General features: G+C 57.3%; 55 protein-coding genes (1 of these 55 only partly in view). 30 read left to right on the top strand and 25 right to left on the bottom strand.

The features are described from left to right. A protein-coding gene (locus MARLIPOL_RS02635) for a formate dehydrogenase subunit gamma (protein ID WP_012136523.1) crosses the window boundary here: on the bottom strand, positions 1-59 show its 5' portion. It extends 478 nt beyond the left edge of the window; the window shows 59 of its 537 coding nt (coding positions 1-59); its start codon is at positions 57-59; its stop codon lies off the left edge, out of view. 40 nt (positions 60-99) lie between these two features. Further along, positions 100-1,236 carry a choline metabolism transcriptional regulator GbdR gene (gene gbdR / locus MARLIPOL_RS02630; RefSeq protein ID WP_036190301.1) on the bottom strand — a complete coding sequence of 379 codons (1,137 nt, stop codon included), beginning with the start codon at positions 1,234-1,236 and terminating at the stop codon, positions 100-102. A gap of 268 nt (positions 1,237-1,504) precedes the next feature. On the opposite strand from gbdR, the gene MARLIPOL_RS02625 reads away from it, so the two are divergent. Beyond that, entirely contained in the window at positions 1,505-2,887 is a 1,383-nt protein-coding gene (locus tag MARLIPOL_RS02625) for an L-serine ammonia-lyase (RefSeq protein WP_012136521.1), read from the top strand. Positions 2,888-2,914: 27 nt separating this feature from the next. Here the strand turns inward: MARLIPOL_RS02625 and MARLIPOL_RS02620 are convergent, their stop codons facing one another. After that, the gene (locus tag MARLIPOL_RS02620) at positions 2,915-5,485 is read right to left on the bottom strand and encodes a GcvT family protein (protein ID WP_012136520.1); all 2,571 of its coding nucleotides are present in this window, start codon (positions 5,483-5,485) and stop codon (positions 2,915-2,917) included. Positions 5,486-5,590: 105 nt separating this feature from the next. Between MARLIPOL_RS02620 and MARLIPOL_RS02615 the strand changes: the two genes are divergently transcribed. The 3 genes from MARLIPOL_RS02615 to MARLIPOL_RS02605 all read left to right on the top strand — a co-directional run bounded on the left by MARLIPOL_RS02615 (position 5,591) and on the right by MARLIPOL_RS02605 (position 8,873). Next, entirely contained in the window at positions 5,591-7,321 is a 1,731-nt protein-coding gene (locus tag MARLIPOL_RS02615; RefSeq protein WP_012136519.1) for a chloride channel protein, read from the top strand. Beyond that, entirely contained in the window at positions 7,308-8,426 is a 1,119-nt protein-coding gene (locus tag MARLIPOL_RS02610) for an ABC transporter substrate-binding protein (RefSeq protein ID WP_012136518.1), read from the top strand. Before MARLIPOL_RS02615 ends, MARLIPOL_RS02610 begins: the two co-directional genes overlap by 14 nt. 138 nt (positions 8,427-8,564) lie before the next feature. Continuing rightward, the gene (locus tag MARLIPOL_RS02605; RefSeq protein WP_012136517.1) at positions 8,565-8,873 is read left to right on the top strand and encodes a lipoprotein; all 309 of its coding nucleotides are present in this window, start codon (positions 8,565-8,567) and stop codon (positions 8,871-8,873) included. A 3-nt stretch (positions 8,874-8,876) separates the two neighbouring features. Here the strand turns inward: MARLIPOL_RS02605 and MARLIPOL_RS02600 are convergent, their stop codons facing one another. Then, entirely contained in the window at positions 8,877-9,935 is a 1,059-nt protein-coding gene (locus MARLIPOL_RS02600; RefSeq protein WP_012136516.1) for a malate dehydrogenase, read from the bottom strand. A gap of 104 nt (positions 9,936-10,039) precedes the next feature. On the opposite strand from MARLIPOL_RS02600, the gene MARLIPOL_RS02595 reads away from it, so the two are divergent. Next, positions 10,040-10,912, top strand: a complete 873-nt coding sequence (locus tag MARLIPOL_RS02595) for an AraC family transcriptional regulator (RefSeq protein ID WP_012136515.1) — start codon at positions 10,040-10,042, stop codon at positions 10,910-10,912. On the opposite strand, the gene MARLIPOL_RS02590 is transcribed toward MARLIPOL_RS02595, so the two are convergent. Next, positions 10,874-11,461 carry a LysE family translocator gene (locus MARLIPOL_RS02590; RefSeq protein ID WP_036190585.1) on the bottom strand — a complete coding sequence of 196 codons (588 nt, stop codon included), beginning with the start codon at positions 11,459-11,461 and terminating at the stop codon, positions 10,874-10,876. The two genes, MARLIPOL_RS02595 and MARLIPOL_RS02590, sit on opposite strands and share 39 nt — an antisense overlap. Positions 11,462-11,693: 232 nt before the next feature. On the opposite strand from MARLIPOL_RS02590, the gene MARLIPOL_RS02585 reads away from it, so the two are divergent. Next, positions 11,694-12,329, top strand: coding sequence for a DUF1326 domain-containing protein (locus MARLIPOL_RS02585; RefSeq protein ID WP_012136513.1), 636 nt, complete (start codon positions 11,694-11,696; stop codon positions 12,327-12,329). 25 nt (positions 12,330-12,354) lie between these two features. Here the strand turns inward: MARLIPOL_RS02585 and MARLIPOL_RS02580 are convergent, their stop codons facing one another. Then, positions 12,355-12,807, bottom strand: coding sequence for an Lrp/AsnC ligand binding domain-containing protein (locus MARLIPOL_RS02580; protein ID WP_012136512.1), 453 nt, complete (start codon positions 12,805-12,807; stop codon positions 12,355-12,357). A 159-nt stretch (positions 12,808-12,966) separates the two neighbouring features. On the opposite strand from MARLIPOL_RS02580, the gene MARLIPOL_RS02575 reads away from it, so the two are divergent. From MARLIPOL_RS02575 to MARLIPOL_RS02555, 5 genes are all read left to right on the top strand, one after another. Further along, on the top strand, positions 12,967-16,500 hold the full coding sequence (locus MARLIPOL_RS02575) for an NAD-glutamate dehydrogenase (protein WP_012136511.1): 3,534 nt from the start codon (positions 12,967-12,969) through the stop codon (positions 16,498-16,500). Positions 16,501-16,667: 167 nt separating this feature from the next. Continuing rightward, entirely contained in the window at positions 16,668-20,297 is a 3,630-nt protein-coding gene (putA, locus tag MARLIPOL_RS02570; RefSeq protein WP_012136510.1) for a bifunctional proline dehydrogenase/L-glutamate gamma-semialdehyde dehydrogenase PutA, read from the top strand. Between the two features lie 136 nt (positions 20,298-20,433). Continuing rightward, positions 20,434-21,000 (top strand): elongation factor P-like protein EfpL, encoded by a 567-nt coding sequence (gene efpL, locus MARLIPOL_RS02565; RefSeq protein ID WP_012136509.1) that lies wholly within the window; start codon positions 20,434-20,436, stop codon positions 20,998-21,000. Between the two features lie 70 nt (positions 21,001-21,070). Continuing rightward, positions 21,071-21,436, top strand: a complete 366-nt coding sequence (locus MARLIPOL_RS02560; protein ID WP_012136508.1) for a thiol-disulfide oxidoreductase DCC family protein — start codon at positions 21,071-21,073, stop codon at positions 21,434-21,436. 174 nt (positions 21,437-21,610) lie between these two features. Next, entirely contained in the window at positions 21,611-23,350 is a 1,740-nt protein-coding gene (locus MARLIPOL_RS02555) for an extracellular catalytic domain type 1 short-chain-length polyhydroxyalkanoate depolymerase (RefSeq protein ID WP_012136507.1), read from the top strand. A gap of 64 nt (positions 23,351-23,414) precedes the next feature. Here the strand turns inward: MARLIPOL_RS02555 and MARLIPOL_RS02550 are convergent, their stop codons facing one another. Continuing rightward, on the bottom strand, positions 23,415-23,840 hold the full coding sequence (locus tag MARLIPOL_RS02550) for a GFA family protein (RefSeq protein ID WP_012136506.1): 426 nt from the start codon (positions 23,838-23,840) through the stop codon (positions 23,415-23,417). Between the two features lie 196 nt (positions 23,841-24,036). Between MARLIPOL_RS02550 and MARLIPOL_RS02545 the strand changes: the two genes are divergently transcribed. Then, on the top strand, positions 24,037-24,537 hold the full coding sequence (locus MARLIPOL_RS02545; RefSeq protein WP_012136505.1) for an acyl-CoA thioesterase: 501 nt from the start codon (positions 24,037-24,039) through the stop codon (positions 24,535-24,537). Here MARLIPOL_RS02545 and MARLIPOL_RS02540 read toward each other — a convergent pair. Next, positions 24,531-25,103, bottom strand: coding sequence for a DUF2845 domain-containing protein (locus tag MARLIPOL_RS02540; RefSeq protein WP_012136504.1), 573 nt, complete (start codon positions 25,101-25,103; stop codon positions 24,531-24,533). The two genes, MARLIPOL_RS02545 and MARLIPOL_RS02540, sit on opposite strands and share 7 nt — an antisense overlap. Continuing rightward, complete coding sequence (locus MARLIPOL_RS02535; protein ID WP_012136503.1) at positions 25,081-25,785, bottom strand: lytic transglycosylase domain-containing protein; 705 nt, start codon at positions 25,783-25,785, stop codon at positions 25,081-25,083. Before MARLIPOL_RS02535 ends, MARLIPOL_RS02540 begins: the two co-directional genes overlap by 23 nt. Before the next feature lie 185 nt (positions 25,786-25,970). Between MARLIPOL_RS02535 and MARLIPOL_RS02530 the strand changes: the two genes are divergently transcribed. Beyond that, the gene (locus MARLIPOL_RS02530; RefSeq protein WP_012136502.1) at positions 25,971-26,777 is read left to right on the top strand and encodes an SDR family NAD(P)-dependent oxidoreductase; all 807 of its coding nucleotides are present in this window, start codon (positions 25,971-25,973) and stop codon (positions 26,775-26,777) included. A gap of 10 nt (positions 26,778-26,787) precedes the next feature. Here MARLIPOL_RS02530 and MARLIPOL_RS02525 read toward each other — a convergent pair whose 3' ends face one another. Next, entirely contained in the window at positions 26,788-27,486 is a 699-nt protein-coding gene (locus MARLIPOL_RS02525) for a pseudouridine synthase (protein WP_012136501.1), read from the bottom strand. Between the two features lie 151 nt (positions 27,487-27,637). On the opposite strand from MARLIPOL_RS02525, the gene MARLIPOL_RS02520 reads away from it, so the two are divergent. Beyond that, positions 27,638-28,528 carry a DMT family transporter gene (locus MARLIPOL_RS02520; protein WP_012136500.1) on the top strand — a complete coding sequence of 297 codons (891 nt, stop codon included), beginning with the start codon at positions 27,638-27,640 and terminating at the stop codon, positions 28,526-28,528. 133 nt (positions 28,529-28,661) lie between these two features. After that, a complete protein-coding gene (locus tag MARLIPOL_RS02515; protein WP_012136499.1) occupies positions 28,662-29,543 on the top strand; it encodes a diacylglycerol/lipid kinase family protein in 882 nt (293 codons plus the stop codon). Here the strand turns inward: MARLIPOL_RS02515 and MARLIPOL_RS02510 are convergent. Next, on the bottom strand, positions 29,535-30,017 hold the full coding sequence (locus tag MARLIPOL_RS02510) for a DUF4112 domain-containing protein (protein WP_012136498.1): 483 nt from the start codon (positions 30,015-30,017) through the stop codon (positions 29,535-29,537). The genes MARLIPOL_RS02515 and MARLIPOL_RS02510 overlap by 9 nt on opposite strands. 85 nt (positions 30,018-30,102) lie before the next feature. On the opposite strand from MARLIPOL_RS02510, the gene MARLIPOL_RS02505 reads away from it, so the two are divergent. Continuing rightward, entirely contained in the window at positions 30,103-30,783 is a 681-nt protein-coding gene (locus MARLIPOL_RS02505) for an NAD-dependent epimerase/dehydratase family protein (protein ID WP_012136497.1), read from the top strand. 35 nt (positions 30,784-30,818) lie between these two features. On the opposite strand, the gene MARLIPOL_RS02500 is transcribed toward MARLIPOL_RS02505, so the two are convergent. Further along, entirely contained in the window at positions 30,819-32,489 is a 1,671-nt protein-coding gene (locus MARLIPOL_RS02500) for a GMC family oxidoreductase (RefSeq protein ID WP_012136496.1), read from the bottom strand. A gap of 88 nt (positions 32,490-32,577) precedes the next feature. Next, a complete protein-coding gene (locus tag MARLIPOL_RS02495) occupies positions 32,578-32,856 on the bottom strand; it encodes a SelT/SelW/SelH family protein (RefSeq protein WP_012136495.1) in 279 nt (92 codons plus the stop codon). Positions 32,857-32,898: 42 nt separating this feature from the next. On the opposite strand from MARLIPOL_RS02495, the gene MARLIPOL_RS02490 reads away from it, so the two are divergent. Together MARLIPOL_RS02490 and MARLIPOL_RS02485 are read left to right on the top strand one after the other, a co-directional pair. Next, complete coding sequence (locus MARLIPOL_RS02490) at positions 32,899-33,672, top strand: substrate-binding periplasmic protein (RefSeq protein ID WP_145768738.1); 774 nt, start codon at positions 32,899-32,901, stop codon at positions 33,670-33,672. A 126-nt stretch (positions 33,673-33,798) separates the two neighbouring features. Then, the gene (locus MARLIPOL_RS02485) at positions 33,799-34,038 is read left to right on the top strand and encodes a TIGR02647 family protein (RefSeq protein ID WP_012136493.1); all 240 of its coding nucleotides are present in this window, start codon (positions 33,799-33,801) and stop codon (positions 34,036-34,038) included. A 24-nt stretch (positions 34,039-34,062) separates the two neighbouring features. On the opposite strand, the gene MARLIPOL_RS02480 is transcribed toward MARLIPOL_RS02485, so the two are convergent. After that, positions 34,063-34,575, bottom strand: a complete 513-nt coding sequence (locus MARLIPOL_RS02480; protein ID WP_012136492.1) for a DUF2244 domain-containing protein — start codon at positions 34,573-34,575, stop codon at positions 34,063-34,065. Between the two features lie 154 nt (positions 34,576-34,729). Between MARLIPOL_RS02480 and mtgA the strand changes: the two genes are divergently transcribed. Next, positions 34,730-35,425, top strand: coding sequence for a monofunctional biosynthetic peptidoglycan transglycosylase (gene mtgA / locus MARLIPOL_RS02475; RefSeq protein ID WP_012136491.1), 696 nt, complete (start codon positions 34,730-34,732; stop codon positions 35,423-35,425). 122 nt (positions 35,426-35,547) lie between these two features. Continuing rightward, positions 35,548-36,429 (top strand): chemotaxis protein, encoded by an 882-nt coding sequence (locus MARLIPOL_RS02470; RefSeq protein ID WP_012136490.1) that lies wholly within the window; start codon positions 35,548-35,550, stop codon positions 36,427-36,429. Here the strand turns inward: MARLIPOL_RS02470 and MARLIPOL_RS02465 are convergent. Then, positions 36,426-38,081, bottom strand: a complete 1,656-nt coding sequence (locus MARLIPOL_RS02465) for a L,D-transpeptidase family protein (protein ID WP_012136489.1) — start codon at positions 38,079-38,081, stop codon at positions 36,426-36,428. The two genes, MARLIPOL_RS02470 and MARLIPOL_RS02465, sit on opposite strands and share 4 nt — an antisense overlap. Positions 38,082-38,167: 86 nt before the next feature. On the opposite strand from MARLIPOL_RS02465, the gene MARLIPOL_RS02460 reads away from it, so the two are divergent. Continuing rightward, positions 38,168-38,362: a hypothetical protein gene (locus tag MARLIPOL_RS02460; RefSeq protein ID WP_012136488.1), complete on the top strand. Its 195-nt coding sequence runs from the start codon at positions 38,168-38,170 to the stop codon at positions 38,360-38,362. Positions 38,363-38,404: 42 nt separating this feature from the next. Here MARLIPOL_RS02460 and MARLIPOL_RS02455 read toward each other — a convergent pair whose 3' ends face one another. Beyond that, positions 38,405-39,070, bottom strand: coding sequence for an AbiTii domain-containing protein (locus MARLIPOL_RS02455; RefSeq protein ID WP_012136487.1), 666 nt, complete (start codon positions 39,068-39,070; stop codon positions 38,405-38,407). Positions 39,071-39,282: 212 nt separating this feature from the next. Between MARLIPOL_RS02455 and MARLIPOL_RS02450 the strand changes: the two genes are divergently transcribed. After that, entirely contained in the window at positions 39,283-39,948 is a 666-nt protein-coding gene (locus MARLIPOL_RS02450) for a protein-L-isoaspartate(D-aspartate) O-methyltransferase (protein WP_012136486.1), read from the top strand. A gap of 15 nt (positions 39,949-39,963) precedes the next feature. Here MARLIPOL_RS02450 and MARLIPOL_RS02445 read toward each other — a convergent pair whose 3' ends face one another. Together MARLIPOL_RS02445 and MARLIPOL_RS02440 are read right to left on the bottom strand one after the other, a co-directional pair. Continuing rightward, the gene (locus MARLIPOL_RS02445) at positions 39,964-40,770 is read right to left on the bottom strand and encodes a DUF1338 domain-containing protein (protein WP_012136485.1); all 807 of its coding nucleotides are present in this window, start codon (positions 40,768-40,770) and stop codon (positions 39,964-39,966) included. Continuing rightward, complete coding sequence (locus MARLIPOL_RS02440) at positions 40,760-41,854, bottom strand: arginine N-succinyltransferase (protein ID WP_036190575.1); 1,095 nt, start codon at positions 41,852-41,854, stop codon at positions 40,760-40,762. The genes MARLIPOL_RS02445 and MARLIPOL_RS02440 overlap by 11 nt, the downstream gene beginning before the upstream one ends. 141 nt (positions 41,855-41,995) lie before the next feature. Here MARLIPOL_RS02440 and MARLIPOL_RS02435 point away from each other — a divergent pair, with 141 nt between their 5' ends. Then, on the top strand, positions 41,996-42,424 hold the full coding sequence (locus MARLIPOL_RS02435; protein WP_012136483.1) for an Lrp/AsnC family transcriptional regulator: 429 nt from the start codon (positions 41,996-41,998) through the stop codon (positions 42,422-42,424). A 59-nt stretch (positions 42,425-42,483) separates the two neighbouring features. Here MARLIPOL_RS02435 and MARLIPOL_RS02430 read toward each other — a convergent pair whose 3' ends face one another. After that, positions 42,484-42,762, bottom strand: a complete 279-nt coding sequence (locus MARLIPOL_RS02430) for a YebG family protein (protein ID WP_012136482.1) — start codon at positions 42,760-42,762, stop codon at positions 42,484-42,486. Positions 42,763-42,886: 124 nt separating this feature from the next. Next, positions 42,887-43,801, bottom strand: a complete 915-nt coding sequence (locus MARLIPOL_RS02425) for a glutathione S-transferase family protein (protein WP_012136481.1) — start codon at positions 43,799-43,801, stop codon at positions 42,887-42,889. Between the two features lie 323 nt (positions 43,802-44,124). Here MARLIPOL_RS02425 and MARLIPOL_RS02420 point away from each other — a divergent pair, with 323 nt between their 5' ends. Continuing rightward, positions 44,125-45,807 carry an AMP-binding protein gene (locus tag MARLIPOL_RS02420; RefSeq protein ID WP_012136480.1) on the top strand — a complete coding sequence of 561 codons (1,683 nt, stop codon included), beginning with the start codon at positions 44,125-44,127 and terminating at the stop codon, positions 45,805-45,807. Between the two features lie 126 nt (positions 45,808-45,933). On the opposite strand, the gene MARLIPOL_RS02415 is transcribed toward MARLIPOL_RS02420, so the two are convergent. Next, positions 45,934-46,131 (bottom strand): hypothetical protein, encoded by a 198-nt coding sequence (locus MARLIPOL_RS02415; RefSeq protein WP_012136479.1) that lies wholly within the window; start codon positions 46,129-46,131, stop codon positions 45,934-45,936. 131 nt (positions 46,132-46,262) lie between these two features. On the opposite strand from MARLIPOL_RS02415, the gene MARLIPOL_RS02410 reads away from it, so the two are divergent. Further along, positions 46,263-47,162 (top strand): LysR family transcriptional regulator, encoded by a 900-nt coding sequence (locus MARLIPOL_RS02410; RefSeq protein WP_036190297.1) that lies wholly within the window; start codon positions 46,263-46,265, stop codon positions 47,160-47,162. Here the strand turns inward: MARLIPOL_RS02410 and MARLIPOL_RS02405 are convergent. Continuing rightward, positions 47,159-47,842 (bottom strand): transglycosylase SLT domain-containing protein, encoded by a 684-nt coding sequence (locus tag MARLIPOL_RS02405; protein ID WP_012136477.1) that lies wholly within the window; start codon positions 47,840-47,842, stop codon positions 47,159-47,161. The genes MARLIPOL_RS02410 and MARLIPOL_RS02405 overlap by 4 nt on opposite strands. A gap of 124 nt (positions 47,843-47,966) precedes the next feature. On the opposite strand from MARLIPOL_RS02405, the gene MARLIPOL_RS02400 reads away from it, so the two are divergent. Next, entirely contained in the window at positions 47,967-48,788 is an 822-nt protein-coding gene (locus MARLIPOL_RS02400) for a DUF2059 domain-containing protein (protein WP_012136476.1), read from the top strand. A 76-nt stretch (positions 48,789-48,864) separates the two neighbouring features. Then, complete coding sequence (locus MARLIPOL_RS02395; protein ID WP_012136475.1) at positions 48,865-50,052, top strand: M24 family metallopeptidase; 1,188 nt, start codon at positions 48,865-48,867, stop codon at positions 50,050-50,052. On the opposite strand, the gene MARLIPOL_RS02390 is transcribed toward MARLIPOL_RS02395, so the two are convergent. Beyond that, positions 50,038-50,988, bottom strand: coding sequence for a VanZ family protein (locus MARLIPOL_RS02390; protein ID WP_012136474.1), 951 nt, complete (start codon positions 50,986-50,988; stop codon positions 50,038-50,040). The two genes, MARLIPOL_RS02395 and MARLIPOL_RS02390, sit on opposite strands and share 15 nt — an antisense overlap. After that, complete coding sequence (locus MARLIPOL_RS02385; protein WP_012136473.1) at positions 50,988-51,266, bottom strand: peptidylprolyl isomerase; 279 nt, start codon at positions 51,264-51,266, stop codon at positions 50,988-50,990. Before MARLIPOL_RS02385 ends, MARLIPOL_RS02390 begins: the two co-directional genes overlap by 1 nt. 183 nt (positions 51,267-51,449) lie before the next feature. On the opposite strand from MARLIPOL_RS02385, the gene MARLIPOL_RS02380 reads away from it, so the two are divergent. The 3 genes from MARLIPOL_RS02380 to MARLIPOL_RS02370 all read left to right on the top strand — a co-directional run bounded on the left by MARLIPOL_RS02380 (position 51,450) and on the right by MARLIPOL_RS02370 (position 54,590). After that, positions 51,450-53,036: an ABC-F family ATPase gene (locus tag MARLIPOL_RS02380; protein WP_012136472.1), complete on the top strand. Its 1,587-nt coding sequence runs from the start codon at positions 51,450-51,452 to the stop codon at positions 53,034-53,036. A 173-nt stretch (positions 53,037-53,209) separates the two neighbouring features. After that, positions 53,210-53,800: a DUF1415 domain-containing protein gene (locus tag MARLIPOL_RS02375; protein ID WP_012136471.1), complete on the top strand. Its 591-nt coding sequence runs from the start codon at positions 53,210-53,212 to the stop codon at positions 53,798-53,800. Next, positions 53,760-54,590: an NAD-dependent protein deacetylase gene (locus MARLIPOL_RS02370; RefSeq protein WP_145768727.1), complete on the top strand. Its 831-nt coding sequence runs from the start codon at positions 53,760-53,762 to the stop codon at positions 54,588-54,590. The genes MARLIPOL_RS02375 and MARLIPOL_RS02370 overlap by 41 nt, the downstream gene beginning before the upstream one ends. Positions 54,591-54,600: 10 nt before the next feature. Here MARLIPOL_RS02370 and MARLIPOL_RS02365 read toward each other — a convergent pair whose 3' ends face one another. Further along, complete coding sequence (locus MARLIPOL_RS02365) at positions 54,601-55,428, bottom strand: metal-dependent hydrolase (protein ID WP_012136469.1); 828 nt, start codon at positions 55,426-55,428, stop codon at positions 54,601-54,603. Positions 55,429-55,521 lie beyond the last annotated feature (93 nt).

The following is a 55,521-nucleotide window of genomic DNA, read 5'->3' as shown; positions in this document are numbered from 1 at the left end:
TGCTGCTCGATCAGTTGGGTCATCCGGTTATCCTGATCGTTGATGTTCGGTTCCTGCATTCGACGCCTCCCGCTGCCTGGACAGCGTACATAGGAACGGTCAGTTCATGGTCCCGGATGACCTCGGCGGTGGATTCTCCGGGCCAAAAATGCCGTAAGTCGGCTCAACCCGGGCTCGGTGAAGCGCCATCATCGACGACGACGGCAGACTCTGCATGGTATCGGTTATGACATTGTCTGTGGTTTCCGGGGTAGTAACGTCCATTCGTTCGTGCTTCGGGGCACGGCCCATGAATTTTCGGTAGCAGCGGCTGAAATGGGTTGCGGAGACAAACCCGCACATGGCGGCAATTTCGACGATGGAACACGAGGTCTGTTTCAGCAGTCGGCGGGCCCGGTTGAGTCGAATCCTCAGGTAGTATCGTGAGGGCGTACAGCCCAGATGTTTCAGGAAGAGTCTTTCGAGTTGGCGACGTGATATGCCTGCCAGGGTTGCCAGTTCCTGTAATTCGATGGGCTCTTCGATATTGGCTTCCATCAGTTGGGCGGCTTCTGCAAGTTTGGGCTGCGCGCAAGCCAGTTTGGGTAGCATCGGCATGGGCTGTTGTTCCCGCTCTTCTCGCACCCGGTCGCAGACGAACATATGGGATACGGCATTGCTGAGTTCCTGGCCATGGCGGCGTGCCAGGAAACTGAGCATCATATGCATGGGCACGGTTCCGCCGGTACAGGTAATGCGTTCACGCTGGACGGTAAAAAGGTGATTGTTGGTTTGCACCCGGGGGAATCTTTCCTGGATGGCTTCGAGGCATTCCCAGTGGGCACTGCAGGAATAGCCATCCAGCAGTCCGGCACTGGCAAGGACGTAAGCGCCGGTGCATACCGCTCCCAGCAACACATGGCGGCGTGACAATTGCTTTAGCCAGCTGACTTCTTTCGGCGAGAAGCTACGGGTGACATCAATGCCGGCAACCACAATAACCAGGTCGAAATCGTGCTCGTCGCGTATTGACGCATCCGGCAACATGGTGATGCCGTCACTGGCGCGGGCGGCTTCGCCTTCCACTGTCAACAGCTTCCATGAGTAGAGTTCGGCGCCAGCCAGCTGATTGGCCATTCTCAGGGGTTCAACGGCCGTGGCCAGGGCGATCAGGGTAAAGTTATCGATCAGCAAAAAGCCCACCCTATAGGGTGTATGAGCCGACTGGACTGTGTGCGAGTCCGTAGCTGTGGTCACTGTATAACCTCCTCGCCTTCCACTGAACACTAGTTGTTACTGTTCGATCGTGCAATCTGTGATCAGTTCCGGTCTTTTTCCATTCTAAAATGGGGCCCCTGCGACGAATGGTCCGCAACCGACATAGTTCGTTCCGGAATGTTCCAAATGCGACGTTATCCGGGGTGAGTGTGTGTCGTAAATCAGCCTTCGTGTGTCGCCTGCAAGCACGCGGCGGAGTCCGGGCAGCGTTACCGTCAAGGGACGTACAGCGTCAGGAGTCAGTCCATTGGCTATCAGTCTGTTCGAGCTGTTCAAGATCGGTATTGGCCCTTCCAGTTCCCACACGGTCGGGCCCATGGAGGCGGCGCGTCGGTTTGCCAGCACTCTGGAAACCGAACAGCTGGCACCGATGGTCTGGCGGCTGAAAGTCTCTCTGTACGGTTCGCTGGGCGCTACTGGCAAGGGGCATGGCACGGGTCCCGCTGTACTAATGGGACTTGAAGGCGAGCGGCCGGACGGAATTGATCCGGACACCATGCAGGACCGCCTTGAACGTATCCGCCATAGCGGGACTTTGTCCCTCGGTCAGCGGTGGCCCGTAAGATTCCGGGAAAAGACGGATCTTGTCTATTTCCGCCGTAAATCCCTTCCCGAACATCCCAATGGCATGATCTGTATAGCCTTTGACGAAAACGGCCGGAGCCTGCTCGAGAAAACCTATTACTCGGTGGGGGGTGGCTTTGTAGTGGATGGTAACGCCAGCGGTAAGCTGACGATCCGGGAGGATACCACCCGGCTGCCTTATCCTTTCGGTAGTGGCCGTGAGTTGCTGGCGTTGTGCCATGAACACGACATGACCATCGCCGAAATCATGTTTGCCAACGAACAGGTGTGGCGCTCACCAGAGCAGATCCGCGACGGTATTCTTGAGCTCTGGCAGGTGATGCGCGCCTGCGTACAGAATGGTATTGCCCATGAGGGCGAGCTGCCGGGAGGCCTGAAGGTCCGGCGGCGGGCGGCGGCGCTGTATCGGTCGCTGATGGACAAGCAGCGGGTGGACCTGATCTCCCCCTGCCTCAGCGCGCTGGACTGGGTGAACCTCTACGCCCTGGCAGTGAACGAGGAGAACGCTGCCGGCGGTCGGATTGTGACGGCGCCCACCAACGGTGCCGCAGGTATCATCCCGGCGGTGCTTCACTACTTTGTGGAGTTCTGTCCACAGGCGAATGACGACGGCGTCGTCCGGTTCATGCTGACTGCGGCGGCCATTGGTGTCCTGTTCAAGGAAAATGCTTCGATTTCCGGCGCCGAAGTGGGATGTCAGGGAGAGGTCGGTTCTGCCTGTGCCATGGCGGCTGCCGGGCTTGCTGCGGCCACTGGTGGTTCACCTGAACAGGTGGAGAATGCCGCGGAGATTGGTATGGAGCATCACCTGGGCATGACCTGTGACCCGATAGGCGGCCTGGTGCAGATCCCCTGTATCGAGCGCAACGCCATGGCGTCGGTTAAAGCCATCGATGCCGCAATAATGGCCTTGCGCGGCGATGGCAAGCACTACGTATCGCTGGACAAAGTGCTCCACACCATGAGGGAGACCGGTCGCGATATGCTGGACAAGTACAAGGAAACCGCGAGGGGCGGGCTGGCGGTCAACATCATTGAATGCTGACCGCCGGGTTCTGGTTCGGATTTTTCGTCAGGATTTCACCCGTTCATTTTCGGGATCAAACAGCGCTCGATAACCCACCGCCTCAATCCGAATGGGGTAGTGTTCCTGGAAGTACTCCAATATCAGTTCCCGGCCCTCCTGGGCATAGTCGGCCGGGATGTAACCCAGCAGGATGATCTTGCCGACTGACGGCCCCCAAACCGCGCTGGTGTTGTAGGAGCGGCGTCCTTCACTGTCCACCAGCACCTCGCCGGTTTGCGGGTCCAGAATTGGCCACTGGCCCACCGGATAGCGCAGTACACCGTTGGCATCACGGTGTTCCAGCATTGTCATGGTGCACAGGTAGGCGCTCTGCTGTGGCAGGGCCCGCTGCTCAAGGTAGGCAGCCTTGCCGTGGAAGTCTGCTTCCTTGACTTTGGGGCGTGCCAGCCCGGCCTCATACAGGTTGTATTCCACCTCCAGATCCACGTTCTGCAGACGCAAGCTCTTCTCCAGTCGGCGGGTATTGGCGTAGGTTTCAATGCCAACCGGCGTGACGCCTGCGTCGTAGAGCAGGTCCCAGATCCTCAGGCCATAGCTGAACGGGAAGTAGAGTTCCCAGCCCTGTTCTCCCACATAGGAAATCCGGAAGGCCCAGACCGGTACGCCCTGGATATTCAGTTCCCGGGTGGTGGCAAAGGGGAAGTTTTCGTGGGACAGCTCGTCGGGGTTGCTGACCAGTTTTGCCAGGGTCTCCCGCGCTTTTGGGCCCCAAAGCCCCAGGGTGGCAAGTTCATCGGTGCGGTCCTGTACACGCACGTTGTCCAGGTCTTTTGCCCGGGCCATACGGGTGATCCAGCAATAATCCCGGTGGCCGGTGTCACCGCCACAGATCACCCGGTAGTCGTTATCGCTCCGGCGGATGATGGTGAGATCGGAGCGGATGCCGCCCCGGTCATCGAGGAAGTGAGTGTATACGCCTTTACCGTGAGGTGTGGTGCCTCCCACTTTGGCAACGGAAAGATACTCCAGCAAGGCCTCGGCATCGTCGCCGGAGATGTCGAAAATGGCGAAGTGGGACAGATTGATCATACCCACGGATTCACTCATCTCCAGTTGCTCGGCGTTGGAGACTTCCCAGAAATGCCGAGCGTCCCATTCATGTTCCCGTACCGGTATACGGTCCCGATACTTCTCCAGCAGCGTTGCTTCGTTGGCGGCGTAGCCATGCGCCCGTTCCCAGCCGGCTGCTTCCATGAAATAGCCGCCCAGTTCCACTTCCCGCAGGTAGAAGGGGCTGGTTCGCATCTGTCGCCCGGTCAGATAGGGTTCCCGGGGGTGGACCGCCGGGTTGTAGATTTTCTTCGCGATTTCGTAGCAGCGGTTGTACACATAGTCCGGTGTTTTCTGTAGCGGATAGTGCCGTGCGATATCGACGCTGTGGGGATCCATGTCCGGTCGGCCATCAGTCATCCAGTCCGCCAGGATCTTGCCAGCTCCGGGGCCGTCCTTGACCCAGACGGCCTCGCAGAACCACAGGTTACGCACTTCCGGCGATTCACCCATCAGCGAGCCACCGTCCGGTGTGACGGACAGCAGGCCGTTAAAGGAATGTTTCTCCTCCCAGCCCAGTTCGCCCAGGATCGGGGTCATCTCGATGGCTTTTTCGTAGGGTTCCAGGACTTGCTCCAGCGACAGGTCCCGCATGGACGGAGACATCCGTGCCTCTCCGGGTTCGGCGATAGCACCGGGATACACCAGGCGCGGATTTTCCGCTTCGTAGTAACCCCACTCGATGTGACCACCTTCGGTCGTGGTCGGGTCTCCGGTGTCCCGCACATAGGCGGAATTGCCCTGGTCGCGGAACAGCGGATAGACAATCTGCTTGCCAGTACCGTTCAGCGCCTCATAGGGCCCGAAGAACAGCAGCGGGTGCTCCAGTGGCATCAATGGTAGGGGGGAGGAAGCCGTGTCGGCCATTAACGGGCCCCAGATACCCATGGAGAGCACCACGTATTCGGTTTCGATGTAGCCCTTATGGGTTTCCACGCCGCGCACCTGGCCGTCCTGGACATCAATGCGGATCGCAGGGGTGTAAGGGAACACCTGTAATTTGCCGGTGGCAACAGCTTCTTCTACGAGGTCGCCGGCCACTTTCTGGGAGCGGGGCACCACCAACCCGGCATCCGGGTCCCACATGGCGCCCTGGATGCAATTCTCATTCAGCAGCGGGAACAGTTCCTTGGCCTCTTTCGGCGAAATCATGCTGGCGTTGGTGCCGAAAGCCTTGCCGGAGCCGACCTTGCGGCGAAGCTCGTCCATGCGTTCGTCGTCATCGATGCGTGCCACTTCCATACCGCCGCATTTCTCGTAGTTACCGCGTTTTTCATAAAACGCCTGGCTGTATTTGGTGGTGTAGACGTTGAGCTTGTCGTGGGACGTGGTGAAGCAGAAATCCGAGGCGTGGGAGGTGGAGCCGATATCCGTGGGAATCGCGGATTTCTCCAGCCCGACGATATTATCCCATCCCCGTTCGATCAGGTGGTGGGCTACCGAGGCGCCAACAATTCCCCCTTGCCCAATGATCACCACTTTTGCGCTTTTCGGTAGTTGTGCCATATCGATTGCCCCTTCCGCACACGGCTTTGCTTCAATGTGGCCCCGATTCCGGGAGGTTGCTACATTGAATACGACATACATAAGTCCAAAAACGGCACTGGGATCATGGACAGACTGGACGTTCGGCAGACGGTGTACCAGGTCATCATGGTGACGGTGGTGGCTGTTGTCGTGGGTGCCGTGGCGTCTCTGGCGGCGATTGCCTTTGTTGAGGCAGTCCTGCTGATGAACGATTATCTGCTGGTATCGCCTTATGCCCGGATCCAGGCAGAGGACCGGCACCTTCTGGTGGTGGCCGCAACCATCGCGGTGCCCGCGTCCGGTGGCTTGATCGTCGGGCTGATTGTCCGATGGTTTGTGCGGGAGCGGCGCGCCCTGGCTCCTCCGGATGTCATCCTTGCGGCCCAGACCCAGCGATCGGGGCCCGGTTTTCGTAGTGGTCTGGCGTCCACGCTGGCAGCATTGGTCTCTCTGGGCAGCGGGGCTTCGGTGGGGCAGTACGGCCCCCTGGTCTACCTTGGGGCCATGTTCGGCAACCTGGCCGGTCACCTCAAACTCAAGCTTCGTCACCAGCGCTCCATCGCCATTGCCTGTGGCGTAGCCGCCGCGATTGCCACAGCATTCAACGCGCCCATTGCCGGGCTGGTCTTCGCTCACGAAGTGATCCTGCGCCACTATTCGCTGCGCGCGTTTGCGCCGGTCACCGTGGCGTCCGCCACCGGTTATATCATCGCCAACGTGATCTTCGACCGTCCGGCGCTGTTCCTGGTGAGTTTCGGTCATGTGGAGCACAGTTACGAGTTTGTGTTCTTTGCCCTGGAGGGGGTGCTGAGTGCCGGCCTGGCTTGCGGTTTCATGTGGCTGCTGCGAGCCAGTACTACCGCTGCTGGTCGGTTTCCGGTGCCGCAGTGGTTGAAGCCGGCCTCGGCGGGGCTGGTGTTGGGGCTGGTTGCATTGTGGATTCCGGAAGTGCTGGGGATCGGCCAGGAAACCCTGCGTTTCGCCACCATTGAGGGCGCCTTCGGCATTGGCGAGTTGGCGCTGATTATTATTGCCAAACTGGTGTTGACGGCACTGTGTATCGGCTTCGGTTTTGTGGGCGGCGTATTCAGCCCGGCCCTGCTGGTGGGAATTCTGTTCGGTGCCTTCTACGGCCTGGTTCTGCCTTACCTGCTGCCGCTGCCATACTCCGGGCTGGAGGTGTATGCGATCTGCGGCATGATGGCACTGGCCAGCTCCGTTATCGGTGCCCCCCTGACCACGATCCTGATCGTATTCGAGCTGACCCGCAGTTACGACCTGACCATTGCCGCCATGGTGGCCGTAGTGTTCTCGAACCTTATTTCCTACCGGGTGATAGGGCGCTCGCTGTTCGATCTTCAACTCCGTGCCCGCGGATTTGATCTGTCCCTGGGGCGGGACAAGGCGATCCTGGAGACCCATCCGGTCCGTGATTATTGCAGCCAGGCCTACACCACAGCCTACTTGGATGAAGATCTGGGAACCGTACGCCAGCGCCTGGTGGACGATGACAGGGCCGAGGCCATGGTGCTCACTCGTGAGGGAAAATTCCGGGGTGTCGTGCGGCTGCAGAAGCTGGTCGATGGCCGCGCCGATGCACCGCTGGATGCCATGATAGTGGCCGGAGCAACACAGTTTGGTGATGACACCACCGTTTGGCAATCCATGGAGATGCTGCGAGGATTCCTGGGCGAAGCCGTGCCGCTTATTGGTGGTGATGGTCGCCTGATTGGCGTGGTGCCCGAGGAAGCAGTGATCCGGGCCTATCTGGAAATCGTCCATGACCTGCGCGAGGAAGAAAATGAAGCGGCTTAGCGTTTGGATGATTCTGGTGGGCGCTGTGCTGGTTCTTCCTGGTGCGTTGTTTGCGGATGAGCGGGTGCTGACGGTGGCGACCTGGGGCGGCGCCTATGAGGCGAGCCAGAGAGCGGCCTATTTTGAGCCGTTCACCGAACAGACGGGTATTGAAGTGCGCACGGTGGTCTACAACGGTGGCCTGCAGGTACTTCGTGAGCATCTGGCCACTGGAGAGGTGGAGTGGGACGTGATCGACATGATTCAGTCGGATGCCAGTGCCGCCTGTGACGAAGGACTGCTGGAGACCATCTCCCCGGCCATTCTGGCTACGGCCCCTGACGGTACACCACCGGAAGAAGATTTTATGGCCGGCGCTATTGATCCATGTTTTATCACCCAGATCGTATTTTCCACTGTGATTGCCTATGACGATCGAGCCTTTCCCGGCGTCAAGCCCCGCACGGTGGCGGATTTTTTTGATCTGGAAACCTTTCCAGGCAAGCGCGCATTACGACGGGCGCCGGTGGGCATGCTCGAGTGGGCTTTGCTGTCGTTGTCGGTGCCGAGAGAGCAACTCTATGACTTACTCAGCACTCGACGCGGGCTGGAGCTGGCGTTTCGGCGCCTGGATGAAATCCGCGACGAGATTGTCTGGTGGACCGGCGGTGACGAATCGGTGGCGTTGCTGACCAGTGGCCAGGTGGCCATGGCAACGGGGTACAACGGTCGGTTTTTCGATGCACAGGTCAGGGAAGGCGTGCCGATTTCAGTGATCTGGGACGGGCAACTGATTGGCTTCAATAGCTGGGCCATTCCCCGAGGGACGGACCAGAAGGCCATGGCGGAGCAATTCATCGGATTTGCCACCCGCACTGAGAATATGGCTTCTCAGGCGAACCGGATCAGCTATGGCCCCACTCGTCGCTCGGCACGCCAGCGTATCGGGCTACACGTCGAAACCCGCGTGCCGATGCTCCCTCATATGCCAACAGCGCCTGACCATATGGACAATGCCGTTATCCGTGACCACCGTTGGTACTCCCAAACGGTCCGGCTGCGGGATCAATGGTTTCGGGAGTGGCTGGAACGAAATGGCGATGCAGGTCCGGATGGTTCACGCTGATCCATAATGTTGAGTTTGTCTGCGGGAAACTCGTTCAGACGGGAACCGGAGACCTGACTTTGGCGTGTATTGACGTTGCCCGCACGACGGGGTTGGGGTAAAACCCCACCCGCTTTCAATAATCTGGAGGAGCATCCATTGAAGAAGGTATTTCTGTTTCCACTTTTCCTGACAACCGCTTTGGCTGGTTGCCAGACATCCGGCTACATGACGTCCGCCGCCACTGACGGTGACGGTGTGACCTGCAGCGAAATCTACCAGGCCTTTGATACCTACCAACAGGACAAGCAGTCCGCCCAGTCATTGCAGCAGTTGGCTGCCCTGGTGACCCCGACCGCCGGTTCCATGGTCCAGACGGGCGCGAGCTCCGCTGAGAGTTACTACGAGCAAATCAAGGCCAGCGCCAACATCGCGCTTGCGGTCCGCGGCTGCCAGCCTGTCGGGTAATGATTAACGCACCCGGTCGGTCCGCAGGTACTGCCCCGACCGCAGGCCCACCGAGAGATTCTGGTGTGACGCTTCCGTTTCTTTGGGGAGCAAGTCGGCGACGGTCTTCATTTCCGTGAGTAACTCCTGCTCGGTCGCGGTCATTTTTTTTCGCGCAAAGTCACTGATCTTCAGCCCCCGTACAATTTGAAAGCGACCGTAGTCGCAACGCACCGGGAAGGAATAGACGATGCCTTTTGCGATGCCGTAACTGCCATCGCTGACGATGGCCATACTGACCCAGTCATTCTCGTCCGTACCATTGATCCAGTCGTGCATGTGGTTGATCACGGCCTGGGCTGCGGAAGCCGCGCTGGAGCGCCCGCGGGCTTCAATAACAGCCGCTCCACGTTTCTGGATCTTCTGGATAAAGTGATCGCGGTACCAGTTCTCATCCACCTGGGACATCGCCGGCTCACCGTAGATGGTGGCGTGGCCCAGGTCGGGGAACTGGGTGTTGGAGTGGTTGCCCCAAATCGTGACGCGCCGAATGTCCTTGGGGTTGGCTCCGGTGTGGTTGGCCAGAATGCCCCGCGCACGGTTGTGATCCAGTCGGGTGAGGGCGGTAAACTGCGCCGGCGAAAGGTCCGGGGCGTTACGGCTGGCGCACAGCGCGTTGGTATTGGCGGGATTGCCCACTACCAGTACTTTTACGTCCCGGTTGGCGAACTGATTGATGGCGCGGCCCTGGTCGGCAAAGGCCGGGGCGTTCACGGCAATCAGTTCGCTGCGCTCCATACCTGGTCCACGGGGTTTGGCGCCCAGTAGCAATACAAAGTGGGCACCGACTACACCTTCTTCAAATTTGTCATGCAGGCTGATGCTGTGCAGTAACGGGAAGGCACAGTCTTCCAGTTCCATGGCTATGCCGCGCAACGCCCCCATGGCCTCGGGCACTTCGATGAGCTGCAGGATAACGGGCTGATCCTGGTCGATCATTTCGCCGGTGGCGATCTTGAACAGCAGGGAGTAACAGACGCTACCGGCAGCACCGGTGATTGCAATTCTGACGGGACGTTTCATGGAGACCTCCCTTGTGTCTGTGGGCGTTCCAATTAAACTCTAGCACTGTGCAGTAGGAAATTCCTCCAAGAGCCAATCTCCACAAATCCGACATGAGTGACGGTATGAGCAGGTCATCCACCCCCCAACCGATATTCTGGCGCGACAGTCGGCTGCCTCATGTCGAACTTCGGGTCGTCGAGGATGGTCGCAAGGTGTGTTACGCACCGCATACCCACACCCAGTGGTCGATGGGTGCCATTACGGCTGGTCAGAGTACGTTTATCTATGTGGATAGGCGCTATCGGGTCGGTGCCGGGTCATCGGTATTCATGAACCCGGAATGGGTGCACAACTGCAACCCCATTGAAAATCAGCCATGGGCCTACCTGATGCTGTATGTGAATGCCGAATGGCTGGCAAGGCTTCGGTTCCGACTGGGGTTGATCGATGAGCCGGTCTGGCAGGACCTGGATTGCGATGTCAGCCGGTCGGAACCGTTGTTTTTGGGGTTCCGGGATCTGGCAGATTGCCTGTTGGATGAGCAGGTGTCGATACAGCAAAAACGGGACCGGACGGAAACGTTTCTGTCTGAGGTAATGGTGTCGGTTTCGGCACCATCGATGCGGTCTGGCGGGCCGTTCCCACCTGCGCCCGGCCCGATTCAGGAGCTTGCCCGGTACCTGGATGATCACTGCGTGGACGAGTTGTCCCTGACGTGGATGGCGGATCGCGTGGCGTTGTCTCCCTCGCATCTGGTGCGGGTGTTCCGCAAACACTTCGGGATGACGCCCTACGCCTATCAGATCAACCGCCGTATTCAGCTTGGGCAGCGCGCTCTGAAGCAAGGCGCTCCGATCGCCGACGCCGCCCTGGCCGCGGGGTTCTTTGATCAACCTCACTTCCAGCGGGTGTTCAAGCGCCTGGTTGCCGCCACACCGGGTCAGTACGGTCGACCGTTAATCAAGGATCAGGTACAGACAACTCGCCGCAAGTAAGGCGGCCAAGGCGCGATTAACCGCACGCAAGAGTGAAGGGCGCTGGATATGCTGGCGGAGAAAGCGCCCGGTCAGCACCCAGGTGGACAGGGATAGCCAGCAGATCGGTAGATACAGGGCGGCAAAGATCGTCAGTTGGGTCAGATCGCCACCGGAAGTGTACGCCCCGATGCCTGAGACAGAAGCCAGCCACGCCTTCGGATTGAGCCACTGCATAAGTGCACCAGTCCAGAACCCGGGTGCCCCGTCGGGAGCTTCTTCAGAGATTTGTCCATCATCCACGGCCAGGCGATAGCTCAGGTAAAGCAGAAACGCGATACCGGCCCAGGTCAGCAACCGTTCAAATCCCGGAATCCAGGCAAGTGCCGAATGCAGCCCGAATCCTATGGCGAGGAAGAGAGCAATGAATCCCAGGGTGGCGCCGGTGACAAACCACAATCCTTTGCGCAGGCGATAGCGGGTGCCGCTGCTCAGGCACACAAGATTGACCGGGCCCGGCGATATAGAGGCGGCCAGTGCAAATGCGGACATGGGCAATATCAGGGACAGGGTCATGGACAAGCTCCTTTCAGTGAGGGTAGACCGAAGGAGTCTGGCGCCTTAATGAAAGCGGGTATTGCACAAAATTGTTCTGTCCCGAAATCTGTCATGTAGCGGAATGATCCAGGTAATGCTGATAATTATATCCGGACATTTCTGGGTTCGTATTCGTCTAATGACGCCCCTTGATCTGAACTACCCTTTATCCACATACACTGCGTTGCTTACAGGAGTGACGGAGATGAACACGGTTGATTGGCGCATCAAGGGATTGGAATTCGTAAACTGTAATTGTGAGGTAGGTTGCCCCTGCCAGTTCATGGGTCGGCCGACCCATGGGGACTGCAAGGCATTTGCTGCAGTGCGGATTGAAGACGGGTATTTTGGCGATACTCGTCTGGACGGCTTGTCATTTGCAATGACACTGCAATGGCCGGGAGCCATCCATGAGGGTAACGGGCAGGGCCAGGCTTTTGTCGATGAACGGGCAACGCCTGAGCAGCGCGAAGCTCTGATGTCGATACTGTCCGGCGAAACGTCAGAGCCCGGGGCCACGTTTTTCAATGTATTTGCCAGTACGTTGACTAAAATGCACGATCCGGTGTTCTGTTCGATTCAGCTGGACTGTGATGTTGAGGGGCGTCGCGCCAGTGTCCGGGTGGCCGACATGATCAACGCGTCCGGGGAGCCTATTATCAATCCGGTTTCAGGTGAGGAGCATCAGGCGCGTATCGATTTGCCTGGTGGTTTTGAATATGCGGTGGCGGAAGTGGCCAGGGGCAGCACAAGTGCCCAAGCTGGCGTTCCCATGGATCTGGATGCCAGCCACTGCCATCTGTCCCATCTGGATATCGGGCCGAGTGGCGTTTATCGATAGGTGAATGGGGGGCTGTTGTTTTCGCTTACAGCCCCGCATCCTTGACGCTCTCCATCACCACAAACGTGCTGGTTTGCAACACATGGGGCAGGGCCGAGATCTGTTCCCCCAGTACCTGTCGATACTCTGCCATGTTTCGCGTCCTTACCTTGAGCAGGTAGTCGAAGTTGCCGGCGATCATATGGCATTGCTCGACGGCGGAAATCTGCTTCACGGCTGTGTTGAAAGCGGTCAGGGACTGGCTGCTGGTGTCGTGCAGAGTGACCTGTGCGAAAGCGATATGGCTCTGCCCGAGTTTGGTCTGGTTAACCAGTGCGGTGTAGCCGGTGATGTAGCCCTGTTCTTCGAGCCGACGCATGCGAACCTGGCAGGGTGTCTTTGATAGCCCCACACGTGAGGCGAGCTCGGTCACGGTGATCCGGGCGTGCTTCTGAAGTTCGCGAATGATGGCGTGATCGATTCTATCCAATTCGACCATAACTTTGTTTCCTGGCTGGATGAACGGCTGAACCAAGACCAAAATATAATCAAAATACCTGTATTTTGAAACTATATGGTCAATGAGACTTCGGGGAGTTGAGTATACTGGAACTTCCTCCATTCCATATACCCAGTTGAATGTACCCGGAGACGCTCCATGCCACAGTCCCGCCCATCACAACAACAAACCTTGCTGGAACAACTTGCTGACGCTCTCCAGGATCAGGAGTCGGATCCCCACAGCACGAGGAACCTGAGGGAAGTTGTCGCGAAGATGATGACCGAGTCTCAGTCCTGGGACGATGATCTGCATGCTCAGTTGGTTGAGTCACTGGGTGAGGCGTCCGGTGGTCTGTGTGCTCAGATGTTCAGTGGCGGCTTTCCTTCCGCATACCGGGCGCGCTTTCCCGTGGCGGAGGCCATTGGCGACATCCACCAGATCCAGTCCATCGCCGTCAGTTCTGATGTGCCCATGCGTTTTTACCGGCTTGTGGAGCCATCAGCCGATAAACAGCCATTGTCCGACGGAGAGCTGAACTTCAAGCTTTATAGCCAGGGCAACCCGGTGATTCTCTCGGATGTCATTCCGATCCTCGAGAACCTGGGGATGCGTGTGCTGGGAGAGCATCCCTATCGGGTTCAGCGGCGGGACGGGGAACATTTCGGCGTCAGTGACTTTACCGTGGAGAGCCACTCCCATTGCCGTGGCGCCGACCTGGAAAAGGCCAAACCCCTGTTGCAGGAAGCGTTTCGTGAAATCTGGAATGGCTTCGCGGAAAATGACGACTTCAACCAGCTCATCATGGCTGCAGGGCTGGGCTGGCGCGAAGTGGCGTTGTTGAGGGCGTATTCCCGGTATATCAAGCAGATACGTTTTGGTTTCAGCCAACCGTTTATTGCCGACACCCTGGCGCGTCACCTGAACATTACCTCGATGCTGGTGGTCTACTTCAACGCGCGATTTGATCCGGACATTCCGGCGGAAACCCGGGAGGTGATGGCCGGGAGGATTGAGAGCGATATCCTTGGCGCTCTGGAAGCCGTGGAGAGTCTGGATGACGACCGCATCCTCAGACGGTTCTATGTGCTGATCAAGGCAACACTGAGAACCAACTACTACCAGCACCAGCACGGTGGCCAGATCAAAGGCTACCTGTCATTCAAACTCGATCCTGCCGCTATTCCCGATATCCCCAAGCCCTGCCCACGCTTTGAGGTGTTTGTGTATTCACCACGCGTGGAAGGTGTTCACCTTCGGGCTGGCCCGGTCGCCCGGGGTGGTCTGCGCTGGTCCGATCGTGTGGAGGACTACCGAACCGAGATCCTGGGGCTGGTCAAGGCCCAGCAGGTCAAGAATTCGGTTATTGTGCCGGTTGGAGCCAAAGGTGGCTTTATCGTCAAGCAGCCGCCTCGCGACGGTTCCCGCGAGGACCTGCGGGCGGAAGGCATCGCCTGCTACCAGACCTTTATCCGGGGGCTGCTGGATCTGACGGACAATCTGGAAGGTGGCGTGGTTGTCCCCCCGGCAGATCTGGTTCGCCATGATGATGACGATACCTCCCTGGTGGTCGCCGCCGACAAGGGAACTGCGACCTTCTCCGACATCGCCAACCGGCTGTCGGAGGAGTACGGTTTCTGGCTGGGCGATGCGTTTGCCTCCGGTGGCAGTGAAGGCTACGACCACAAGAAAATGGGCATTACCGCGCGCGGTGCCTGGGAATCGGTGAAACGCCATTTCCTGGAGAAAGGGCTGGATACCCAGAAGGATGAATTTACTGTGGTTGGCATCGGGGATATGGCCGGCGATGTCTTCGGTAACGGCATGCTGCTGTCGGACCGTATTCGCCTGGTGGGTGCGTTCAACCACCAGCATATTTTTATCGACCCGGAACCGGATGCCAGTGCTACCTTTGCTGAACGCCAGCGACTGTTTCAGACGCCCGGCTCGAGCTGGGCTGATTACGACGTCCGGCTGATAAGTGAGGGCGGTGGGGTATTTTCCCGGTCCATGAAATCGATTCCGCTTTCGCCGCAGATGTGCGCACTGCTCAACCTGGAGGACAACCGGTTATCCCCCAACGAGTTGATCAGCGCCCTGCTCAAGGCCCCGGTGGATATGCTGTGGAACGGCGGTATCGGCACATATGTGAAGGCCAGGGAAGAATCCCACGAAGACGTGGGTGATAAATCCAATGACGGGTTAAGGATCAATTGCGACCAGTTGCGCTGCAAGGTGTTGGGTGAGGGGGGCAACCTTGGGGTGACCCAACTTGGTCGTATCGGTTTTGCCCGAACTGGCGGTGCCGCCAACAGTGACTTTATCGATAATGCCGGTGGGGTTGATTGCTCGGACCATGAGGTCAATATCAAAATCCTGCTCAACGATTTGGTTCAGCAGGGGCGGCTGACCCTGGACCAACGCAACCGGATGCTGCGGGCGATGACCCCCGAAGTGGCCGATCTGGTACTGACAAACAATTACCGGCAGGCCATGACGTTGAGCCTTGCCCAGAGTGGTGTTGTGGCTTCGGCAGATGAATATGAACGCCTTATGCGACGTCTGGAGACTGAAGGCAAGCTCGATCGGGCGCTCGAATTCCTGCCCGACGATGATGAGCTACTGGCCCGGCGTGAGCGTGCCGCCAGCTTTACCCGTCCGGAGCTTGCGGTGCTCGTGTCCTACGCCAAGATCGAGCTCAAGCAGGCGTTGCTCACTGCTCCCATCGTTCACGATCATCGCTTTGCATCGGCGCTTCATTCGGCCTTTCCTGCGTCTTTGCGGGAGGCTTTCCCCGATGCTGTAGAGACGCACCCGTTGCGTGCCGAGATCTCCGCGACCCAGATCGCCAACGATATCGTCAACCGCATGGGCATTACCTGGGTGGACAAGATTCGCAATGCCACCGGGGTCGCCTGCGGTCGCTTGGCCGCTGCCTACCTGATCTCCCTGCGCGTCCATGGCGTAGATGCCAAATGGACCGAAATTGAAGCGCTGGACGGTCAGATCAGTGCCCGGGTTCAGGCCGAAATGTTCGCGGATGTGATTCGTCTGGTAACACGAAGTACTCGCTGGTTGTTGCAAAATCGCTGGCACGGATTGGATCCGGACAACTGCGTGGGGCGTTATCAGGAGCCCCTGGCCGAGGTGTTGGCATCTACGGAACGGTTGGCGATGGTGATCCCGGAAAGTCGTTGGCAGGAACGTTATGAGGAGTACCATAAGGAAGAGGTGCCGGAGCATCTTGCAGCTTATTGTGCTTCTGCTGAGAGCCGTTATTGGTTGATGGATATGATTGAGATATCCCGGCAGTTGGACCAGCCTCTTGAGTCCGTGGCATGGGTGTACTTCCGGTTGGGAGAAAGTCTGAATCTGACCTGGCTGGACAGGCAGATGCGGGTATTCCGGGCGCGGGGCCATTGGCAAGTGCTGGCTACAATACACTATCGGGATGAGCTCGATCAGAAACTGCGGTATCTCACCTCCAGCGTGTTTTCCGTAGGGCCTGACGAGGCCCCCGGGAAGCTTTCTCCGGAGCAGTTGCTGGAGGTCTGGCGTGAGGACAAACAGCCCCTATTGGGGCGCTGGAAACAAATGCTGGGTGATATGCAGGCTTCCAACGAGGTTGATTGTGCAGTTTTCTCGGTTGCTCACGGCGTACTTCGGGAGTTGGCTTCCAACACCGAGCGATGAAGCTCTTGCAGGAAAAATGTCTAAGCATTAATTTTTTGGTGGGGAATTAAATAAAATTTAAGTGACAAAAAAGACAAAATGGTAAGCAGGTGCGGTTCTAATAGAGAAACAGTCTTTGTTGATCTCGGTAGAATGCGAGACAGATAAACAACTAAGAGGGTACAACTATGAGACCGCAGCAGTCAGTGACTCCCGCACTTGTCGATAGCCGGCAGGCCATTCGTGATTACTACCTGGCTGACGAATACCAAGTGATTCGTGAGTTGATTGCTGGCGCTCAATTGTCCGAGCCAGAGCGGGAGGCTATCTCCGCCCGCGCTGCCGACCTGGTACGCAGCGTCCGCAAGAACGCCAAATCCACCATTATGGAAAAGTTCCTGGCGGAATACGGCCTCACAACCAAAGAGGGCGTTGCGTTGATGTGCCTGGCGGAGGCACTGCTGCGTGTACCTGACAACACCACCATCCACGAGCTTATTGAAGACAAAATCACTTCCGGCGCTTGGGGCGCCCATGTTGGTAGGGCCTCTTCGCCGCTGATCAATACCGCCACGGTTGCCCTGTTGATGACCAGCAATCTGCTCAGGGATTCGGAGCGCAACACAGTGGGCGATACCCTGCGCAAGCTGCTCAAGCGTTTCGGTGAACCAGTGATCCGTACCGTAGCCGGTCAGGCGATGAAGGAAATGGGGCGCCAGTTCGTGCTGGGCCGCGACATCGATGAAGCCCAGGACGAAGCCAAAGAGTATATGGCCAAGGGCTACACCTATTCCTATGACATGCTGGGCGAAGCCGCCCGCACCGATGACGACGCCAAGCGTTATTTTGCATCCTACTCCAACGCTATCGGCAGCATTGCCAAGGCCTGCGAAGGGGATGTGCGCAAGAATCCGGGGATTTCCGTCAAGCTCTCCGCGTTGCTGGCCCGTTACGAGTACGGCAACAAGGAACGGGTGATGAACGAGTTACTGCCCCGCGCCCGCACGCTGGTCAGGAAGGCAGCGGCGGCCAACATGGGCTTTAACATTGACGCCGAGGAACAGGATCGTCTGGATTTGTCTCTGGATGTGATCGAAGCCCTGGTGTCCGATCCCGAACTGGCCGGCTGGGATGGTTTCGGCGTGGTGGTCCAGGCCTACGGCAAGCGGGCGTCATACACGCTGGACTGGCTCTATGGCTTGGCCGAAAAATACAATCGCCGTTTCATGGTTCGTCTGGTCAAGGGGGCTTACTGGGACGCCGAGATCAAGCGTGCCCAGGTAATGGGTCTGAGTGGTTTTCCGGTGTTCACCCGCAAGGCATGCAGCGATGTATCGTTTGTTTCCTGTGCCACCAAACTACTGAACATGGCGGATCGGATCTATCCGCAGTTCGCCACCCATAACGCCCACTCAGTTTCCTCGATTCTTGAACTGGCAAAAGTCAAAGGCGTGGACAGCTATGAATTCCAGCGCTTGCATGGCATGGGTGAATCCCTGCACGACGAGGTGCTGAAAGTGAGCGGTGTTCCGTGTCGAATTTATGCACCGGTTGGCCCCCACAAGGATCTGCTGGCGTATCTGGTTCGCCGTCTGCTTGAGAACGGCGCTAACAGTTCGTTCGTGAACCAGATTGTCGATACCCGCATCACCCCGGAAGAAATCGCCAAGGACCCGATCCTCAGCGTGGAAGAAATGGGCAGCAACATTTCCAGCAAGGCGATCGTGCATCCGTTCAAGCTGTTTGGAGAGCACCGCCGTAACTCCAAGGGCTGGGACATCACTGATCCGGTCACGGTGAAAGAGATTGATCAAGGTCGCGATGCCTACCGGGATTATCGCTGGAAGGGCGGCCCGGTGATTGCTGGCGAAGTGGTCAGTACCGAGGTTCAGGTGGTGCGTAATCCCGCCAATCCGGACGATCTGGTCGGACATGTGACCTATGCTTCCGATGCGGACGTGGATACCGCTATTACCGCTGCTACATCTGCTTTCAGCCGCTGGTCCAAAACACCCGTTGAAGAGCGGGCGGCGTTAGTGCGTAAGGTGGGTGACCTTTATGAAGAGCATGCCTACGAGCTGTTCGCGCTGACTACCCGTGAGGCCGGCAAGTCCCTGCTGGATGCAGTTGCCGAGATCCGCGAAGCAGTGGATTTCGCCCAGTACTACGCCAATGAGGCCATCCGTAATAAAGACAGCGGTGATGCCCGTGGCGTGATGTGTTGTATCTCGCCGTGGAACTTCCCACTGGCCATCTTTACTGGCCAGATTCTGGCCAATCTCGCTGCGGGTAACACCGTGGTTGCCAAGCCCGCCGAGCAGACGTCTCTGCTGGCCGCACGGGCGGTAGAACTGATGCATGAAGCCGGTATACCCCGCGATGCCATTCAGTTGCTGCCCGGCACGGGCGCGACCGTTGGGGCTGCGCTGACCGCCGATTCCCGGGTGGCCGGGGTGTGCTTCACCGGTTCCACCGCAACGGCCCAGAGCATCAACAAGATGATGACCGAAACCATGGCCCCGGATGCGCCACTGGTAGCCGAGACCGGTGGTCTTAACGCCATGATCGTGGATTCCACAGCACTGCCGGAACAGGTGGTGCGGGATGTGCTGGCCTCCTCCTTCCAGAGTGCGGGTCAACGTTGTTCGGCGCTGCGTATGCTCTACGTGCAGAAAGACATCGCCGACCACCTGCTGGCGATGCTCTACGGTGCCATGGAAGAACTGGGTATCGGTGATCCCTGGTTGTTGTCCACGGATGTGGGCCCGGTTATTGATGAAACCGCCAGGAATAAAATTGTCGATCACTGCAAGAAGTTCGAGCGTAATGGTCGCTTGCTGAAGAAGCTCCCGGTTCCCGACAAGGGGCTGTTCGTCTCTCCGGCAGTGCTCCAGGTCAGCGGCATTGAGGAAATGGAAGAAGAGATCTTTGGCCCGGTACTGCATGTGGCCACCTTTGCTGCGAAGGATATCGACAAAGTGGTGGATGCCGTCAACGCCAGGGGCTATGGCCTGACGTTTGGTATTCACAGCCGGGTTGATCGCCGTGTTGAGCGGATTTCAAGCCGGATCAAGGTGGGCAACACTTACGTCAACCGCAATCAGATTGGTGCCATTGTGGGCTCCCAGCCGTTTGGTGGCGAGGGCCTGTCGGGGACCGGTCCCAAGGCAGGTGGTCCGCAGTACGTTCGTCGTTTCCTGAAAGGGGTAACGGTTGAACGTCCGGCGGACGCTGGTGCCCGGCCTGTTGATATCAAGAAACTTGAGGGGCTGATTGGTAAGCTGCGCGATATGAATACGCAGGCTCCGGAGGCCAGAATCGAGGCCATGAAGCCGGTTTTCGGGGAGGCTCCGGAGCCGCTGGATGCCCATGTCGAAGAGTTGCCTGGTCCAACCGGCGAGCTGAACCGCCTGTCAAACCACGCCCGTGGCATTGTTCTCTGTCTCGGCCCGGACAAGCAAACCGCGTTGGAGCAGGCGGCGATGGCGCTTTCCCAGGGTAACAAAGTTGTCGTAATCGCACCTGGAGTGGAGGACACCGTAAACCGTGCCGTCCAGGCCGGCCTGCCGATCGTGGGTGTTGAGGGACTGTTGGAACCCGAAGCCCTGGCAATGGCGCGTGGTTTCCAGGCGGTGGTGAGTTGTGCCGAGCCGTGCCTGCTGGGGGAATACCGTCAGGCACTGGCGAAACGTGACGGCGCGCTGTTGCCGCTGATCACGGAACATACTCTTGACGAGCGGTTTGTGATTGAGCGCCACCTGTGCGTGGATCCCACCGCCGCCGGTGGTAACGCCAGTCTGATCGCTGCCTCCGAGTAAGCCCTTCCCGCCAGTAGTGAGTCGCCCCAGGGAAGGGGCCACTCGCAGTTCCCGACAGATCGCTATCGCATGTCGCCCGCCTTCGTGGTATATCAGCAACTTTGATTTTCCATTCATTGTTCCGGAATCTGAAGACATGCCAAAAGCCAGTGAAATCAAGAAGAACTCCGCGGTTGAATATGAAGGCAGGGCCTACTTCGTCAAGGACATCGAGCGCTCCGTTCCCCAGGGGCGAGCCGGTGGCAGCCTCTACCGCATGCGGATGTATGACGTGGTTACAGGTAACAAGATCGACGAGACCTTCAAGGACTCGGACATGCTGAACCTGGCCGATCTGGTTCGCAGACCGGCGACCTTTTCCTATTCGGATGGCGACGAGTTCGTTTTCATGGACAGCGAGGATTTCACGCAGTACAGCCTGAACCGGGAGTCCATCGCAGACGAGCTGCTGTTCATCAGTGAGGATACCCAGGGACTGATGGTGATCCTGGTGAGCGACGCCCCGGTTGCGCTGGATCTGCCGCCGACGGTAGATCTGGAGATTGTGGAAACTGATCCATCCATCAAGGGCGGTTCGGCAACGGCGCGGACCAAGCCTGCGACACTGTCGACCGGGCTGGTGATTCAGGTGCCCGAGCACATTTCCACAGGTGACAGAATCAAGGTGAATGTGGAGGAGCGCCGGTTCCTGGGACGTGCCTGACCTGATTTGAAAGGGGCGCCCTTCGGAATTGATAATGGGCGTAACGCCAGGATTCTTGAAGGAGGCGATTATGGCTACCTCAGCCAGCAAACTGGTGGTGTTCTACGATGGCTCTTGCTCCGCCTGCATCAAGGACCGCCGGTGGTACGAAAAGCTGGCGGGGAAGACCGGGGAGTCCGTTGAGTGGCTGGATATCACCGGGCGTGATGAAGAGTTGCGCCGTCAGGGTATTGATCCTGACAAGGCTCTCCGGGAGCTGCACGTCAAGGACGACCAGGGCAGGGTACACCGGGAAATGGACGCCTATATCCTGCTGATGTCCCGCGTGCCTGCACTGAAACCCCTGGCGTGGCTGATCGGCTTGCCGGTGATTCGGCCCACTCTCGCGTGGCTGTATCATCGATGGGTGGCCAAGCGTCTCAGCACCAGTCAGTAGTTGATGATGTCTGTCCTGGGTTCCGGACAAGCTGTTCGGAGTTCCGGGCACTTGTGGCTACCTGAAGTATCTTTCTCCCTTCCTACTTCTTTTTAAAACAACATCTTGGCGTCCTGGCACAATTCTTTCTTCAAATCGGCTGCCGAACAATAAATCCAATAAAAGGAGTTCCAGATGTCGATTTCCATCGCTCGTTCGATGCGTCGGGGTGTGATATCCATTCTTCTGGGGTGCATTCCCCTGGTGTTATCTGCCGTGCCGGCCAGTGCCGGTCAGACCGATTCCTATACATTGCCACAACAATCCTACAACCAGTCCCGGGCCCGGGATTACAAGGTGTACGTACCTGATAATGTCCAGACACCCGCGCCCATGGTGATGGCGTTGCATGGCTGCAAGCAGTCCAACAGCGATGTGCTCGCTGACTGGGGACTGAAGGCTGCGGCGGACGAGTACGGCTTTATTCTGGTCGCCCCGTTCATCACCAGTTACGACGGCCTGCGCAATGAGAATTGCTGGGGTTTCTGGTTTGATCATCATCGTCATGAGGGCGCCGGCGAGGTGGAGGACCTGCACCAGATCGCCCAGGCGGTTGAGGCCAATTACACCATAGACGCCAACCGCCGCTTCATCACCGGCCTGTCTTCCGGTGGCGCCATGGCCACTGTTGCGGCAGTGGCCCATAACGAATACTGGGCAGCCGCTGCACCAGCATCGGGATTACCCTATGGCGAGGATTCGTCATCTGTCTCGTTGTCCGGACAGTGTCCGGGAAGTGCGACATTCCATAGCGTGTCCCGGGTGGCATCCGACATGGAGTCGGAAATCAACGACGACTACCCGATACCATTGATGGTGTTGCAGAACGAGAACGATTGCACGGTGCTGAAAACCGCGGCGGACAATACCCGGGACGCCCACCTGCAAGTGTTTGGTGAACCAGCCTTCGACACCACCGGAGAAACCTACGCTTCCTCAACAGCCTGTTCACCGTCTTACCAGAGCAACTATAGCTGTGAACACATCCGGTATACCCGCGATGGCACCAGCGGAACCCGCTCAGTGGTTGAAACCGTGTATCTGGATGGACCGTTGTCCACGCCCAACACCCAGGACACCGACCACGGTCACTACTGGGTCGGGGGTGAAAACGGTAACAACGGCAAGTGGTCGGTCCGGGTCGGGCCCAGTTACCCGGACATCATCTGGGACTTCTTTAACCGTCACAGCAGGGATGGTACCGAGCCGGAAGGATTCCCGGTGATTACCCTGATCGGGGATAATCCGATGTACGTGGCGATTAATACCGCCTTCACGGACCCGGGGGCGACCGCGGACGATGCGGAGGACGGATCGGTTTCGGTGACGGCGGATTGCAGTGAAGTCGACACCTCTACCGTGGGGACCTACGCCTGTAGCTACAGTGCGAACGACAGCGATAGCAATACCACCACCAAGGAACGTCAGGTAGTAGTCCACGATCCCAGCGCGCCCACGGAAACCTGTGAACAGGCGACCTCATCACCCAATATTCACATTTCCGAAGGCCGCGCCTACGCTGGTGGTAATTCCGACCTGCGGGCGTTCTCCTCGGGTGATGATGTGGACATTGGCGGCTCCTTTGACACCTGGAGCAGCGTCACCCTGTACGAGGGCGATCCGGGCCTCTGGTACAGCGTAGAACCCAGCGCCTGTAGCGGTACCGGCGGTGGCGACGACGGCGGTTCCGGTGGTGAGTTTACCTGCCAGGACTGGAACGATACCCATCTGAACCACGATACCGCCGGTCGTGCCTATTACGCGGGCGGCTACTACACCACCGGTGGAGACGACTACCTGGGGGCGGTCTCGGGCACATACAGTTGGGTAAAGGAAACGGCGGAGGGCTACTTTGAAATCGGCCAGTGCGACTGAAGCTGAAGCCGGCTAGCTGTTGGGAGAATGACATCCCGGATCAGGGGCTGGTCCGGGATGATGCTTATTCGGGTAAGGTTTCGCCTGAGCCACCCATTTCCGCAGGCACATCCTTCATTTTGGGCAGGCCGTCGTGGATGGGCAGTACGGATTCCTGGTAGTGCACATGCAGTGCGGGCTTGAAATCCAGGTCGGGCAGATTGGCTACGTACACATCCACCAGCCCCATTGTCGGGTGGTCGGTAAAGACATGCCCGCCGCACTTCTTGCACCACTTGCGGTAGCTTTGTTCCGTCAGGTGGAAGGTGCCGATCTGGTCTTCGCCGGCAAGAACTTTGAAACTCTCGGGTGGCCATAGCGAAAACGCGTTCACGGGACCGGCCGACCATCGTCGGCAGGAATCGCAGTGACAGTAGCCCATGGCCGCTGGCTCACCACTGACCTGAAATTTCACTTCACCACAGAAACAGCTGCCTTGATGCTGGCTCATAATGCTCTCCCTCCATTGCGTGGATACAAAACGTTTCCATATTTACCGTTATTATTGGGGCTCGGGTTAATGTTCCAGAGACATATTGTTGATGTAAATACTTCGAAAGTGCCGATAGTGGGCCACAGCTGATTTGCACTGTTATCTACCGGGTTGTTTCAGTACGCTTGTCAACTTGGCTCATCAGGAGGGAATCATGCCCAGCCCTAAATCCAGACCCGTTTCCGCGTCCGCCATAGACCAGCATGTCTATAAAGTGTTTCCCAATGACATGAACTCACATAACACGGTGTTCGGCGGCATGATAATGGCCAAGTGTGATCGACTGGCACTGGTGGTGGCCGAGCGCCATTCGGCGCATGTCTGTGTGACGGCTGCGGTGGACTCCATTCACTTCCGCGCGCCGGCGAAAGGGAACGATACTCTGCTGTTCAGCCTGTCACTGAACCGAAGCTGGGGGTCGTCCATGGAAATCGGCGCCAGGGTTGAGGCCGAAAACAGTTACACCGGAGAAGTGAGACATATCCTGTCGGCGTTCTTCACATTTGTGGCTCTGGATGAGGAGGATAAGCCGGTGGACGTCCCTGAAGCGATTCCTGAAACCGACGAACAGAAGCGCAGGTTCGAGAACGCGGAAATTCGGCGGGAAGGGCGATTGCAGACACGGGAAAAATTATCCAGCCGCACTGGTCAGTAGGGTTTTTTGGTGGACTCCACATCCACCACGCGGCCATTGCGAAGGGTGATCACCCGGCGGAATTGGGTATTGCTCAGTTCGTACAGCCATTCTTCCACGGGGACCGGGTAGCTCCGGTGTGCCAGCCCGGCGCGACCGGGAGTAACGACCTGCCAGGTCACTTGCCTTGACAGGGGCTGACCACAACGGGCGACGACTTCGAACTCGCTGATACCTTCCTGCAGGGCACCGGTAGTGCAGGGGCCAGCGTTATCCGGGTAAAAGCCGTAACCCAGGCTGTCTTCCCGGTGTAGCTTGCCATTACGAAAAACCAATCGACGAATAAAACTCTGGGGGCCGCGGTTGTAGTACCAGTGTTCCTCGGTTTGGACTACGCCAAGTCCCGGTACAACGGTTTGGGGATAGGTCGCAACGTAGTCCGGCTCACCACAGCGTTCTTCCACTTCCAGCGGCCAGTCACCCTGGCTCACCAGAGCACTGCCGCAGCGGAAAGCGGCCATCACGGGATTGATGGTCAGCAGTAAGGTAAGGCTGGCGAGAACTTTAGTTGCGCGCGTAACGTTCATGGAGAATACCCACCCGCTCTACATAGGCTCGGGTTTCTGCGTACGGCGGGATGCCGCCATGGCGGCCCACCGCACCGGGGCCGGCGTTGTAGGCAGCAGTGGCCAGCCTGGTATCGCCGCCGAATCGTTTAAGCATCTGCGCCAGATAATTGACCCCGCCATGGATGTTCTCGGCCGCGTTCATGGCATTGCTGACGGCCAGGTCCCGGGCCGTTGCCGGCATCAACTGCATTAGCCCCTGGGCGCCCTTGGGAGAGATGGCTCGAGCATTGAATGCAGATTCCGCGTGGATGACTGCGCGAACCAGGGCCGGATCAATCTGGAATTGCCGCGCAGCGGCCTGGATTTCGTCACGGTAGGGCTCGCGGTAAAGCGGTGTGGTCCGCCAGTTTACCTTGGAGTTCGGATCGCAGGCATAGCAGTGAAAGCGGATGACATCGAAATCAGCCCCTGCCGGTTGGTTGCTGCTGTAGGCGACCACGCCATTTTCATCCCGGTAGCGATAGACCACCTCATTCTTGCTGGAAGCGCGCCGCTGTTCGCTGTTTTTGACATTGGTATATTCCACCGTGCCGTCGGGGTGGACAATACGTTGCACACTGCCACCCGCAACCGGTTGAGACAGAAATACCAACAACAGGGTTGTCAGTAATGATGTGGAGAGAAGATTACCGCTTGTCATTGTGTACTCGTGAGAAACCTGAACGGATATCTGCGTGATAATCGCCAGTATACGTCGTTGTGATATGGAAGAAACGTAACGATAAGTGTCGATAGTCGCAAATGTGATGGTGTCTCCAGTCATTGTATTTGAACAGGCTTTGATCATAGGCTTTTGATTCATTCACAAGTGCGGGAAAAACGATCATGAACGTGGCGGGTAAAACGGTGGTCATCACCGGCTCTTCCAGTGGTATTGGTGCGGTTGCGGCCAGACAGTTGGCGAAGCAGGGGGCCAGAGTGTGCCTGGTGGCGCGAAGGGAGGAAGAGCTGGCCAGTGTTCAACGTGAGATCACCAGTGAGGGAGGGCAGGCATGGATCTACCCGGCGGACCTGACCGATGAGGCATCGCTCAACCAGTGTGCCGAGCGTATTCTTGATGCGCACCAGCGGGTGGATGTGCTGGTGAACAACGCCGCCCACTCGATACGTCGTCCAATCACCGAGGCCCTGGACCGCCTGCACGATTACCAGCGCACGATGAACATCAACTACATTGCGGCGGTGGGGCTGACCCTCAAGCTGTTGCCCCGTATGCTCGAACAGGGAGAAGGGCAGGTGGTGAACATCTCAACGCTGTCGTCCCAGGTGCCGATCCCGCTGTTTTCCGCCTACCTCGCCAGCAAGTCGGCGCTGGAGTCTTTTTCCCGGTCGCTGTTGGCGGAACTTGGCCACAAAGGGATTGACGTCACCGTGGTGTATTTCCCGATGGTGCGGACGCCGATGTCTTCAAGAACCAGCATTTACCGGCATATGCCAATGATGAACGTGGACAAGGCTGCCGGCTGGATTGTAAAGGCGGTGAACAAACGCCCTGCGCGGGTGGGAAGCCCGGTGGGTACCTTGGGTAGTCTGGCGCTGGCGGCGATGCCAGGCCCTGTGACACGGTTCACTCAACCGGCCTTCCGGCAGATGGACCGCATGCTGAAGCATAAGATGAGCAAGGACCGCTGACCCGGCGTGATCACCCCGGTACGGATTGCGTCTCCTGAGCGGTCAGGGTGCGGTATTGTCCCGGGTCCAGTGTCTGGTCAAGGGCTATGGCGCCCATTCGCTCCCGGTGCAGGGAGACAACACGGTTACCCACAGCGTGAAACATTCTTTTCACCTGATGATAACGGCCTTCATAAATCGTCAGTCGGGCGTTGGTGGCATCGATCGGTTCGATGTGTGCAGGTGAGGTTGTCAGTTGTTCGTATTCAAACCAGATGCCCTCAGCAAAGCGTGCCGCGGTTTCCGGTGATATCGGGTGTGCAGTGGTCACCCGGTAAACCTTGGGAATCCTGACCCTGGGTTCGGTCAGGCCCCGGGACCAGGTACCGTGGTTGGTCAGTATCAGCAGGCCGGTGGTGGCCCGGTCCAGGCGTCCAGCGATATGCAGGCCGGCCCGCAGGTCCGGGGCAATCAGGTCCAGTACCGTAGGATGTACCTTATCCTCGGTAGCGCTAAGATAGCCTGCGGGTTTGTGCAACATCAGGTATAGGGCTTCGGTGCCCTGCTGGATGATGTTGTTGTCAACCGCGACGGTGGCGAAGCGGTCGACATCCATGGATCCTTCCCGACATACGTTGCCGTTGACCGTGACCCGCCCGGCCGCGACCAGAGCATTCGCATGCTTGCGGCTGACACCGTTCTGGTTGCTGAGGATTCGTGAAAGTTTCATGGCGTGAATGATAACGGGTCGCCCCGGAGCAGGACAGGGTCATGAACTCGTAACTGTAATGGAATAAAAGACGGTTGCCTGTATCTGTATTGTTTGCCTGCTAACTTTTAAAGTGGCTGCACCCTGAAAACTTTTGTCTGGATAATTGGTCATGCGTTCAGTTTTCTTTACCTTTCTGGTGCCTGCGCTTTTTGTGTGGTTGTGGAGCACGGGTTTTATCGGCGCCAAGTACGGGCTTCCGTATGCGGAGCCCTTCACGCTGCTGCTGATCCGCATGTTGCTGACTCTGGTGCTGCTGGCAGGGCTGGCCTGGCTGATGAAAACCCGCTGGCCGGGATGGCGGGGAGCGGGGCACCTGGCGGTGACCGGGCTGCTGGTCCACGGCTGTTACCTGGGGGGGGTGTATTACGCCATTCAGGGCGGTATGCCGTCAGGTATTGTGTCGCTGATTGTCGGCCTGCAACCGCTGGTGACGTCGGCCGCAGCGGTGATTGTGCTGAAGGAAGGTGTCTCGGGGCGACAATGGCTGGGGCTGACTCTGGGGCTGGTGGGTGTGACTCTGGTATTGCTTGAGAAGTTTGTCGGCGGTGATGGCAATACCTCGGATTTCCCGTTATGGACGCTGGTCTGGGCCGGGTTCTCCCTGGCCGGAATATCCCTGGGTACGGTGTATCAGAAGCGCAACGGCACCCAGGCGGATCTGGTGGCGGGCACGCTCATCCAGTACAGCGCCGCGGCAGTGTTTTTTGCCATCGGGGCTTTCACTCTGGAAACCCGGGAGGTGGAATGGGCGCTCCAGCTGCAGCTATCCATGGCCTGGCTGGTGTTTGGTGTATCCATCGGCGCCATCCTGTTGCTGATGTGGCTGATCCGCCAGGGGGCGGCTTCGCAGGTGGCCAGCCTGTTCTACCTGGTGCCGCCTGTGACCGCGCTGGAAGCGTTTGTACTGTTTGACGAGCGCTTGGGTGTTCTGGCCATGGTTGGCGGCGCGATTTCCATCACCGGCGTGGCACTGGTAGTTACCCGGCGATCTGCAACCTAGTTCCGGTGCTAAGGTCCGGTTATCCAAACCGTAACCTGAAAAAGAGGCGGGCAGAGGCACCCTGAGTTATCTTTGGCAAAGCTTCATGCGGATATCCGTTGGAGTACGGCAATCTCCGGCAGGGAACTTTCGAATGACCTATTGGCTGGTAGCGAATTCCAGCGCCGGCAATGGCCAGCGGGGACGTGATTTCTGGTTAGCGCAACTGGCGAACGCCGGTATTCGTGAGCCGACGTGTTGTGACTTTGAACGTGACGACTGGACCAGGCAATTGCGCCCCGGCGATGTGGTGATGGTCGCCGGCGGAGATGGTTCGGTGAATGTGGGAGCCAGGCTATGTCTAAGGTATGACGCCACGCTGGCAGTTCTGCCGTCCGGCACCGCCAATGATTTTGCCAGGAACCTGGGCCTGCCTGAAGCGCCAGGCGATCTGTGTGCTCTCATCCGCAAGGGTGCAAGCCAGCGTGTTGATGTCGCTGAGTTCAACGATCAGCTGTTTCTGAATGTGGCGCATATTGGTTTGGGCACGATTCCGGTTTGTCAGACTGACGACTCTCGGAAGAAACTGTTGGGCCGGTTCAGCTATGGAGTGGAGTTGTTGCGAAAACTGGGCGAAAAACGCGGGTTTCATGCAGAAATTCGATGTGATCAGGGGTTTGTCCGTGGCCGCTGGTTGTCTATTGCGATAGCCAATGGCGCTTTTTTTGGTGGTGGTAATGAAATTCCGGAAGCTGCAGTCAACAGCGGGCGTCTGGATGTGATTGCTGTGAAACCCCGCCCGCTGCTTCAGTTGTTGCTGACTTTTTTTATGCTGCGGTTGAATCGACACTCGCCCCAACGCACGAGCACGGTCGTCCACCTGAAGGGGCAAGATTGCCGAGTGGATACCCGTCGACCAAAGACGGTGACTGCGGATGGTGATGTTGCCGGAAAAACACCATTGAATGTCGTGTGTCGGGCGCACTCTCTGTCGGTGATTGGCGCCTCCGTGCTGGCAGCGGAATCGTCATCCTAGAATCAGCGGTGCTATCAGGCCTGTCAGTATGGCTATCAGGACAGCCAGAAAAACCAGTTGCCTCCACGGAAACCGTGGTTGTGGTTCTGGATTAAGCTCCTGTTCCAGGTACTCCCGCAGCAGGCGTGTATTGCGGGTGTTGGCCTTATAGACGATATCAAATGCGTCTCCCACCACAGGTACCATGCCGCCGAACGTCTCGATCAGCATATTCTTGACCATGTGGGCCTTGATGCGCTTGCCGGCGCCGGCCCGGTGCGCTTCCAGCAGTACATACAGGGACAGTACCAGGCCTATAAGGTCACCCACCACCGGCAGCAACCCGATGATGGGATCCAGACCGAGACGAATCCTCGTAAAGGGAATCCGGATGGCAGTGTCAGTGACCCGGGAAAACGTGTCGAGCCGGGCAAGGGTCGCTTGTTGTCGGGTTCTCAGCTCGGATTGGCCGGTGGTGGTTTCCCCATTGGGCATGTCAGCTTTTTCCTCGGAAGTTCTTGGGTGTGGAGTGGGGTAGAATGTTAGCCTTCTGCCAGGATGGATGCGAGGACTACGGTAAATGACGGCAATCACGGTTATGGTTTTGGGGGCGACGGGTCTCACCGGCAGCAAGGTGGTGGAAGGGCTGCTGGCGAGGGATGAGGTGGCATCGGTGGTGACCCCCGTGCGGCGGAAAACCGACAGGCAGCATCCAAAACTGGTGCAGCGGGAAGTGAATTTTGACAGTCTGGATGAGCACGCGGATTTGTTTGAAGTCGACGTCATTGTCTGCTGTCTCGGCACTACCATCCGCAAAGCCGGTTCCCAGCGGGCCTTTCGTCGGGTGGACTACAGTTATCCCCTGAAAGCGGCGGAAATCGGTCTTTCCCGGGGAACCCGGGCGTTTGTGCTGATGTCCGCGATTGCGTCGTCGTCATCCTCCACGGTGTTCTACAACCGTATTAAAGGGGAGCTGGAAGACAGTATCAGCGGGCTCGGTTATCCCTTCCTGTCGATTTATCGGCCAAGCCTGTTGCTCGGGGAGCGCAAGGAACACCGCACCGCCGAGGCTCTGGGCATGAAGGCCATGCCCCTGGTCAACCGGGCACTGCTCGGGCCACTGGAAAAATACCGTGGTATTGAGGCTGACACCGTTGCACGCGCCATGGTGAACGAGGTGTGTGGATTGTCAGTGACCATGGATAGTGACGGTGTGGTCCGAATTCATGAATATCCGGACATCGTGACCCTGGCAGATTAGGCTCCGCCCTCGACTTCTTTAGCTTCCTGGCTGGTTTATTCGCCCGCCAGTATCCAGCCTGCAGCTTTCTCCGCGATCATCAGGGTCGGTGAGTTGGTATTGCCACTGGTAATGACAGGCATGACGCCGGCATCCACTACCCGTAGCCCCTTGACGCCACGAACTCTCAGATGTGAATCCACAACCGCCATGTCATCATCGGCCCGTCCCATGCGAGTGGTACCCACGGGATGGAAGATGGTGGTGCCAATGTCTCCCGCCAGCCGTGCCAGTTCGTCGTCGGTCTGGAACTGTACGCCGGGTTTGTATTCTTCGGGTTGGTACCTGGCAAAGGCCGGCTGTTCGGCGATTCGGCGAGTGACACGCAATGAGTCGGCCGCTACCTTGCGGTCTTCCGGTGTGCTCAGGTAGTTGGGTGCGATGGCCGGCGCATCCCGGGGATCGCGACTACGGATACGCACCGTGCCCCGACTGGTGGGGTTTAGGTTGCATACGCTGGCAGTGATGGCCGGGAAGTCGTGCAGGGGCTGCCCGAAGGCATCCAGGCTCAGTGGCTGCACGTGGTACTGGATGTTGGCGTAATCGTAGTCATCAGAGCTGCGGGTGAAGGCGCACAACTGGGACGGTGCCATGCTCATGGGCCCCGAGCGTTTAAGCAGGTACTCAAGACCGATCTTCGCCTTGCCGATCAGGGAGGCGGCCATAGTGTTGAGGGTGTTGGCACCGTGAACCTTATAGATCGAGCGAATTTGCAGGTGATCCTGAAGGTTTTCGCCCACACCGGGCAGGTCCACGACGACCGGAATATCGTGCTGGTTGAGCAGGTCGGCCGGGCCAATACCGGAGAGCTGCAACAGTTGTGGTGAGCCAATGGAGCCGGCTGACAGGATGACTTCTTTCGATGCCATCACGACGGTTTCACCCTTTCCCGGCCGGGCGATACGAACACCGGAACATCGAGGTTGGACATCCGCGCTGGGTTTTATTTTCAGTCCAAGTACCTGGGTTGAGTGCCATACCGTAAGATTTGGGCGTTTGGCGGCTCGTCGGAGAAAAGCCTTGGAGGTGTTCCAGCGCCAGCCGGCACGCTGGTTGACCTCGAAGTAGTCAACGCCCTCGTTATCGCCACGGTTGAAATCCCGGGTACGGGGAATACCCGCCTGCACTGCGGCCGCGGCGAAATCCTCCAGTACCTGCCATTTCAATCTCTGGTGCTCCACACGCCATTCACCGCCGTGACCGTGGAAGTGCGCATGGTGATCGTCAGCATCTCCGCCGGCATCGAGTCGGTAGTGATCTTCGTGGCGCATGAAGTCCGGCAGGCAGTTGTCCCAGCGCCAGGCGTCGTCTCCGGTCACCTCTGCCCAGTGATTGTAGTCGCGGCGCTGGCCACGGATATAGAGCATGCCGTTGATGCTGGAGCAGCCGCCCAGGGTCTTGCCTCGCGGATAGATCAGTGTGCGGCCATTGAGGCCGGGCGATGGCTCGGTTCTGAAACGCCAGTCGGTGCGGGGATTATCGATGCAGTAGAGATAACCCACGGGAATGTGAATCCAGTGGTAGTTGTCCCGACCCCCGGCTTCAATCAGCAGTACCCGGTAATCCGGATTGGCGCTGAGACGATTGGCGAGCAGGCACCCGGCGGTGCCGGCACCCACGATGATGTAATCGAAGTATTCTGAAGCAGATGTCGTACTGTCGTTCATGCCGATTAACCAGGGTGTTTTTGTTGTCGTGGTTATTGGCTTTGTAGCGTATTACGCAACCAATTACATCCTGGCTTAGACTAATTCATCAGACCTGCCTGTCAGAGTGCCCTAAGTCACGCTGTGGGTTGATTTTATCGCGGACCAGTTGCTTGAGCTGCTTGATATCCGGGAATCCCCCCTGTTCCTTGCGTGACCAGATTTGTGTACCGTTTACCCAGACCTCGAAAATGCCACCGGTGCCCGGGTGCAGTGTCAGTTCATCCAGTTCACCTTCAAAGGTGGTCAGCAGTTCCTGGGCCATCCAGGCCGATCGCATCAGCCAGCGGCAGCCGGTGCAATAATGAATATCAACTCGATTGGTCATGGCTCTCCACAATATTTTAAGGACACGAACATGTATACCCTGATGACCACGTTCATCTCAAAGATACTGAACCGCACCGCATCGGGCTTTGCTGTGCTGAGTGCCGTCATCCTGAGTGCCGGCGCAAACGCTTCGGAGCGTCTGTACATCTTTACTGAAAACTATCCACCATACAATGAGGCGGTCTCCGGTAAAGGTTTCGCTCATAGCGAGGATGAGATTACCGGTATTTGCAGTGGAATGGTGAAGGCCATGCTCGCTCGTGTGGATTACGAATACGTGATGAAGATGCGGGATTGGAGTTATGCCTATGACTGGGTTCAGGGGCGCGAGAACCATGGACTGTTCTGCACAGCTCGAACCGATGAGCGTGAAGACCAGTTCCAATGGGTCGGGCCGTTGGCGCCGATACAGTGGACGTTGTTTGCAGCCCCGAAGTCGGATATCACGCTGGACTCCCTGGAGGATGCCAGGAAATACCGTATCGCGGGTTACAAAGGCGACGTGATGTCTGACTACCTGGTCAGCCAGGGTTTTGATGTGGTCATGAGCGTCTCGGGCGAGGTTAATCCCCGCCGGCTTGAGCTGGGAGAGGCTGATCTTTGGGTAACCGACGGGCTTGTCGGTCCGCTGGTAGCGGAACAGGAACATGGTATCAGTGGCCTGAAACCCGTCCTGGTATTCCGTGAAACACCCATGTACCTGGCACTGAGTAATGAAACGTCACCAGCGATAGTGTCAGCCTTGCAGAAGGCGCTGGACCAGGCGCGTGAGGCCGGCGAACTTGATCACCTGATCGGTCAGTACCAGCCATAGGTTGACCGTGCCGGTAAGGCCTGCGGGATGCCGGCTGTTGCGTGCTTTGTACAGAAATGTTTTGTAGATTCAGCGATCCTCGTATAGAACTAGTAGGGTAGCTCCAACTTCTTACGAGGATCGTCCATGGCTTTTTCCCCCGATTATCTTGCAGAACTGAATTTGCTTACGCAGTTCGGTTCCTCTTCAACCCAGGAAGGCATCAAGGTACACCAGCACTCCGCGCCGGAGGAAGCCGTGAAAGCGGCCGAACGATTGCACCGGAAAGGGCTGATCACCCAGAGGGATGGAGGTTATCTGACCAGTCTCGGAAGTGAGGCGGTGGAGTTGACCCAGAAGCTTCAGTCCATTCTCTCCAGCCAATAAATTTGAAACGACGAGGGGCCGGAATCAATACCAGAACCCTATGTTCGATTCCGGCGCCCTACGATCGATATCCACACCCTTGCCCTCCAGAATGCGGAGCAATATCTGGGTGTCTTCCACATTGAGAAATGCCCCGAGGGGAATGATCTGTTCGCGGTAGGTGAGAAACAGCTTGGGGGGTGTAAAGGGATGTCGCGGCATGTTGGCGCGGACCCGGGCGTAGCGACGGGGAAGTGTCCATTCGGCCTGTTTGACACGCCGGCCTTTCTCCAGGGTGAGGCAGTCGGTGTCTACGGACAGTATTTCCCGTGTCTGACAGGCCTGTGCCGTGTAGTAAATACCTGCCGCCACGGCGATGAGTTCCAGACCCGCAAAGGGCATCACAACCCAGGCACCAGCCAGTGCCATGCCAGTAGCAATAACCAGTGACACCGTAAACAGTGCCAGCCAGACCTGGACATTGCCCCGCCAGCTGAGAGACTGGTTGGGGGTCAGCAACAACCTGAGCCCTTTTTCGCATTCGAGATGTTCTACCATTGCCCTTATCCTGCAACGGAGTTGACTACTGATGCACCAGGGCGACTGGTGCCGGTAGATTACCGCAGCCTGACAGAGCCGTAATTCAAAAGGGATGGGAATCACGACATACTGTCTGCTTTCAGCATAGTTGCAAGTGCATCGGAGTTTCCATTTGGCCAAAAAAACTTTCCCGCGCCGTATCGTCCGGTCGCTGGCCTGGTGTGTGGGCGGCGTTCTGGGCCTGTTGCTTGCCGTCCTGTTGGTGTTGAAGTTTATTAATCCGCCCACCACAGCGTTTATGCTCGCCTATAGTTTCAGCCACCCGGACGACAGTATTCAGCAGCAGTGGGTGGACTACGCCGACATATCCCCATGGATGCCCCTGGCGGTGGTCGCCAGTGAGGATCAGCGCTTTCCAGATCATTGGGGGGTGGATTTTGCCGCTATCCGTAAAGCCCTGGCCGAATATGAGGCGGGCAGGGGGTTGCGGGGAGCCAGCACCATCACCCAGCAAACCGCCAAAAACCTGTTTCTCTGGAATGGTCGAAGCTTTGTCCGCAAGGCCTTTGAGGCAGCCCTGGCGCTGGGGCTTGAATCCCTTTGGCCAAAACAGCGGATTCTCGAGGTCTATCTGAACATCGCAGAATTCGGGCCGGGTATTTATGGCGTGGAGGCGGCCAGCCAGGCCTATTTCGGCACCAGTTCCCGTTACCTTTCGCCATCCCAGGCCTCGAGGCTGGCGGCAGTGCTGCCCAATCCGAAAGTGCTGAGCGCGGATAATCCTTCACAATACGTATGGGAGCGTGCGGCCTGGGTGCAACGGCAGATGCGGCAACTGTCAGGACCGGGCTATATTCAGGGGCTGTGACCCGGACTTCAGGACATAGGGGGCAGGCGTAACGAAATCAATACATTCTTTCAGATCCCCCGTCGGGGGCGGCTCTGCTAAAGTATTGACGTTGTTTTCTTGCTACAGGATCTGCGCCTGATATGTCCAGACAAACCGCACATTCCCAGAAGCTGTTGCTCTTCAGCTTGACTGGACGAAAGCAGTTCGCGCTCGGAACGCTGAAAATCCGTGAAATCCTGCCGTACACCCGTCTGACCAGATTGCCTCACAGTCATTCCGCTGTACTCGGCACCATGTCGTTTCGAGGTGCTGCTGTACCGGTCATAGATATGGCTGCCGCTGTGGGCGGGCGCCCCCTTACCCTGGACGAGCAGAAAGCCGGTTCCATCATTGTGACGGATATCCAGCGGCAGGAAATCGGTTTCGTGGTGCGCAGTGTCAGCAAGATTATTGAGACGGACTGGACTCAGGTCCAGTCACCACCGGCGGCCTTGGGTGACCAGGCCTTTGTGACGGGGCTGCTGGATCTGGACGGGGAACTGATCCAGTTACTGGATGTTGAATTGCTGTTGTCGAAAGTCTATCCCTCTGCGGTCAATATCGACGGGGCGGCCTTGACGGATGTGGAAAGCGAAACGCTCAGGGCCCAGCGAATTCTGCTCGTGGATGATTCCCGGGTCGCCCGTAAACAGCTCTCTGATGTGTTGGACAGCAAAGGTATTCCCTACGAGGTGACCAGTAATGGCCAGAATGCCCTGGACATCCTGCTCCAGGCGGCTTCCATCGGTGAGCCCGTGGATATCCTGGTAAGTGACATTGAAATGCCGGGGCTGGATGGCTACGAACTGGCTTTCAGTATCCGTGACAATTCCGCGCTGGAACAGCCCTATATAATCCTTCACACGTCACTGAATAGTGAAATGAGCCTCAGCTATGCCAATCAGGTCGGTGCGAATGAGGCGCTCACCAAATTTGATGCCCACGAGTTGATGCAGGCAATGTTGCGCGGGGCAGAGCATTAGTCAGTGCGGGCCTGGTCGGGGGCCAGTGTTCGGGGTTTTTCTGTGAGCCTTGCAATAAGACGCGGGTTGCGACCATAGATGTCGTTGCGGAAGTGTCGTTTCCCGTCGCTGTCTACCCAGGTGGTCCAGTATTCCAGGTGCACCGGCACCGGTTCTTTCAAATACACCTTGGTCAGCTCGCGGGAACTGATCGTTCGGTTGATCTGTTCTCTTGACCAATTATCCTGACCTTCCAGCAACAGGCTGGCCAGCCTGAACGAATCCTCAACACGAATGCAGCCCGAACTGAAGGTTCGTTCGCTGCGAGAGAACAGACTACGGGCCGGGGTGTCGTGCAGGTAGATATCATGTTCGTTCGGAAACATGAACTTGACCCTGCCCAGTGCGTTGTGAGGTCCGGGTTCCTGGACGAGCTGGAACGGGAAGTTGTTCTCTGAAAACAGCCACCAGTCAATGGTATCCGGATCGACCCGTTCGCGATCTGCCCCCCACCCCCGGTACACAGTGAAATCCAATTTCTGAAGATAGTCCGGGTCTCGTCGTATAGTGGGTAACTGGTCTTCAGTCATGATGGTTCGGGGAACCGTCCAGGTTGGATTGAAGACAAGATAACGGATGCGGTCACTGAAGAGCGGTGTCTGCCGGTAGGGTTGCCCGACGATCACCCGTGTTTTCAGGATTTCTTCGCCCGCTCTTATCATGCGCAGTTCGAACCCGGCAATGTTCACGATGATGTGGGTATCGCCGAGTTCCTCGGGCAGCCATCGCCAGCGTTCAAGGTTGGCGTCCAGCTGGGCCAGCTTTTCCTGTGGGGTGATGTTGAGGCTGTCCAGGGTGCGTCGCCCAATCAACCCGTCGGTATCCAGTCCGTGGCGGTCCTGGAACCTGGTGACGGCCGCCACCAGCCTGTCACTATAGTGGCGTTCGATGACCTGCTCTTCCAACGATATAGTGGGCATCAGGTCGCCCATGGCAATCAGGCGCTGGCGGATAAGTGGTAGCCGATGATCGGTCATGCCGGGGCGGATCGTGGGGCCGTCGACAATTGGCTCCCATGGAATGGGTTGCAAGGATTGCAGGAATTCCCGGGCTTTCAGTAACTGCTGGTACCCGTTTTGGGGAGGAGCCAATCGATCGACCAGGGTAGGGATCTGCTGAGTCTCAAGGGCCTGGCTCGCGATTTCGTCTATGCGCTGAGCATGACGGTTCGCTGTCCATTCCGCCTCCAGAGATTCTCTGTTTACCTTGCCATGAAGTAAATGCGAAGTGAGCAGCAATAAACTGTCAGTCAGTAACAGATCCAGATCCACCCGTGCTTCTGGACCCAGGTCATCGGGAGTGCGCGCCGCGAATGTTGCCAGCAGACTGTAGTGATAGTCTGAAGGTATCAGACCATGACGTTCTGCCGCCCTGATCGCCTCCAGCAATGCGTCACGATCTTCAGTCCGACTCCATGCCAGGGTGTACTCCCGGTGACTATAAAATTCAGGCAGGGCGTCAAGCGCCAATAGCGGTTCTCCGAGCGCGGTAACCGGGAATCTCTGATGTATCGCTTCCATGCGATCACGGATCGCGTCACTCGCCAGGCTGTAAAGAGGCCACAGGCAAAACAATAACAGCATGGCTCGCACAGCAATCAGTCCTGAGGACATCCTTTCTCTCCGGGGCGGGCAAAAATTGAACGGCCTTGGTATTAATCCTAGACTTTTATTGGGCGATTAAAAAGGAGGTAAGCCCAATGAACAAGACATTGAACGGACATTACGAGGATATTGACCAGGCAAAAAATACCGAAGAGGATTTGCTTGCAACGGGGCTGCCCCGGGAATCGATCTATCTGGACAGGGAAAACCAGGTAATCAGGGTGATGATTCCCGCAGAGGAAGAACGGGAAATCCGGGAAATCTTCGACCGCCATCGTGTTACTTATTGAGGGGGCTGGACCCCGGCCAACGACTGGTCGGGGCCCTGAGGGTCAGCCTGTCCGGCCGAAAACACGCTCGAAGAAACCAACCTCCCTGGTGTCGGGGATGGGCAGGTCGTCCAGTTCATCCATGGCGCGACGCCAGAATTGTTCAGGGTTATCCAGCGTAGCGACTTTGTTTCGTTCTTCGGGACTGAACGAGTTGTGTTCACCGCCAACGCCCAGCGCCACGAGTTCCCGGGTCCACAGGTAGATCGCTGCCCGAATGGTTTTCAGAACGTCGGAGTAAGTATCACGGCTGACGTTGATTGCCAACTCGGCACTGAGGTTGATCCGCGATTGCAGTTTCGTCATTTCCTCAGAGGGCAGAACGACCCTGTTACCCGTGCCTTTCTTGCAGCTTAAACAGATTTTCTCGAGTGCTTTGACGCCGTCATTAAGGTTCAGGCGACCGTATTCCACTTTCTGTTGGTCATCCACAGGGGCGGGAATCCAGCCGTATTGAGGCGAGCGGGCAACGATATGACCAGGAAGCTCCCGTCGATAGGGCGGTGTCAGTGTACTGTCGCTATAGCCTTCAAACTCAGTACGTAACCAGGTTGCCATCTTGCGGTGGCGAAGCATCATCGCCAGAGTAATAGCGGAAGGCATTATCCCTTCCAGAAGTTCATTGGCATCCTGTGTGCGTTGCTCCAGGTGATTTACTGGTGCGGACATTCCCGATCTCCTCATGGACAAATGGCAGCCGTTGGCTGCCTTGTTGTTTTTATTGGTGGGCCCGTTTCCTGTATCGCAGACCCTGGTTGAAAAGTAGTCAGGAGGAGGACAATCGTCCATAGTAAAACGTAGGTGTTTTGTTACTTAAAGTAAGGCAGCGGCTGTCGCCTTGATGCTTGGCATTGCTGGATGGAATCAGGGGGGGGGAGATTATGAACGAACCCGATTTTACCGCTCGCAGGATGGCGATGGTGGAGTATCACATCCAGGGTAGGGGGATTACCTCACCGCTGGTGATAGACGCTATGCGCCGTGTCCGGCGGGAACGGTTTGTATCAGAAGATATGCAACAATTGGCCTATGAGGACGGCCCCCTGGGGATCGGGGAAGGACAGACCATTTCCCAACCCTATGTGGTGGCGTTGATGGTGGACGCTCTCAATCTTCAGGGGGGAGAAAAAGTTCTTGATGTGGGCACTGGGTCCGGTTATGGGGCTGCGGTGCTGGGCTGTATCGCCGATGAGGTTTTCGGTATTGAACGACTGCCGGCACTGGCAGCGCATGCCCGTGAGGTATTGCGTGCGGAAGGATTCAGCAACGTCCATGTGTACTGTGGCGATGGCACCCTGGGGATGCCGGAGGTGGCGCCCTTTGATGGCATTGTGGTCGCCGCTGGCGGCCCGTCTGTCCCGCAGGCATTGAAGGATCAACTGACCGTCGGTGGTCGCCTGGTCATGCCTGTTGGCGGTGAGCACATCAGACAGGACCTCGTTCGCATAACCCGGGTGTCGACGTCCGAGTACGAGAGCGAGAGCCTGGGCGGTGTGCGATTCGTTCCCCTGCTCGGAGAACAGGGCTGGCCCGAAGGCAGTGCCTAGCGTCTCATCTGGTCCTCAGCCCGTTGCGTTGGTGCTCTCGAAGATCTTGTCCGCGGAGGCAGCAACGAATCCTGGATACAGCTTTCCACTGGCATCGGGATGGCGCAGTGCAAATTCATAGAAACAGCTGGGAATGGCTTCCGTGCGGTCCGTAAACTGAACCGGCACCCTGTCGGCCATGGTAGAAGACTGCTCCAGAAGTTCCTCCGGCGACCCTTTGATCTCCCCGCCGGAACTGTTGACCCGATAGCCGTTGTCTTTCAGCAACTGGTTAATCTTTGCCACCGAATGATACTGGCTGAGCTGATTGATGCTGACGGTAAAGTGGTTGGCGCGGAAGCCCCAGGCGGCCAGCCATGCGGCATACTCACTTTCCTGCAGCAATGCCTCATAGGTGGCGTAGTCCACGCTCCAGTGTCGTCCGGAATAAAGGAAGTTATCCGCGAGCACGTCCTCCGGCTTTACCTGCGACACCAGTTCACGGGCAATAGCCTGCAATTTTTTTGAGCATTGCTCGGTCAGGAGTTCCGATATAAAGACCTTGGGAGCCAAAGGATCCGGGTGCTCATAATGCCGGGCGTAGAGTTTTTTGGCCTCGAAATGGTACTCACCGCCCTGAGAGTAACCGAGAGAGGTAAAGTGTTTCGCCAGTGCCTCCAGGCCGACGGGCGCCAGGTTGAAGGTACGCAGGGCGATATGATCGTTAACGATGCTCTGTCCCTCCGCCGCTCCAAGGATGCGGTGTATTTCCTCGGCCGAGGGTGTTACCTGGCGGTAGTTGTCCCATAACTGTTGAAACAGTGTGTTCCGATCAGTGTGCATACAGGACCTCCGATGAGTTGGTGTGGGCGTTGGCTTCGGCTTTCCCTGTGGTCGCCAGCGGCAAGAAGCACGTCATGCCGCCGTCCGACAGGCCCAACTGGCGGGCCAGGGATTCCGGCACCGACAGCAGATTGTGATGGGGCAGCCAGGCCGCTGCGGTGGTGACGGTGGCGCGGAAATCCGATACAGCGGTATTGGCAATCAGCATAACATTGTCGCGGTTGCCCGGGTGATTACGGGTAATCGCAGGCATGGAGTCATCAATAATCTGGACCCTGCAGCGGGTGGAGTGTCTGCTACTGGTGATCTCGTTCAGTTTTGCTTCCACCGTGGGGCCTGCGTCAAACAGGTCGACGAACCCCCTGTGCCGGAAACCCTCCGCTTCCAGCATTTTCAGAGCCGGTCGTGTCTGCTCGTGAACCTGACCGATGGCCCGGATTGCTTCGGTGGGCATCGTCGCCGTGGACAGTGGTTCCGCAGGCAACAAGGCGTCCAGCATCTCGGGCGTGGCTGTACCTGCCAAACGGGTGACGGTGGCAAAGTCCAGGTGGCCCGAACGGGTCTTCAGCCAGTTCCAGAAAGGGGACTGGCCACTGGCATCGGAGACACCCCGCATCTCGGCAATGATGGTGGCGGAAAACCGATGCGGGTTCTGGGCCATGAACAGGAACCGCACTTTTGACAGCAGTTTTCCCGCGTTGGCCCGGCGATACCTGGGGCGCAGATAGAGGCTACAGATTTCGGTGCAGCCGGTGTAATGGGTGCAACGGGTGAGTCGTTCACTCCCTGAGCGCGAGGCAGGTTCGGCTTCCCGCCGGAAGTGGCAGAGTGGCCTGTCATCCCCGGCGGACGCTTCGATACCGGTTGTACCCATGATATCGCCGGTTGCTTCATCTTCCAGGACAAAGAGATAGTGTTCATCGCCTGGCCGGTGTAGCTCCCGCTGGAAGCTGTCGATAGCGTGCCGAACCTTTTTTTCCAGGTAGTCACGGTCATCAACCAGCGACGTGAACCCGGGGCCGGATTCCCGTGCAATCTCGTGCAGTGCTTGTAGATCGTTGTGCTGGATTGGGCGGATAATCATGGCCAGTCCCCGCATGTGGGTTGTATGTCTGTTGTCTAAATCTCTTGCGAATCAGTATGTAAGCGGAATGAGGTAAGTTGTAGTGGCAAATTGATCGAATTAATGGAAAGATTTAGCAAAATGCTGGGATGAGTTTTCAATATGCTGAATAAGCAGGATCAAAGGCTACTGTTATTGTTACGGCAGAACGCTCGAACGAGCATTTCGGATTTGGCGCGGGCGCTCCACTTGTCACGGTCAACGGTCCAGAACCGACTGGAGCGTCTGGAGAACAGTGGGGTGATTAAGGGCTATTCCGTACAGTTGGGGGATGCCTACGTTGCCAATCAGGTCGAGGCTCATGTGTCGATCAAGGTCTATCAAAAACTGACAGCCCGAACCAACGCGTCGCTGGAAAGTATCAGTCAGGTATCCCAGCTTTTCTCAGTGAGCGGGGAGTATGATCTGATTGCGATAGTGCAGGCGCAGTCCCTGGAGGAACTGAGTACGGTCCTGGATGAAATCGGCAATCTGGAAGGGGTTGAGCGAACCAATTCGGCGGTGGTTCTGGAAACCCGGTTTCGCCGGTAGCCGATATCCAGGCTCGTCCCTGAGCATGATGTTATCTGGCTTTATTCTGGCGCGGCACTTTAATCCGGCAGCGTGCTCTGGTTCAGCAGTGACGGTTTCTTCAGGGCCTTGCCAAACAGCTCCTTCTCTTCAGCGATGGCCAGCGCTGCTTTCTCCGCCAGGTTTTCATCCATTCCTTCAACCCGCGCCTGCAGGAACTGGGTAATCTCCTCTGCCAGTTCCAGCACCTTGTCTCTGGCATCGGCTTCCGCCTTGGATGAGAACAGCAGGGTATCCGGGTGTTTCAACGCCATCTCCAGTCCATCCCTTTCCGAGTAATACAGTGCTTGTACAGCCATGATTCTCTCCATTGGGCATCCACACCCAGGAATCGAGTGTGGGTGATTGTTTACGTATGGCGAGAGTGTACAACACTGAAGCTGTATATGTATACAGTGTCGGGGTGGGCTGGCAACTGGTGGCTCATACCGGCGACATGGTAAAGCCCTGCGCGGGGAAGTGAACATGGAGCAGGCCCGTGCGCGGGTGCTCGCGCTCAAGGACGATGGTGTCGTCATCGCCGAATACCAACACACCTTGCACTGGCTCCCGGCCATAGTCGTCCGGTTTTACGACAACGGTCTGTCCGGTCAGGGGATGCTGGGAATCCTTGTCGGGTCCTCTGGGCGCCCTGTTTCTGGCAATGTCCAGGGCCTGATCCTCGGTAATGTCGGAGGGGCGGCCATGGCCGAAGGCTCTCATCCGAGCCATCCAGCCCCGAACCCGGGGATAGTCCCTGAGCCAGGGCTTACCAGCCAGGTCGCACACAAACCAGAGCCCGTGATAGGCGGAAAAATCGGCAATGCAGGGCGAGTCTCCAAACAGGAAGTCCTGCTCCAGCATGGACTCCATGTTTGCCATGTGGGCAAGGACCAGCGCCTTGGCTTCTGGCCCTCTGGCGGCTTTCACCCGGGCTTTACGGCCCATATTGATGCGATCCTTCAGGAACCGGAAGGCATTCAGCAATGAGGTCTCTTTGATCAGCTTTTTCAGCATGCGGCCGTCACTGGCGGCAATCACACAGGCCAGAAACAGTTCGAGATCCGTTTCCCGAACAAAGCCCTGAATGTCGGCGGATTGCTGCTCGAGAATCAGTTCATTCCGGCCGGTCAGGCGAGCAATTTCAGCCGCTATGCTACGGCTGTCACAGAATATGTCGGCGCCGTTCTGGGCCACCGGAATCTTGCGGTAGCCGCCAGCGATGGCTTCAAGGGTGGGGCGAGGCGGCATTTCCCTGACCGTGACTGATTGCCAGTCAAGGCCGGCGTAGCCAAGCATGACCCGGATTTTCTCCGAGAACGGAGACATGGCGTAATGGTAAAGAACAAGTTCGTGCATCAGGCTGTTAATAACCCCGTGGAAGCGCAGTAAATGAAAGCAGCAGAGCCTATCAGAATAAGCCCCCAGGCTGGAAAGATAAGGGACGAGCGGGCAGTGGTTTTCATCGGCTTCTCCTGCAGTGACCTTTGTACTACGCACAGCATTTCAATGTAGACCATTCTGACAAAGTGTCACGAATGATTTATGGATAAGCGAAATCAAGTACGAATCAGCCAGTTGTGAAGGCACGTCCGGCTATTGAGGAAAGCTGAAATACCGGTAGTATGCAGTGAAAACAGAATAAGAACCGATGGTCATACAATAACAACACGGAGCCGTAAATGGCTGTAGAAAGCGAGAAGCAGACGTCACTCCATTGCCTGTATCACTGGGCCAGACACACCCCGGACAGCGTTTACCTGACTCAACCTTTCCCCGATGGCCGGGTTGAGGATATTACCTGGGGGCAGGCAGCCGACCAGGTGTCACGCATGGTGTCCCACCTGAACAGCCTTGGCCTGCCTGAACGCAGCAATATTGCCATTCTGGGGAAGAACAGCGCGCACTGGATTCTGTCCGATCTGGCAATCTGGGCGGCGGGCCACGTGTCCGTCCCTCTTTATCCGACACTGAACGGCGATACCGCTGCCTATGTGCTGGAGCACAGTGAAGCGCAGCTGTTGTTCCTGGGCAAACTCGATGGCACGGCGGACGGTTGGAACGATATCAAGGGGCATATTCCCGAGGATTTGCCGATCATCTCCCTGCCATTATCCCCACGGGATGACACGCCAAAGTGGATGGACATCATGGCCCAATGTGAGCCGGGGGAGCCGAGGCTGCCGGACCCGGATGATCTGGCCACCATTGTCTACACCTCCGGCAGCACCGGCCGCCCGAAGGGCGTCATGCACAGTTTCCGTACCATGATTGCGGCGGCTGATGGTCTACAGCAGTTATTTTCGGTGGGTTCGGACGAGCGCATGCTGTCGTACCTGCCGCTGGCTCACGTCGCGGAACGGGCGGCCGTGGAGACCCAATCGCTCTACTATGGTTTCCATCTGTATTTTGCCAACTCGCTGGATACGTTCCAGGAAGACCTGCAGCGGGCCCGGCCGACGTTGTTCTTCTCGGTGCCGCGCCTGTGGATGAAGTTCTACCTGGGCGTGAACGCAAAGCTGCCCCCGAAAAAGCAGCGGCTGTTGTTCAATATTCCCATTCTCAAGGGCGTGGTGAAGAAAAAGGTGCTCAGGCAATTAGGGCTGGATCACTGCCGTGCTGCACTGACCGGCGCGGCTCCCCTGTCAGCGGAGATTATTGGCTGGTATAGGAGCCTTGGCCTGGAGTTGCTGGAGGTTTACGGCATGTCTGAGAATTTCGGGTACTCCCATGCCAACCGGCCCGGCCAGGCAAAAGTTGGCACCGTTGGCATGGCCAATCCCGGTGTGGAGCATCGTTTGGGAGACGGCGGTGAAATTGAGGTCAAGAGCCCCGGGCAGATGCTGGGGTATTACAAGAACGAAGAGAAAACCCGGGAAGACGTCACCGATGACGGCTTCCTGAAAACCGGTGACATGGGGGAAATCGATAGCGACGGTTGCCTGCGCATTACCGGTCGGGTGAAAGATCTGTTCAAGACCTCGAAGGGCAAGTACGTGGTGCCCGTGCCGATCGAGAACCGTTTCAATCACCCGAAGGCGGAAGTGGTGTGTGTCGCGGGTGCGAACCAGCCACAGCCGTGTCTGATGGTGTTGCTGTCGGATGAGGCAAGGGCCGAGCTGGAAACCGGTGGCAGTCGTGGCGAGCTCGAACAGGAGCTGGCGCATGAGCTGGATGCGGTGAATGCACTATGCGAAGGCCACGAGAAGCTGGCCTTTGTGGTGGTGGTGAAGGAGCCGTGGACCATGGAAAACGGTATGCTGACCCCCACCATGAAGATTAAACGCAACGTAATCGAAAACTACTACAACCAGAAAATGGATGAGTGGTTCCGCCAGAAGGCCAAGGTGGTCTGGGAATCCTGATCCCCTGACGTAAAACACCGGTGGCCCGCGTTTGCGTTGCCACCGGTGTTTGCAAGTTCCTGTGCTATATCCCAGTCTACGTCCCTGTTGACTTCACCCCGAGCATACGGGCCATCGCTGGCCGCGTTAGTGACCGCGTTGAACCATCTGCGGCATGTCCGGAGTTGCAGTCCGGGCTTTCCTGCCCATAATGCGCATCTTCCTGCTAATCAGTTGAACCGCCTGCTTTGCTGCAGCACGAGTATACTGGCGCCTGACCTCAACACTGTTGTGGAGGATACTGGACGGCAGCGGTTGAACGGTTGCGATATGCTTTTGAGTCATAGCGCCTTCCTCCTTCTTGCATTGGTGGGTTAGTTAGTTATCTATCTTTAATTTACATTCAATTCTAAGGATTCTTTTTTGCAGTTTGAATACGTTAAAATCCGTACTCACGTTGCAAATATGCAGTAACTATGGACTGGGATTATCTTCGATACATACACGCACTGGCAATAGGCGGAACGCTCGCCAAAGCCGGAGAAATACTGGGTGTACACCAAACCACTGTTTTAAGACGACTTGATCAGATGGAAGAGTCGCTGGGTGTGCAATTTTTTGAACGTAACAGAGACGGTTTGCAGCTTACCCCGGTGGGGGAGACGGCGTTTCGGGAAGCCGCCCGGCTGTCCACCGAGATGGAAAATCTCGAACGTAAGCTTGTAGGTCAGGATTCGGCGCCCGTGGGGAAGGTGCGTCTGGCCGCCGAAGACCCCATGATGAACGAGCTCCTGAGCCCGATACTGGCTGAGTTGGTGCGCGAGTTCCCGGACATTGAGCTGGAGGTCCTGACGGATAACGATGTGGCCAATCTGAGCCACCGGGAAGCGGACCTGACCCTGCGGCCCGAGAATAAACCCCAGGCAACCCTGGAAGGGGAACGAATAGCGGCCATTGAGTCAGCCGTCTACGGTTCGGCACGCTACTGCCGGCGCAATCGCAATATGGATGTTGAAAACCAGCCGGAGGGGTGTATCTGGATTTTGCCCGATGAAACCTTCAGTCATCTGGCGACCGGGCGCTGGTATCGCAAGCACCTGAAGAATGTGTCATCGGTTATTCGCTGCAACAGTCTGCAGTCCATGCATGCCCTGGCCAGGGCGGGTGCCGGTCTTGCGGTTTTGCCCTGCTACCTGGGGGAAAGCACGCGGGAGCTGCGGCGCCTGTCTGATCCTCTGGAAGGCGAGAGTGTGGACCTGTGGCTTCACGTCAATCAGGACACCCAGCAAATGGCGCGGGTTCGTATCGTGATGGAGTATCTGGTGGACCGCCTCCAATCCCTGGAGTCGGTGATTGAGATCAGTACGACGTTCTAGCCGCAGAAGGGCCAGAACTGGTACCAGCGCCAGCACTGGAATTCCTGCTCACAGGTTTTGAGCTGGTTGTGGTAGCGGAATGCCCGGGTCTGCACCCGGGAAGCCAGGTCAACCACATCGGGTTTGGCATCGTAACTCCGGCGTGCGTAGCCCGTTCTGCCCTCATGGTAGGCGAGATACAGCTTCTGCGGGCTGTAGAACGAAACGCCGAGCTTCCGGTTGGTCAGGTAGTTGTACCAGCCGACAAAATCGAGCGCGTGCTCCATATGGGTTCGCACCACAAACAGTCCGTCTCCGTTGGCGTCCAGATACTCTCCCCATGCCGGATCCAGTGCCTGGGCATAACCGTAGGCGGTTGTGGGCCGGGTCCAGGGGATGAAACCCCAGAGGGTGGTTCGCGGCGGTCGGGCGTGGCTGCGGAATGAGGACTCGTAGTACACGAATGCCATCTGGGTAGCGATGGGCGTGCCCCACTTTTCTTGTGACGCCCTGGCATAGTCATACCAGACCGGATGTTCACGGAAGATTTCGCAAACATTGTCCTGACGCACTGGCGGATCGGGTGCCAGCAGACTGAATCGCAGCGTTGCCCAGGTAGCGACAACCACTCCGAGAGTTGGCAGCCCAAACCACTTGAGCCGCGACTTCCAAACATTAAGACGTCTTTTGCGCTTCCTCATGGGCTGGAGAACCACGATCTCCTGTCACCATACCAATTTGTCATCAAACTCCCCCGATTATGGCTTGCAGGCGGCAAGTTCGTCATGGCATAAACCGCCCATTAATCTTTCCGGATGATAGGCCATGAACGCATTTTCCCAAATTAAACCCATTTTAGTATCCATCGCCTTGTTGTACGGCAGTGCCCACGCAGCCCCTTCCGCGGAAACCGTACTGGAGGCCTCGCCCATTGATGACATCGTCGCCCAGTACCCGGCAATGATGAGCCAGGGCATACGGCAGGGCCTGAAACAAAGCGGTCGGATACCTCCCTTTGCCGCCGATTCCATCGGTCATGTGGTTAGCAGCAGTTACAATGCGGCGGAGATACAGGCGCAGATTGTCTCCGGTCTGGAGTCGTCTCTGAGTGATCAGCAGTTGCAGACGGTCATGGAATGGTATGAAACCCCCGTTGCGAAAAAGATCGGCAAAGCCGAAGTGACGGCCTCCCGTCCGGAAGCCTGGGCGGAGATCCAGGCCAAAGCCCCGGAGCTGAATCGTCAGTTCCGAGGCAGTGAGCGGGCAGGGATGTTTGACCGTTTTGACAAGGCCTCCCGGGCGACGGAGAGCGCGGTGGATACCTCCATCGCCGTACAGCTGGGCCTGGCGTCGGCATTGTCGGCTTTAAAAGGTGACAATGCGGCTTCTTATGATCAGATGAAGCGTCAGATTGAGGGCCAGCGCGGCGTGCTGGAGGGCATGGTGAGCCAACAGGTATACGACAGTTACCTGTTTACCTACCGGGATATCAGCACTGGCGAACTGGACCTGTATATCCAGTTTCTGGAAAGTGACGCGGGATCGCAGTTTTCACGGGTGGTGACCAACAGTATTCAGCAGGCAATTACCGATCCCATTGAGTCCATCGGCAGTCAAATGGTGAGAATGCTCCGCCCGGCGAGCTGATAATCGCAGATAGTTGAATAACTCACCATTTGGGTCCAACCTCAAAGGAGAGGGCTATGGTTGGAGGAGTGCCCAGATGGATTTTAACGCGTACCAGAAAGTGTTGTCCGGTACCGCCAGAGGTGAAGAATGCCCGTTCCCGCCTGAAGAGTTTGAGCAACGGCTGGCCCGGGTACGCACTCGCATGTCAGAAGATGATATCAGTGCGCTGTTACTGACAGATCCTGCTGATATTTTCTACCTAACCGGCTACAGCACCTTTGAAGTGTCGGTGCATGTTGCACTGGTTGTGACGCCTTCCGATCTACTGCTCCAGGTCCCGTCTATTGAGATGGGGCCTGCCATGGTGACCACGAGAGTGACACGCGTGGTCGGATATCGATGGGAGGGTATTGGTGAGGTCCTGATACCACTGGTCGATGCGCTGACCGGCTATGAGGATCGGGTAGGCGTTGATTTCTGGCACGGTTCCCCGCGCCATGGTGTCATTGAGGGGATTCGGGCGCGTCTGTCGGATGTCCGCTTCGTGGACAGTGGTGCACTGCTGAAAAAGATCCGCAAGGTGAAATCTGGCGCTGAGCTGGAGTACCTGCGACAAAGTGCCCGAATCACGGCGATCGGGTTGGAGGCGGCTGTTTCAGCGATCCAGCCCGGAATGACTGACAATAATATCGCGGCAATCGGGGCGGAAGCCCTGTTGTCGGCTGGCAGTGAATTCATGAGTATGCAGCCCATCGTCACGGTGGGCTCCCGCAGTGGGGTGATTCACGCCAACCACAAACGTTACCTTATCGGAGCCGGGGATGTTGTGTTTCTGGAATTCGGTGCTGCCTGGCAACGTTATACCGCACCTATGATGCAGACCGTGGTGGTGGGGGAGCCGACCCCTCAGATGCAGAGGGTTTTCGATGGTTGCCGGCAGGTGGTGGATGCTCTGCTTGCGAATATCCGGCCCGGAGTCACCTTCGACTTTGCGGCGCAGGCGGCGGAAAGGGCATTGGCGCCACTGGCCAAAGAGGTCTTTTTTTCAGGGGTATTTGGCTACACGGTCGGGGCACAGTTTCCGCCTTCCTGGGTTGAAGGCTCCGGGTTTATTGCCCGGGGGCAGTCGTCCGCGTTCCAGCCCGGCATGGTCTTCCACCTGCCCATTTGTCTGAGAGTGCCGGGGCAATGGGGTATTGGCTGCAGTGAGACCGTTGTGGTGACGGACAAGGGATCGGAGCGTCTCACCCATAACCCCTGGAGGCTGTCAGCGCAATCGTAGGTCCAGCAGGTAGATCGTTCTCGGTGCGGGTAGCCGGGTCGTAAAAATCCCCAGTCTCCGTATGTTGTCCATGTTCATGGTACGGTTGTGCGGCGCGTTCTCAATATCCCCCAACGCCAGCGTGAAGATATTGAGCCCCGGTTCCAGCAGCAGTTGTGCATTGAACCGGTCTCGATAGACATTGCTGCCGCGCTCATGCTCCACGTCGTTGACTCTCAGTGTCAACGGAAGATCTGTCTCGTCCGGATTAAACAGGGTGACCGTCAGTTGGTCATAGCCGCGCCAGTCGACTGGCAGATTGTCCAGGGTGACCCCGGAATACAGGCGGGTACTCAAGGAGATCTTCAGGCTCTGCCCGTTGATGTCGCTGTGGGCATCTGAGGGTGTCAGATTCCCCCGCCATAATGTCAAAGGGTCTGTACGACTGAAGTCATACAGCAATGGTAGCTGTTGATTGATCTGGAACTGCTTCACAGCGACGCTACCGGTTAAACCCAGCTCGAAAACGACCAGCACAACCGCTATCAGTGCCCGCATACGCTGACGTGCGCTGAGGCGCGTGGCAGGCGTAAAAACAGGATGGCAGGCCAGAATCAGCCAGGTGCCCACCAGGTTCCGCCACACGTCATGCCAGTCGTCCTGTCGCCCCAGCCCTGATTGCAGAAACTCGATAACTAGGCCGACTGCCAGCACAAGCGTTGTTGTCGCTAGCCACAGTTGCCGGCCGCTGAGCCAGCGCCAGGGTTGGATGGCGAAGGTCAGAAGCGCAAAGTACAGGATATGGCCCAGATTCCATACGGATTTGTGCACCGGGCCAGAGGTCCAGTCCGGGCCACCGATGAAAAACAGTGGGGCAATCACCAGAGTGCCCGCAAGGGCCAGCCATCTCAGTCGCCGGCCTTCGTGGGCATTCATGGATACGGTATCGGGACCCATTAGCTCCGGCTGGTCACTTCCAGCAGGTGGTAGCCGAACTGGGTCTTGATGGGACCAATAACGGTGTTCAGGTCACTGTTGAAGACCGCTTTGTCGAATTCGGGAACCATCTGGCCCGGACCGAAGGAGCCCAGGTCACCACCGTTGCGGCCGGACGGGCAGGAGGAGTGCTGCTTTGCGACTTCTGCGAAGTCCTGGCCGCCTTCGATGGCTTTCTTCAATTCTTCGCATTTCGCTTCGCTGTCTACCAGGATATGGCGTGCGGTTGCCTGTGTCATGGATGTTGTCCTGTTGGTTTCAATGAATGTGTACTTCAGGATTGGAATGCTGCCCGCCCGGCGGGCCGGAGGCAAGTGCTTTTTATCCGTGTTTCTTCTGTCTCACGGTTGGCTCGCCAAACCTGTACAATACCGGGTTTTCTTTGCCGGCGTGCCCGGCCCTCACATAGACAGGTCTGTTTCTTGATTTCCACCGCTAATATCACCATGCAATTCGGGGCGAAGCCCCTGTTTGAAAACGTATCCGTCAAGTTTGGCAATGGCAACCGCTATGGCCTGATCGGCGCCAATGGCTGTGGCAAGTCCACCTTCATGAAAATTCTCGGTGGCGATCTGGAGCCCTCTGGGGGGCAGGTCATGCTGGAACCCAACACCCGTCTGGGTAAGCTGCGCCAGGATCAGTTTGCCTATGAAAGCTGTTCGGTGATGGATACCGTGATCATGGGGCACGAGGAGCTGTGGAACGTCAAGAAGGAGCGTGACCGCATCTATTCCCTGCCGGAAATGAGCGAGGAAGACGGCATGGCGGTGGCGGATCTGGAGGTGCAGTTCGCCGAGATGGACGGCTACACGGCGGAATCCCGCGCTGGCGAACTGTTGCTGGGTCTGGATATTCCCCTGGAGCAGCACGAGGGGCCAATGAGTGCGCTGGCGCCGGGCTGGAAGTTACGCGTGCTGCTGGCCCAGGCACTGTTCTCTGACCCTGACGTGTTGCTGCTGGATGAGCCGACCAACCACCTGGACATCAATACCATTCGCTGGCTTGAGAATATCCTGGTGGCTCGCAACAGCACCATGGTGATCATTTCCCACGACCGCCACTTCCTGAACAGTGTCTGTACCCATATGGCGGATCTGGACTACGGTGAACTGCGGCTGTTCCCGGGTAACTACGACGAGTACATGACCGCCGCCACCCAGGCCCGCGAGCGTATGATGGCGGATAACGCCAAGAAGAAGGCGCAGATTGCCGAGCTGCAACAGTTTGTCAGTCGCTTTTCTGCCAACGCGTCCAAGGCCAAGCAGGCGACGTCTCGCGCCCGTCAGATTGACAAGATTCAGCTGGAAGAAGTGAAGCCTTCCAGCCGGGTCAGTCCGTTTATCCGGTTTGAGCAAACCAAGAAGCTGCATCGCCAGGCGGTGACCCTGAAGGATTTGACCAAAGGGTTTGATGGCGAGCCACTGTTCAATAAGCTCAATCTGCAGATTGAGGCGGGTGAGCGGGTTGCTATTATCGGTCCCAATGGCATCGGTAAGACCACGTTGATGCAGTGCATGGCCGGTGCCCTGGTGCCGGACGGTGGCGACGTCAAGTGGACTGACAGTGCGCAGGTGGGCTATTACGCCCAGGACCACTCGGCCGACTTCGCCGAGGACATGAACCTGACCGACTGGATGGCCCAGTGGACTACGGGTGGTGAGCAGCTGGTTCGCGGTACGTTGGGGCGGATGCTGTTTTCCGGGGATGATATCGGCAAGATGGTGAGTGTGATTTCCGGTGGTGAGCAGGGGCGTATGCTGTTCGGCAAGCTGATTCTGCAGAAGCCGAATGTGATGCTGATGGATGAGCCGACGAACCACCTGGATATGGAGTCCATTGAGGCGTTGAATCTGGCGCTGGAGAACTATCCCGGGACGTTGGTGTTTGTCAGCCACGATCGGGAGTTTGTTTCCTCCTTGGCGACCCGTATTATTGAGTTGAAGTCTGATGGTATTACCGACTTCAGTGGTAGTTATGATGATTACCTTCGGAGTCAGGGGTACCTGTAAGCGTTTGACTTTGGTGCTGGCGGGCGAGTGGGCGTGTCTTTCCAAAACACGCTCAAGCCCATCCATGGGGCGCTTGGGCTCCGCCATCCATGGCTCCGTACAGTTTTGGAAAGACACGCCCACTCGCCCGCTCATGCTTTTGAGTGGTCTTCGAACTTAAAAGAGAAAACTGCATGGGTGAGGCTGAGATTGTTCATGCGACCCGTAAATGGGTCGAAGACGTTGTTGTAGGTCTTAATCTGTGCCCGTTTGCCAAGCGGGAGCTGGTCAGGGATCGGGTTCGGTTTGTGGTGTCGGATGCGCAGACCGAGGACGAACTTCTGCAGGCACTGCATGCAGAGCTTCAGCGTCTGGAGGACGAGCCGGATGTTGAAACGACTTTGCTGATCCATCCGGATGTGCTGCAGGATTTTGCGATTTACAATGAATTCCTGGACGCGGCCGATGGGCTGTTGGTGTATCTGGAGCTGGAAGGCGTTTACCAGGTGGCCAGTTTCCATCCGCAGTATCAGTTCGGTGGGACTCAGCCGGATGATGCGGAGAATTACACCAATCGATCGCCATTTCCTATGCTGCATCTGCTGCGGGAAGAGAGTCTTGAGCGGGCGATTGCCGGGTATCCCGATCCGGACGGGATTCCGGAGCGTAATATCCAGCGGGTAGAAGAGCTGGGTGTCGAGAAGATGCGGTCTTTGCTGGCCGCCTGTTTCCGTGAGGAGGGTGATGATGGAGAATCCGGAGGTGGCCGGCCAGCAACTGGCTGAGTTTATCCATCGCTATCCCCGCCTGATGATTCTCACGGGTGCGGGTGTCAGTACGGATTCCGGTATTCCCGATTATCGCGATCACGAGGGGGCCTGGAAGCGCAGGCAACCGGTTCAGCACCAGGCTTTTATGGCCAGCGTGGATGTGCGTCGTCGTTACTGGGGGCGCAGTCTGATTGGTTGGCCGGTGATTCGTAATGCCCGGCCAAACCCAGCCCATCACTCTATTTCCGATCTTGAATTACTCAATCACAGTACCCTGGTGGTGACCCAGAACGTGGATCGGCTGCATCAGCAGGCGGGCACGAGAGCGGTCAATGATCTGCATGGTCGTGCGGATCGGGTGGTTTGTATGGGCTGTGGGTATCGGTGTGATCGGGATGAGGTGCATGATCGCTGCGCGGACATGAATCCTGGCTTTCTCCGCTTCACTGCAGAAACGGCTCCCGACGGGGATGCGGACCTGGAGGTGGATTTTTCAGAGTTTCGTCTGGCGAATTGCCCCAGGTGCGATGGGATTCTCAAGCCGGATGTGGTGTTCTTCGGGGATTTCGTGCCGAGAGAGCGGGTAACAACAGCGTTGGATACTCTCAGGGTCAGCGATGGTTTGCTGGTGATTGGCTCATCCCTGATGGTGTATTCCGGGTTTCGCTTTTGCCGTTATGCCAAAGAGTGGGGGAAGCCTATTGCGGCGTTGACGCGTGGTCGTACCCGTGCGGATGAGATGGTCCAATTAAAACTTGATGCCGGAATCGGCGAGACCCTGAGGGCCTCGCTCGACCGGCTGTAACAGACGGGTTTCAGTCGTAACCGAGCTGCTTGCGCCACTTCCGCAGCAAGAATTCGGTGTCGTGCTGCCAGGGGTGGAAGCTGGGCTTGAAGTAGTCCAGGTACTCGGGAACGATCGCAGTGAACAGACCCTTCGGACCCCATACGCGGTTCAGACCCTTGGCCCAGGAGCGCAGGTTCAGCAACTGCTTGTCTTCACGCATCAATTCCACGATGAAGGAGTGGATGGCCACCATGATCAGGGTAGTGATCAGTGCCATGGTGCCCATGCGGATGGCGTAATCCACCACACCTTTGTCATACAGCTTCTCGTAGGTGTCGAAGGCGACGGCTTTATGCTCGTTCTCTTCGATGCAGTGCCAGGCCCACAGGGTGCGCATTGAGGGATCGATGGCGTTGACCAGATCTTCGCGCTTGAGTAGCTGTGCGGACAGGATGCCGGTGAAGTGTTCCAGCGCTACAGTTGCGGCCAGGTGAACTCGCTTGTTGTTCAGCGGAGGAAGCTTACTCACGGAGAGAAAACCGCGGGTCCAGCCTTCCAGCTTCTTGATATCAAAACCCTGCTCAATTGCACCTTCGTTGAAGTGACCATGCTCTTTGGCGTGCATGGCTTCCTGACCAATGAAGGCGCCAATGTCTTTCTGCAGTTGCGGGTCGTTGATCTGATTACGCACTGCGCGAACACTGTCCACGAAGAAGCGCTCGCCATCCGGAAACAGGGCGGACAGGGCGTTGAACAGGTGTGTCATGAAAGGGTCACTGTCGACCCAGTGCCGTGGCACTTCATCAAAACCGAAGTCCTGGCGACGTACTGGAAACGATGCGGTTACTGCAGTCATGGTGTGACCTCTCTGATTCATTGTTCGATAGGGTCAACAATACGGCTATTGAGGTTGCTACGTCTGGTTATAAAGGGACAGAATCCGGTCATT

This window comes from Marinobacter lipolyticus SM19, assembly GCF_000397065.2.
GTDB lineage: Bacteria > Pseudomonadota > Gammaproteobacteria > Pseudomonadales > Oleiphilaceae > Marinobacter > Marinobacter lipolyticus.
Note: the sequence above shows the minus strand (reverse complement) of the source record. Positions and strands in the feature narration are given on the sequence as shown.

Coding starts and splice junctions, on each gene's coding strand:
- MARLIPOL_RS02560 (WP_012136508.1), top strand. CDS start 21,071: ATGGCTACCTCAGCCAGCAAACTGGTGGTGTTCTACGATGGCTCTTGC.
- MARLIPOL_RS02445 (WP_012136485.1), bottom strand. CDS start 40,770: ATGCACACTGATCGGAACACACTGTTTCAACAGTTATGGGACAACTAC.
- MARLIPOL_RS02415 (WP_012136479.1), bottom strand. CDS start 46,131: ATGACTCAAAAGCATATCGCAACCGTTCAACCGCTGCCGTCCAGTATC.
- MARLIPOL_RS02615 (WP_012136519.1), top strand. CDS start 5,591: ATGGACAGACTGGACGTTCGGCAGACGGTGTACCAGGTCATCATGGTG.
- MARLIPOL_RS02400 (WP_012136476.1), top strand. CDS start 47,967: ATGAACGCATTTTCCCAAATTAAACCCATTTTAGTATCCATCGCCTTG.
- MARLIPOL_RS02410 (WP_036190297.1), top strand. CDS start 46,263: ATGGACTGGGATTATCTTCGATACATACACGCACTGGCAATAGGCGGA.
- MARLIPOL_RS02595 (WP_012136515.1), top strand. CDS start 10,040: ATGAGCAGGTCATCCACCCCCCAACCGATATTCTGGCGCGACAGTCGG.
- MARLIPOL_RS02580 (WP_012136512.1), bottom strand. CDS start 12,807: ATGGTCGAATTGGATAGAATCGATCACGCCATCATTCGCGAACTTCAG.
- MARLIPOL_RS02510 (WP_012136498.1), bottom strand. CDS start 30,017: ATGCCCAATGGGGAAACCACCACCGGCCAATCCGAGCTGAGAACCCGA.
- MARLIPOL_RS02375 (WP_012136471.1), top strand. CDS start 53,210: ATGGGTGAGGCTGAGATTGTTCATGCGACCCGTAAATGGGTCGAAGAC.
- MARLIPOL_RS02530 (WP_012136502.1), top strand. CDS start 25,971: ATGAACGTGGCGGGTAAAACGGTGGTCATCACCGGCTCTTCCAGTGGT.
- MARLIPOL_RS02610 (WP_012136518.1), top strand. CDS start 7,308: ATGAAGCGGCTTAGCGTTTGGATGATTCTGGTGGGCGCTGTGCTGGTT.
- MARLIPOL_RS02420 (WP_012136480.1), top strand. CDS start 44,125: ATGGCTGTAGAAAGCGAGAAGCAGACGTCACTCCATTGCCTGTATCAC.
- MARLIPOL_RS02600 (WP_012136516.1), bottom strand. CDS start 9,935: ATGAAACGTCCCGTCAGAATTGCAATCACCGGTGCTGCCGGTAGCGTC.
- MARLIPOL_RS02390 (WP_012136474.1), bottom strand. CDS start 50,988: ATGGGTCCCGATACCGTATCCATGAATGCCCACGAAGGCCGGCGACTG.
- MARLIPOL_RS02385 (WP_012136473.1), bottom strand. CDS start 51,266: ATGACACAGGCAACCGCACGCCATATCCTGGTAGACAGCGAAGCGAAA.
- MARLIPOL_RS02500 (WP_012136496.1), bottom strand. CDS start 32,489: ATGAACGACAGTACGACATCTGCTTCAGAATACTTCGATTACATCATC.
- MARLIPOL_RS02545 (WP_012136505.1), top strand. CDS start 24,037: ATGCCCAGCCCTAAATCCAGACCCGTTTCCGCGTCCGCCATAGACCAG.
- MARLIPOL_RS02535 (WP_012136503.1), bottom strand. CDS start 25,785: ATGACAAGCGGTAATCTTCTCTCCACATCATTACTGACAACCCTGTTG.
- MARLIPOL_RS02470 (WP_012136490.1), top strand. CDS start 35,548: ATGTCCAGACAAACCGCACATTCCCAGAAGCTGTTGCTCTTCAGCTTG.
- MARLIPOL_RS02525 (WP_012136501.1), bottom strand. CDS start 27,486: ATGAAACTTTCACGAATCCTCAGCAACCAGAACGGTGTCAGCCGCAAG.
- MARLIPOL_RS02585 (WP_012136513.1), top strand. CDS start 11,694: ATGAACACGGTTGATTGGCGCATCAAGGGATTGGAATTCGTAAACTGT.
- MARLIPOL_RS02460 (WP_012136488.1), top strand. CDS start 38,168: ATGAACAAGACATTGAACGGACATTACGAGGATATTGACCAGGCAAAA.
- MARLIPOL_RS02620 (WP_012136520.1), bottom strand. CDS start 5,485: ATGGCACAACTACCGAAAAGCGCAAAAGTGGTGATCATTGGGCAAGGG.
- MARLIPOL_RS02555 (WP_012136507.1), top strand. CDS start 21,611: ATGTCGATTTCCATCGCTCGTTCGATGCGTCGGGGTGTGATATCCATT.
- putA (WP_012136510.1), top strand. CDS start 16,668: ATGAGACCGCAGCAGTCAGTGACTCCCGCACTTGTCGATAGCCGGCAG.
- MARLIPOL_RS02540 (WP_012136504.1), bottom strand. CDS start 25,103: ATGAACGTTACGCGCGCAACTAAAGTTCTCGCCAGCCTTACCTTACTG.
- MARLIPOL_RS02435 (WP_012136483.1), top strand. CDS start 41,996: ATGCTGAATAAGCAGGATCAAAGGCTACTGTTATTGTTACGGCAGAAC.
- MARLIPOL_RS02515 (WP_012136499.1), top strand. CDS start 28,662: ATGACCTATTGGCTGGTAGCGAATTCCAGCGCCGGCAATGGCCAGCGG.
- MARLIPOL_RS02480 (WP_012136492.1), bottom strand. CDS start 34,575: ATGGTAGAACATCTCGAATGCGAAAAAGGGCTCAGGTTGTTGCTGACC.
- MARLIPOL_RS02365 (WP_012136469.1), bottom strand. CDS start 55,428: ATGACTGCAGTAACCGCATCGTTTCCAGTACGTCGCCAGGACTTCGGT.
- MARLIPOL_RS02450 (WP_012136486.1), top strand. CDS start 39,283: ATGAACGAACCCGATTTTACCGCTCGCAGGATGGCGATGGTGGAGTAT.
- MARLIPOL_RS02430 (WP_012136482.1), bottom strand. CDS start 42,762: ATGGCTGTACAAGCACTGTATTACTCGGAAAGGGATGGACTGGAGATG.
- efpL (WP_012136509.1), top strand. CDS start 20,434: ATGCCAAAAGCCAGTGAAATCAAGAAGAACTCCGCGGTTGAATATGAA.
- MARLIPOL_RS02405 (WP_012136477.1), bottom strand. CDS start 47,842: ATGAGGAAGCGCAAAAGACGTCTTAATGTTTGGAAGTCGCGGCTCAAG.
- MARLIPOL_RS02485 (WP_012136493.1), top strand. CDS start 33,799: ATGGCTTTTTCCCCCGATTATCTTGCAGAACTGAATTTGCTTACGCAG.
- MARLIPOL_RS02550 (WP_012136506.1), bottom strand. CDS start 23,840: ATGAGCCAGCATCAAGGCAGCTGTTTCTGTGGTGAAGTGAAATTTCAG.
- MARLIPOL_RS02505 (WP_012136497.1), top strand. CDS start 30,103: ATGACGGCAATCACGGTTATGGTTTTGGGGGCGACGGGTCTCACCGGC.
- MARLIPOL_RS02490 (WP_145768738.1), top strand. CDS start 32,899: ATGACCACGTTCATCTCAAAGATACTGAACCGCACCGCATCGGGCTTT.
- MARLIPOL_RS02495 (WP_012136495.1), bottom strand. CDS start 32,856: ATGACCAATCGAGTTGATATTCATTATTGCACCGGCTGCCGCTGGCTG.
- MARLIPOL_RS02395 (WP_012136475.1), top strand. CDS start 48,865: ATGGATTTTAACGCGTACCAGAAAGTGTTGTCCGGTACCGCCAGAGGT.
- MARLIPOL_RS02520 (WP_012136500.1), top strand. CDS start 27,638: ATGCGTTCAGTTTTCTTTACCTTTCTGGTGCCTGCGCTTTTTGTGTGG.
- MARLIPOL_RS02575 (WP_012136511.1), top strand. CDS start 12,967: ATGCCACAGTCCCGCCCATCACAACAACAAACCTTGCTGGAACAACTT.
- MARLIPOL_RS02370 (WP_145768727.1), top strand. CDS start 53,760: ATGATGGAGAATCCGGAGGTGGCCGGCCAGCAACTGGCTGAGTTTATC.
- MARLIPOL_RS02465 (WP_012136489.1), bottom strand. CDS start 38,081: ATGTCCTCAGGACTGATTGCTGTGCGAGCCATGCTGTTATTGTTTTGC.
- MARLIPOL_RS02425 (WP_012136481.1), bottom strand. CDS start 43,801: ATGCACGAACTTGTTCTTTACCATTACGCCATGTCTCCGTTCTCGGAG.
- MARLIPOL_RS02440 (WP_036190575.1), bottom strand. CDS start 41,854: ATGATTATCCGCCCAATCCAGCACAACGATCTACAAGCACTGCACGAG.
- MARLIPOL_RS02455 (WP_012136487.1), bottom strand. CDS start 39,070: ATGTCCGCACCAGTAAATCACCTGGAGCAACGCACACAGGATGCCAAT.